Consider the following 55591-nt stretch of genomic DNA (forward strand, 5'->3'; position numbering starts at 1 on the left):
CTTCGGCACCGTGCCCGGGGTGAGGTTGATCGTCAGATGCTGGGACGCCACGGGAGCGCCGAGGTAGGCCAGTGCCGCGCGCAGCCGTTTGCGGGATTCGCTCACCGAGGTGTCCGGCAGTCCGACGATGTCGATGCCCGGCAGTCCGGCGCTGACACCTGCCTCGATGGACACGATCTTCCCGCTCAGGCCCCACAGGGCGACGGCCGAGGCTCGTCCGATGACTTCGGCGGAGGACTCGCTGCTCATGAGTCGCCCTGGATGTTCGGGCAGTGGAAGTACTGCAGGCGCGGCTCGGTGATGATGCCGAGAGCATCGATCCGGGTGGCGGGGAAGTATTCGGGCTGTCCGCTCAGCCAGATGCTGGCCAGCATGCGGATGCGGGCGAGCTTCGTCGCGGTCACAGCCTCCAGCGGAGAGCCGAGGGCGGCGGTGCGGCGGGTCTTGACTTCGACGAAGACCGCGGTCTCACCGTCGCGGGCGATGATATCGAGTTCCCCGCGGGGACATCTGAAGTTGCGTTCGATGATCACGAGGCCGGCGTCTTCCAAGAACGCGGCCGCCAGATCCTCGCCCCTGCCGCCCAGAGCCTGTCGGCGCATGCCTGCGGCAGTGCGTGTCCGGCCTGTTGTTCGTTTCGGTCCCATGTCGGTCAGATGACCATGTGCGGGACAGCAGTGGGAAGAGCAGGTTCTCTGCCTGTGGATGGGACTCGGGAATCCACAGGCCCCTCACGCCGAAGTCAGCGACTCATCCACCGCGCGGGGCGCTCAAGTCGATGCCGGCGCGCTCAACCGGTCTGCTCAACCGGCTCAACCGGCTTACCCGGCCGAGGCTCGGTCAGCCGCGGATCGCGGTCGGCGGCTCGAGATCGGATTTGGCGATCTCCTCGATGTTGACGTCCTTGAAGGTCAGCACGTGCACGGTCTTGATGAATCGTGCCGAACGGTAGCTGTCCCAGACCCAGGCATCGCGCAGGGTCAGTTCGAAGTACACGTCGCCGGCGTCGTTGTGGGCCTTGAGATCGACGTGGTTGGCGAGGTAGAAGCGGCGTTCGGTCTCGACGACATAGGCGAAGAGACCGACGACATCACGATATTCCTTGTACAGCTGGAGCTCGAGCTGAGCTTCGTAGTCGTCCAGATCATCGGCGCTCATGACACGCCCTCCTTCGCTTCTGAAACCGCATGCAAGCGGAAGCTTCTCCGGTGGTGGATGCTGAGACCGAAGTCGACGATGCCCTGCCGGTGCTTCGCCGTCCCATATCCGACGTTCGATTCCCAACCATAGTGGGGATGGTCCGTCGCGAGTGCGATCATCGCCTCGTCGCGTCGGACTTTCGCGACGATGCTCGCCGCAGCGATCGTGGGCACGCACCCGTCTCCCTTGATGACGGTGCGCACCGGAGGCAGCTCCAGCTCGGCGCAGTCGCCGAATATCCCCAGGCAGTCGAGGGTGAGTGGGGCCGAGAGCCAATCGTGTCTGCCGTCGAGGAGGACCATCGTGCGTTCGGGGAGAACCGGCGTCGGCCCCAGACCCGTGAGCACCTCGAGCATGGCGCGCCGTCCGGCGAGGTTGAGCGCCATGGTCATGCCGATGTCATCGAGTTCGCCCGGGCTCGTCGATCCCACGGCCGCAGCCGTCGCCCAGGTCCGCACTCGGTCTGTGGCCTCCTGCCTGGTGCGTGCGCTCAGCTGCTTCGAGTCGTGGATTCCGTCGGGCACCTCGGCGGCGGTGAGCGTGCGGAGATCGAAGACCGCGACGCCTACGCTGACGGGGCCGGCCAGTGCGCCGCGGCCCACCTCGTCGACGCCGATGACGAAATCGAAGCCTTCGCTCAGCAGTCCGCGTTCGACGCTGAGGTCGGTCAGTCCTCGTGCCCCCATCAGTCCCCGGTGATTCCTGCCGATGCCGGCACTTCGGCGAACACGTCTTCGGGGGTGCTCACCCAGCTGAAGTGCTTGAACGGCCAGTTGATGAGGAACACGGTGCCCACCACGTCGTCCTGCGAGACGAAGGGATCGGAGTCCATGTGGTAGCGGGAGTCGGCGGAATTGCTGCGGTTGTCGCCCATCACCCAGTAGTGGCCCTCGGGCACGGTGACCTCGAAATCGACCTCCGAGGGGGCGGTCCCCTCGTCGAGGTAGGTTTCGTCGATGGATTCGCCGTTGACCATGAGACGTCCCTGGGAATCGCAGCATTCTATGGTGTCGCCGCCGACGCCGATGACGCGTTTGATGAGCTGTTTCCCGGCGTCCGAGGGCGCTAGGCCGATGAACTCGAGGATCGGGTTGGGCGTGTACTGAGAGGTCTCGGCGGCCGAGAGCCAGTGATCGGGATCATCGAAGACGATGATGTCGCCGCGATCGGCAGGTCCGAAGCGCGGGGCGAGTTGGTTGACGAGCACGCGGTCATCGACCTGCAGGGTGGTCATCATGGATTCCGAGGGAATGTAGAACGAGCGGACGACCCACGTCTTCAGCGCGGTGGAGATGAGCAGGGCGATGACGATGATCGCCAAGGTCTCGAGCAGCCCGCGGGCGAAGCGCTTCGAGGCTGGGGGCGGGGACGCTTCGGATTCGCTTGACATTCATTCGCTTTCACATCGGACCACGGTTTCCGCTGGGGACTGAAATGAGCGTACCAGCACGACACTGCTTCGGCGCTCAGCCTGCGCGGGGTTCCGTGCGAACGCTCAGCCGGTGTGTTTTCCGCCTCGCCGAGGCGGGGCTCAGTCGACCGAGGACCCGTGCCCGATCACGGGCCCGATGACCCGATCGGTGGGGATGAATCCGCCGCCGGGACGGCCCAGCAGGGAACGCGAGTCGGCGGAGTCGCTGCGGTTGTCGCCCATCACCCACATGGTGTCGGCGGGGACTGCGACGGAGAATTCGACCGCCGAGGCGGGGTTCGGGGCATAGTCCTCGTTCAGGGGCTCGCCGTTGAGCAGGAGGCGGCCCTTCGCATCGCAACACTGGAGAGTGTCGCCGCCGAGGGCGATCACGCGTTTGACGTAGTAGACGTCGCGGGGGCCGAGGCCGACCCAGGAGCCGACCTTCTGCAGCGGGGTCGGCAGCGCGTCGTCGACGAAGGAGCCGCGCCCGTCGAAGACGACGATGTCACCGCGTTGGATGTCACCACTCAGCGCATCCGGCCGCCACACCGTGATCGAGTCATCGACTTCGAGGGTCGGCTGCATCGATGCGCTGGGAATGGTGAAGCGCTGGATGACGAACCCGCGGATCGCCCCGCCGAGGACGACGATGACGACCGCGATGATCCCGACCGTCTTCCAGAACCGGGCCGAAGACAGAAGACGCGACCCGAAGGTCGCGTCTTCATGTCTGTTCGGCACGGTGTGATCGTCTCCCACGGTGCCGGTCAAATCAGGCCTTTTCGCGGATGCGAGCAGCCTTGCCGCGCAGTTCGCGCAGGTAGTAGAGCTTCGCGCGACGGACGTCGCCGCGGGCGAGCACCTCGATCTTGTCGACGTTGGGCGAGTGCACCGGGAAGGTGCGCTCCACACCGACGCCGAAGCTGATCTTACGGACGGTGAAGGTCTCGCGGACTCCGTCGCCCTGGCGGCGTATGACGATTCCCTTGAAGACCTGGATACGCGAGCGCGAGCCCTCGATCACCTTGACGTGAACGTTGAGGGTGTCGCCGGCGCGGAATTCGGGAACGTCGGACTTCAGCGAGGCTGCATCAACAACATCGAGCTTCTGCATTGTGGTTTCTCCTGTGGCCCCAGCTTCAGGTCGAGGACACGCATATCGGACCGGTGTACCGGTGACTGGATCGTCTGTCGGGATCTCTCCCCGGAGACCGCCGGTTCGGATCCGGCGGTCCGCTGTGGGCACTCATCCCCCTGAAGCAGGTGAGGGCCAACAAACGCGACGGTTCATTCTGCCACGTTTCAGCGCTGGGACTCAAACCGCTCCAGCGCGGTCCGGTCCTCCTCGCTCAGGTCCGCGAGCCGAGCGAGCAGATCCGGTCTGACCTCGGCCGTGCGTTCGAGACGTCGGTCACGTCGCCACCTGGCGATCGCTGCGTGGTTGCCGCTGAGCAGGATCTCGGGCACCTCACGTCCCCGCCAGTTCGACGGTTTCGTATAGATCGGATACTCGAGCAGACCGTCTTCGTGGCTCTCCTCGGTCAGGGACTCGGGATTGCCGATGACCCCGGGGATGAGGCGGCTGATGGCTTCGATCATCACCATCGAGGCGACCTCTCCGCCGTTGAGGACATAGTCGCCGATGCTCATGGGCCGCAGTTCGAAGTGCTCTGCGGCCCAATCGATGACTCTCTGGTCGATGCCCTCGTAGCGGCCGCAGGCGAACACCAGGTGGTCGACGCCGGCGAGGTCCTCGGCGATGCGCTGGTCGAACACGGCGCCGGCGGGGCTGGGGACGATGAGCGTCGGCTTGGCGGAGCCACCGCCGTGCCCGGCACGACCGGCGAGGACGTGTTCGAGCGCCAGCGCCCAGGGCTCGGCCTTCATAACCATGCCGGCTCCCCCTCCGTAGGGTGAGTCGTCGACAGTGTTGTGCCGGTCGAAGGTGAAGTCACGGAGGTCGTGGACGTTGAGCCTCAGCAGCCCGCGGTCGACGGCCTTGCCGATGAGGGACAGCTGCAGTCCGGCGAGGTACTCGGGGAAGATCGAGACGACGTCGATCGCCATCTGCGGGACCGTCGCCTCGGTGGGGGCGGGATTCGGTTCGCTCATCGGACTCATCATTCGGCGTCGAAGAGGCCGGCGGGCGGGGTGACCTCGAGGCGCCCGGCTTCGACGTCGACCTCGGGCACGATCGCGGTGACGAACGGGATGAGCACCACATGCCCGAGCGTGTGCTTCATGTGCAGCAGGTCCTGGGCGATGCCGTTGGTGACGTCGACGATCTCTCCGACGATCTCGTCGTTCTCATAGACCATGAGTCCGATGAGGTCGTCGAGGTACCAGGCGTCGGAGTCCTCATCCTCCTCGTCCTGTTCGGCGAGGATGAGGGTGTTGCGGATCTCCTCGGCGCGGTTGCGGTCGGGGACCTCGTCGAAGGCCAGGAGCAGGCGGTCGCGGTGCCACCTCGCCGACTTCAGCGTCAGCGGTCCGATATCGGGATCGGTGGCGAAGCTCGCTCCGGGAGTCAGCCGGTCCTCGGGTCGGTCGGTGCGCACCTCGACGGTGAACTCGCCCTTGATTCCGTGCGGCTTGCCCAGCCGGGCGATCACCGTGTCCATACTGCTCCTCGAAGATTGCTGTCGATGTCTGTCCGGCCGACCACGCGCATCGGTGGCTGCACTTGCGGTCAGTCGGCCGACCGCCGTGTTCTGGCTCCAGTGTAGTCGACGACCGGTGCGTGAATGCACGAGAGGGGATGCAGCGCATATGCACTGCATCCCCTCTCGGATGTTCGAAATTACGCCTCGATGAGGTCCACTCGCACCGACTCACGGCCGGCCAGCGAGTTCATCACGGTGCGCAGGGCCTTGGCGGTCCTGCCTGCACGGCCGATGACCCGGCCGAGATCGTCGGGGTGAACCCGGACCTCGAGGGTCGTGCCGCGCTGCGAAGAACGCGAACGAACGGAGACGTCGTCGGGATGATCGACGATTCCGCGGACCAGATGTTCGAGCGAATCAGGCAACATCTCAGGCTTCAGCACTTTCTTCCGCAGTCTCGGGTGCGGCTTCCTCGGCAGGGGCCTCGGACTTGCCGCCCTTCTGGGTGATGGCTTCCTTGATCACCGAGTCGGCGTTGGGAGCCACATAGGCTTCCTTCTCCTGCTGCGGCTTGACGGTGTTGACCGCTTCGCCCTCGCCGGTGAACTTCTGCCAGTCACCGGTGAGCTTGAGCAGTGCACGCACCTGATCAGTGGGCTGGGCGCCCACCGAGAGCCAGTACTGAGCGCGCTCGGAGTCGATCTCCACGACCGAGGGCTCGCGCGTCGGGTGGTAGATGCCGATCTGCTCTTTTGCCTTGCCGTCACGACGCGTGCGCGAATCCATGACGACGACGCGGTAGAAGGGTGCACGGATCTTGCCCATGCGGGTCAGACGAATTTTGACTGCCACTTTAGTGGTGTCTCCTTTTGTGTTCTGTGTGCACAGCTGATCCAGAAGAATCGTGGGGTTGACCTGCTGGAAGCCGCGGCTCGGACTATCGCCTCGGTGCGGTTGAGAGGGCCCGGACCGAGAGCAAAAGTACAAGAGTCAATTGTGCCAGAAGCCTCTACTTCTTGCCACCTGGGAAGATTCCGCCGAAGCCCTTCGGCAGGTTCGCCGGATCGAATTCCTCGTCCTTGTCCAGATCGACGCCGCCGAAGGCCGAGCCGACCGGGTCCTTGGTCTTGCCGGCCTTCCTGTCGGCCAGCTCCTGCGCCTCCTGCGCACGCTTGGCCGGGTTGCCGGACTGGCCGCCCTTGCGGCCCTTCTTCTTCCCTGCTGCCTTCTTCTTGCGATTTCCGGCGCCACCGGCCGCGCCGCCCATTCCGGGCATCTGGGGCATGCCGCCGCCACCGGGCATTCCCGGCATTCCGCCGCCGCGGGTCATCGATCGCATCATCTTCTGCGCCTGCGTGAAGCGCTCCATGAGCTGGTTGACCGCGGTGACGGTGGTGCCGGCGCCCTTGGCGATGCGGGCGCGGCGGGAGCCGTTGAGGATCTTCGGGTTCGACCGCTCGGTCGGTGTCATCGATCTCACAATCGCTTCGACCCGGTCGACCTCGCGTTCGTCGAAGTTCGCCAGCTGCTCCTTGTACTGGCTCATCCCGGGCATCATGCCCAGCATCTTCTTCATCGAGCCCATCTTCTTCAGGCCCGCCATCTGCGTGAGGAAGTCGTTGAGGTCGAAGTCTTCGCCGGCTTCGACCTTCTTCTTGAGCTTCTCGGTCTCCTTCTCGTCGAAGTTCTTCTCGGCCTGCTCGATGAGCGTCATGATGTCGCCCATGTCGAGGATCCGGTCAGCCATCCGATCGGGGTGGAACTGCTCGAAGTCCTTCATCGACTCACCGGTCGAAGCGAACATGATCGGCTTGCCGGTCACCTCGGCGACGGACAGCGCGGCACCGCCGCGGGAGTCGCCGTCGAGCTTCGAGAGCACGACACCGGTGAAGTCGACGCCGTCGAGGAACGCCTCGGCTGTCCTCACCGCGTCCTGACCGATCATCGCGTCGATGACGAAGAGGACCTCGTCGGGGCTGACGGCCGAGCGGATGTCGGCGGCCTGCTGCATGAGCTCCTCGTCGATGCCGAGGCGTCCGGCGGTGTCGACGATGACGACATCGTGGAGCTTCGACTTCGCGACCTCGATCGAGTCGGTGGCGACCTGGATCGGATCGCCGACTCCATTGCCCGGCTCGGGAGCGTAGACGACGGCTCCGGCGCGTTCGCCGACGATCTGGAGCTGGTTGACGGCGTTGGGTCGCTGCAGATCGGCGGCGACGAGCATCGGACGGTGGCCCTCGGACTTCAGCCAGTGGGCGAGCTTGCCGGCCAGCGTGGTCTTGCCGGCGCCCTGGAGTCCGGCGAGCATGATGACCGTCGGCGGACGCTTGGCGAAGTTGAGTCGCCGGGTCTGACCGCCGAGGATGCCCACGAGCTCGTCATTGACGATCTTGACGACCTGCTGGCCGGGGTTGAGCGCGCCCGAGACCTCCTCGGACAGGGCGCGTTCGCGGATCCGGCCGGTGAAGGCACGCACGACAGGCAGCGCGACGTCGGCATCGAGCAGGGCACGCCGGATCTCACGGATGGTGGCATCGACGTCCGCTTCGGACAGCCGGCCCTTCCCGCGCAGATTCTTGAAAGTCGCGGTGAGCCTGTCGGACAGGGAATTAAACACGTACAAGCCTTCTTCACGATGGTTCGGTCGACTCTCTAGACTAGCAACTCACCCGTGCCCGGCTGAAACCGCAGCCGCTGGGAATGCTCCGTGAGATCCCTCGCCGAGGCGGCCGGTCCGGCGCCGGTTCAGTCGAGCAGGGCGTCGACGAAGCCCTCGGCGGTGAAGGGGGCGAGGTCGTCGGCGCCCTCTCCCAGTCCGATGAGCTTGACCGGCACCCCGAGTTCGCGCTGGACGGCGACGACGATGCCGCCCTTGGCCGTGCCGTCGAGCTTCGTGAGCACGATGCCGGTGATGTCGACCGCCTCGGCGAAGACCTTCGCCTGCTGCATGCCGTTCTGCCCGGTGGTCGCATCGAGGACGAGGAGCACCTCGTCGATCTCGTGGCCCTCCCCCAGCGGGCGGGTGGCCACGCGCTTCACCTTGCCGAGCTCGTCCATGAGGCCGACCTTGTTCTGGAGGCGTCCGGCCGTGTCGATGAGGACGACATCGGCTCCGTCGGCCTGTCCCTTCTCGACCGCCGAATAGGCCACCGAGGCGGGATCGGCGCCTTCGTCCTTGCGCACGGTTTCGATGCCGACGCGTTCACCCCAGGTGGCCAGCTGTTCGGCGGCAGCGGCACGGAAGGTGTCCGCGGCGCCCAGCAGCACGGTCTTGTCCTCGGCGACGAGCACGCGAGCGATCTTGCCCACGGTCGTCGTCTTCCCGGAACCGTTGACTCCGACGACGAGGATGACCGCGGGATCGTCTCCGGCGCCGGTATCGGCCAGGGACCGGTCCATGGTCGGATCGACGAGGGTGATGAGCTCTTCGCGCAGCAGTCCGCGCACCTCGTCGGGGTCTCTGGTGCCGAGCACCTTGACGCGTTCGCGCAGGCGATCGACGAGTTCCGTGGTCGGTTCGACACCGACGTCGGCGAGGATGAGCGTGTCCTCGATCTCCTCCCACGCCGATTCGTCGAGGTTGTCCCGCGACAGGAGGTTGAGCAGTCCGCGCCCGAGCCCGGAGTTCGACTTCGCGAGCCGTTCGCGCAGACGCACGAGGCGGCTGGCCGGCTCTGTGGGCACTTCGGAGCCGCGGGCCTCGGCCTTCTCCTTCTCGACCGCCTCGGCGACCTCGTCGATGCTCAGCTCGCCGGTGACGTCGGCATCGATGCTGTGCTTGTCGCGCAGTCCCTTCTTCTGTGCGTTGACGCGCAGGGTGATGCCCAGCGCGACGACGAGAATGAAGACGATGGTCGCGACGATGAGCAGGATGATCGGCTGATCCATTGTTCTTCCGCCTCCTTTGAGCACCACCGGGCGGGCCGGCGGCACTCGAGTCCCCGGATTCTGCCGGGCTCGTGTCTTCTTTTCGGTTCACACGCCGGAATCAGTCGGCGCGGTCCCCGCTGGGGTGGGCCCCGACCGTTCGGGACCCGGTTCGTCTCGGCTCAGGAGCCGCGGCCGCCGAAGAGCAGTCCGGCGGTGGTCCTCCATCCGGTTCCCGACTCCGGGATCTTCCAATGACGTGTGCGCGGACGCACGGTGATGAGTGAGGGGGCCGCATGGCGCCGTGGCTGCGGCCGGAGCACATAGGAGTGATCACGGATGGCGGTCACTGCCGCCTGCTCCCTGGTCGCCAAGTGCGAGGTGCCGTCGTCGTGGCCGAAGAACTCGTGGACTTCGTCGTCGTATCCGGTCCATTCGGCGGGCAGGCGGAACCGCTGCACGTCCGAGGAGTACTTCAGTCGGCCTTCCGCGCGCAGGCCGGGCAGGGCCACGAGGAGGACGACGACGAGAGCCAGAGCGAAGGAGATCGCCAGTCCGACGATGATGACGAGTACCGCGTTCATGCCCTCGAGCCACCTCGCAGATCAGCAGCCTCGGCCATGGACGTCCCGCTCCTCACATTCGTCGAATACCTGTCTCCTCAGGCAAGTCTATATTCCCTGCCCACGACAATTGTGCTTCGGGGCCGCATGGCGGTTGGAGAATTCCCTGGGACTGTTCTGGGCATCGCCGACGAACCAGCCTCCGACCGAGGCGGCACGGGCCCGATCGGTGCCGCGGGCTCACGGGATGCGCTGCGATATGACCTTCGACACCCCGTCTCCGTGCATCGTCACCCCGTAGAGCGCGTCGGCGATCTCCATCGTCCGCTTCTGGTGGGTGATGACGATGAGCTGGGAGGAGTTCTGCAGCTCCGTGAACACGGTGAGCAGGCGTGAGAGGTTGAGGTCGTCGAGAGCCGCCTCGACCTCGTCCATGACGTAGAACGGGCTCGGTCGGGCCTTGAAGATCGCCACCAGCATGGCCACGGCCACGAGTGACCGCTCCCCGCCGGAGAGGAGGGAGAGGCGCTTGACCTTCTTGCCTGCCGGCCGGGCATGGACGTCGACGCCGGTGGTGAGCATGTCATCGGGGTCGGTGAGGCTGAGCGCGCCCTCGCCGCCCGGGAAGAGCCGGGAGAAGATGTCCTCGAACTCCCTTGCCGTGTCCGCATAGGCTTCGGCGAAGACGCGTTCGACGTGACGGTCGACCTCCTCGACGAGCTGCATGAGGTCCTTGCGCGAAGCTTCGATGTCGGCGATCTGCTTCTCGAGGAACTGGTGGCGTTCCTTCAGCGCCTCGTACTCCTCGAGCGCGAGCGGATTGACCGTGCCGATGCGCTTGAGGGAGGCGGCGGCCTGCTTCTGCCGCTTCTCGACCTCCGAGCGCACATAGGGGCGGTCCTCGACACCCTCTTCGAACGAGGGAACGGGCAGGTGGGGACCGAATTCGTCGATGAGCCTCTCGATGCCCAGCCCCGTCTCCTCCTGCGAGCGATGGGCGATCTCCTCGAGCTTGAGCCGGAACCGCTCCTTGGCCAGCTCCGCCTCGGCCGCGGCGTCCTTGAGCTTCTGCAGCTCCGTCCGGGTTGTGCCCAGCTCCTCGCCGAGGCGGTTCTTCTCCTCCCGCAGTCCCCCGCGCTCGTCGACGAGGACCTGGATCGTCTCGGCCAGTTCGGCGACCGTGGCCTGGGCGAGCGCGACGGCCTCGGATGCGGTGTCGGCGATGAGACGCGCCGAGGCGGCCGCACGCTGCTTCTTCGCGATCGCGCGCTGCGTCTGCTCCCGCGCGGCCTCTTCGGCCTTCGCCGCGCGCAGCAGGGAGTCGACCCGGTCGGTCAGGAACCGGGCCCGGTCGGTCGCTGATTTGTGGCTGATGCGGGCCTCGACGAGGGCCTCGGAGGACTGGGAGACCTGGGCGCTGAGTTCGTCCCGGTGCGAGGTGTCGACGACTTCGTCGACTTCGGCGGCGCCGGCCAGGGCCGCCTGCGCGGCCTCGGCCTCGCGTTCGGCCGCCTCGAGACGGGACTGAAGTTCCGTCGCGTTGTCCTCGGCCCGCTGCAGCCGCGTGCGGGAGACGTCGATCTCGCCGGTGATGCGCGAGACCTCCTCGGCGGCTGCCATGATCTTCGCATCCGAGGAGTGGAGGGCGTCGAGTGCGGTCGTCGCCTCCTCGCGGGCGGCGGTCAGCCGCGGTTCGAGAGCGCCGAGCGCGGATTCGATGGCCTCGGCCCGGCTCTCGAGTTCGGCGATTGCTGTCTGCGTGTCCTCGAGCGCAGTCTGTGAGGCCAGGCGTGTGCCCGAGGCGGTGCGGGCCCGGCTGATGCGGGTCGTCGAGAGCACCTCGCCGTGGACGGTGACGGCAGTGAGTTCGGGGCGTGCTTCGGTCAGTGCGATCCCCGTCCGGGCATCGGGGACGCAGACCACCGAGCGCAGGGCCTCCTCGAGCAGGGCGCGCAGCTCGGGAACGTCGCTGCCGACGAGTTCGCTGAGCCATCGCAGCGGACCGGCATCCGCGTCGGCCCCGGGCAGAGATGCCGGATCCGGCAGTGCGGGCGCGGCGTTGCCGCCCTTGCCCGCTGCGGCCTGAGCGCCCGCCCCGCCGGTCGCAGAGCCGACAGCAGCGCCGGTCGGGATCGTCAGGGACACGTTCGTGTCCTCGCCGAGGTGGTCGAGCACGCTGAGTGCGACCTCACCGCTGTCGACGATGACGCCGGAGACCGTGGTCGACAGTGCCGCTGCCGCAGCCATCTCGTAGCCGGTGGTCACGCTCAGCCGTTCGGTCACGGCCGAGCCGACTCCGGGCAGGCCCGCGTTGACGATGTCCTCGAGGTCGGCTTCGAGTGCGGTGCCCATGGTCAGGGCTTCGACTCGGGCCCTGGCCGAGGACAGTTCTGTCGCCGTCTGCGCCAGCTGTTCCTGCAGCTCGGTGCGTTCGGCCTCACACTTCTCCTGCGCTTCTTTGGCCTTCTCATAGGCGGAGTCGAGTTCGGTCTCCCCGGCTTCGACGTCCTCGACCCCGGTCTCTGCCTGCTCGAGTTCGGCGCTGCGTTCGGCGATGCGAGCCTGCACGGTTTCGATCTCGGTGCGATTGGCCTCGATCCGTGTCTTCAGGTCGGTGATCCTCTCGGCGGCCTGGGTCTGCTTCGACTGCAGGGCCGACCGGTTCTTCACTGCCTCGGTGATGGCGACCTGTGCGGCCTTGACCTCGTCCTCCGCGGTGCGCAGCGTCCGCGTCAGCTCTTCCTTCCGCTCCTGGCTGGCTTCGAGCGCGGCGGTCGTGTCGGTCACGGTCGCCTCGGCGTCGGCGAGCTCGTCCTTGAAGTGTTCGGCTTGCGCGCGCAGCTCGTCGGGCGATTTGGATTCGCGGCGGCCCAGGCTCGTGACCTCGGACAGCAGGTGGGAGCGTTTGTCCTCGGCCCGCTGGGTCAGCCCCTGGGCGCGCACGATCTGGGTCTGCGTCCGCGATTCGGCGGTCCGCTGGGCTTCGAGTTCGGCGTCGAGACCGGACAGCCGGGTCTCGATCTCGGCCAGTCTCGCCTCGGCGCGGGTGCGGCGATGGTCGAGGTCGGCGATGCGGTCGCCGTGGCCCTCGTCCTCACTCGTCTGGGCCAGGGAGGACTGCATGCGCACGGCGTCGTCGGCGAGCAGCCGCGCGGTGGCGTCGCGGAGCGTGGCCTGGACGGTCGCGGCCTTCGCCGCCGCCTCGGCCTGGCGCCCCAGCGGCCCGAGCTGCCGGTTGAGTTCGCCTCTCAGGTCGGTCAGGCGGTCGAGGTTCGTCTGCAGCCCGGTGAGTTTGCGCACCGCCTTGTCCTTGCGCCTGCGGTGTTTGAGCACACCGGCGGCCTCCTCGATGAAGCTGCGGCGCTCGAGCGGGTCGGCGTGGAGGATCGCGTCGAGGCGGCCCTGCCCGACGATGACGTGCATCTCCTTGCCGAGCCCGGAGTCGTTGAGCAGCTCCTGGATGTCGAGCAGTCTGGCCGGTGCCCCGTTGACGGCGTATTCGGAACCGCCCGTGCGGAACAGGGTCCGTGAGATCGTCACCTCGGTGTAGTCGACGGGGATGGCCCCGTCGGAATTGTCGATGGTCAGGCTCACCTCGGCGCGGCCCAGCGCCTGCCTCTTCGAAGTGCCGGCGAAGATGACGTCGTCCATCTTCCCGCCGCGCAGGTTCTTCGCCCCCTGTTCGCCCATCACCCAGGACAGGGCGTCGACGACATTGGACTTGCCCGATCCATTGGGTCCGATGACGCAGGTGATGCCCGGCTCGAATCTGAGAGTCGTCGCCGAGGCAAAGGACTTGAATCCCCGCAGTGTCAGGCTTTTGAGATGCATATTGGCACCCAGCATATCCGTCGAGTCGGCGAGTCCCGGAATATTTTGATAGAGTTTCTCCTCGTGCGCAGGCGACTGCGCCGTTTTCCTCCGTAGCTCAGTTGGCAGAGCATTCGACTGTTAATCGAAGGGTCGCTGGTTCGAGCCCAGCCGGGGGAGCTGAATGGGGCCCTGTCGTGCGCGACGGGGCCCTGTCTTTCTCGCCGCCCGCATCCCGCGGTAGAGCACTGTGCAGGCGAGTGATGCCGGTCCGCGACCATGCGATTCCCGCCTTCGCGACCCGACGTCTGCAAAGATCATAAGCGAGAGGCGTTCGAGTGCATTCCGCTCGGATCGTTTCGGCGCCAGTCCGATGCCGTCCATTCAAGGAAGGAACGCCGAGGAGGAAGCCCGCCCTCATCCACATCACCGAGGACCCGCTCCCGATCGGCCAGATCGAGTATGAGCAGTGAACACAGCAAGACTCAGGAACTGATCCACCATCTGAAGAATCCGACGACGAAGCTCAGACCCTTCAAACGTGAGGGACTGGACAAGATCGTCTTCTTCGCCGCCGGCATCCTCGTCGTCGCCTTCGTCGTATGGGGCTTCGTCTCCCCCGACAGCCTCGGTTCGGTGGCGGGCACGCTGCTGGCTGGCGTGATGGACAACTTCGGATGGCTCTTCGTCATCGCCGCCACGATCTTCACGATCTTCGTCATCGTCATCGCCGTCAGCCGTTTCGGACGGATCCCGCTGGGCCGCGACGATGAGAAGCCGGAGTTCAAGACCTCCTCGTGGATCGCGATGATGTTCGCCACGGGCATGGGCATCGGGCTCGTGTTCTCCGCAGTCGGCGAGCCCCTGTTCTTCTACATGTCCCCTCCCCCGAACACGGTCGACGGCTCCTCCGCCGAGGCGATGGGCACCTCCATGGGCACGACGCTGTTCCACTGGACGCTCTACCCATGGGCGATGTACGCGATCGTCGGCCTCGGCGTGGCCTATGGCTCGTTCCGTCTGGGCCGCTCGCAGCTGTTCTCGTCGATGTTCACTCCGCTGTTCGGCGAACGCGCCGTCAACGGCTTCGGCGGCAAGGTCATCAATATCCTCGCGATCCTCGCGACCCTGTTCGGTTCGGCCTGTTCGCTGGGTCTGGGCGCAATCCAGATCGGCGGCGGCATCGAATCCGCGGGCATCATGGCCGATGTCTCCTCGCCGGTGCTCGTCATCATCATCGCCATCCTCACCGCGGCCTTCGTCGCCTCGGCCGTCTCCGGTGTGGAGAAGGGCATCCAGTGGCTGTCGAACATCAACATGGTGCTCGCCGTCATCGTCGCGCTCATCGTCTTCATCGGCGGACCGACGCTGTTCATCCTCAACGTCATCCCCTCCTCGGTGGGTTCGTTCATCCAGGACCTGCCGCAGCTGGCCTCGCGGACCGCGGCCGACGGCCAGGGCGTCAATGACTGGCTGTCGTCCTGGACGGTCTTCTACTGGGCTTGGTGGGTGTCATGGTCGCCCTTTGTCGGCCTGTTCATCGCCCGCATCTCCCGTGGTCGCACGGTCCGCCAGTTCGTCACCGGTGTTCTCATCGTCCCCTCCGTCGTCTCGACCATCTGGTTCGCGATCTTCGGCGGCGGCGCCATCGGCATCCAGGAGCGCGCCGAACGCGGTGAGGGCACCGTCAAAGCTCTGGCCAAGGTCGTCGACGGCGAACCCGACATCAACATGGACACGATCCTCTTCGACCTGCTCGATGCCCTTCCCCTGCCGAACCTCATTGCGATCATCCTCATGATCGTCACGGTCGTCCTCATCGCGATCTTCTTCGTGACCGGTGCGGACTCGGCCTCGATCGTCATGGGCACTCTGAGCGCCAACGGCATGCAGGAGCCCGGCAAGGGACTCGTGATCTTCTGGGGAACAGCGACCGGTGCCGTCGCCGCGGTCATGCTGTTGGCAGGCGGCTCCGACCCCGCCGAGGCGCTCGACGGGTTGAAGAACATCACGATCGTGTCCGCCCTGCCCTTCGTCATCGTCATGCTCCTGCTCTGCGTGGCGGTGTGGAAGGACCTGTCGCGGGATCCGCTCGTCATCCAGGAGCAGCTGGCCAACCATGTCCTCGAGCAGACGGTGGCCACGGCCGTCGACGCCTACGACGGCGAGCTCTTCAGCCTCGAGACCTCTGAGCTGCCCGTCGAGGAGGACCCCGACACCGAGGCGGACGGGGCGGACGCGACTTCCGCCGACAAGGGCACCATCGAGAAGTGACAGAAGGCACGGGGGCACGTTCGAGCCTGGCCTGCACGAACCCGGTCCGCATCGATCCGTACGGAGAGCAGAGTGTCATCGGATGAACACGATCATCAGGCGTGAGGGAAGTGTCTCCGTCGTCGTCGGCTGGATGCTCGTCGTCATGGCGTTCCTGGCACTGGTCACGTTCATCGTCTTGGCGATCGTCATCGATGCGATGTTCCTGATCTTCCTCTTCGCTCCGGTCCTGCTGCTGCTCGGAGCGGGTGTGAATTTCTGGATGGGGTCCCGGGCTCGCTTGGAGATCACGCCCGATTCGTTCATCTGGTGCAGCTTCGTCGGACGTGCTCGCAGCATTGCGTGGCAGGACCTCGACCGCGTCCTCGTCCCGCCGCCGGGGTCCCGTCCGAGACTTGTGGCGGCTGCCCGGTTGAAGGACGGATCCATCGTGGAGATCGATGCTGTGTGGAGCTCACCCACGTCCCCCGCGAACGTCTTCGGCACCCCTGAGCACTCGCCAGCGCAGAGAGCCCTCATCGATGGGCACCGATCATATCTGGCCGGGACTTCTGCGAACCCGGGCTCCCACGGGTCCTGACTGCTCGGTCCGATGGATTGACCACGCGGCAGCTTGCCGGCGCGGTCGGTTCCGGCGCAGCGGGAATCCTCGCGTGGGTCTGATGGGATTAGCGGTACCGCGGCGGCTTCTGGCACACGGGGCAGTAGTGGCTGCTGCGACCGCCGACCGTCAGACGCTGGATCTCGGTTCCGCAGCGCACGCATTCCTGACCGCCGCGTCCGTAGACGAGCAGTGCCCGGTCGAAGTAGCCGGACTCCCCGTTGACGTTCACATAGAGGGAGTCGAAGCTCGTGCCGCCCACCGCAAGGGCATCGCTCATCACGGCCGTCGCCGATTCGAGCACGGCCGCCAGCCGTGATTTCAGCGTCCGAGCGGGATTGGCCAAAGGGTGCACGCCGGCGCGGAACAGCGCCTCATCGGCATAGATGTTGCCGATCCCGCTGACCAGCGTCTGATCGAGCAGGGCTGATTTGATCGCTGTGCGCTTCTGCGACAGCGCGGTGATGGTCAGGCCGGGTTCGAACTCCGGCTCCAGAGGGTCGGCGGCGATGTGATTCGCCGAGGCCGGGACGAGGCGACCGAATGCGTGGACGAGCGGCTGCACGCCGAGGTGGCCGAAGATCCGCTGATCGACGAAGCGCAGTTCAGTGGGCCCGCTCCCTTCCGGCACATCGCTGCCCCGCCCGAGACGGAGGATGGCTCGCGTGTGGCGGTGGATCGGATCGTCCGCGCGGTGGATGCGCAGCTGACCGCTCATCCCCAGATGGATGAGCAGGCTGAGCTCGGGCGGGGGCGAAGGCTCGTCCGGAAGCCCGCCTTCCTGCCCGAGGCTGAGCCACATGAACTTCCCCCGCCGCTCGGCACCGATGATCCGGCGTCCCGCCACCGCGGTGGTGAAGCCGTCGACGGCGGCAGGGTCGATGCTCCGGGCCGACGTGGTGCCCAGTATTCGGGAGTCGAGCACCTCGACGTCGGTGATGGTCGCACCGGCAGTCCACTCGTGGACGCCCACGCGGACGCTTTCGACCTCGGGAAGCTCAGGCATCTGGCCACCTGCACACCAGCAATGAGAACACTCTCAGCGTCGGTAGTCCGGGTAGATCGTGCGGATGGCCTTGACAGCGACTTCCGCGGCGGCAGCTTCGGCCGCCTTCTTCGAGGAACCGTCACCGGAGCCCCAGCTGTTGACGCCGAGCATCGCAGTAGCGGTGAAGACCATCGCGTGGTCGGGACCCGCCGAGGTGATCTCATAGCTCACGGCACCGAGGTCGAGGTCGGCCGCGGCCTCCTGCAGGGTGGTCTTGAAGTCCATCCCCGCGCCGAGGTTGACCGCATCGTCGAGCATGCCGTCGATGAGGCGGTGGACGAAGGAGAAGGCCGCCTCCCGTCCGAGGGAGACGAAGGTGCCACCGATGAGAGCTTCGACGGTGTCGGCGAGGATCGAGTCCTTGTTCCGGCCTCCGGTCAGCTCTTCGCCCTTGCCCAGCAGAATGTGCTCGCCGATGCCGTACCGGCGGGCGATGGCTGCCAGAGCACGCGTGTTGACCACGGCCGAACGCATCTTGGCCAGCTGGCCTTCCGGCAGATCCGGGTTGTCGTAGAACAGCGATTCGGTGGCCACGAGCCCGAGCACGGAGTCGCCGAGGAATTCGAGACGCTCGTTGGTGGGGATCCCACCGGCCTCGAAGGCGAAGGAACGATGTGTCAGCGCGAGACGAAAAGTCTCGGGATCGATATCGATCCCGAGACTCTTCTTCAGTTCTGCTGCTGTGGTGTCAGTTTCCACAGTCTCAGACGTCAGCGACCTTGCGGCCCTTGTACTCGAGGTACAGCGGGGTGCCGGCGGCGTCTTCGACGACCTTGGCCTGGTGGGGGCGCGAGTACACAACGCGACCGTTCTCCACAGTCTTGACCAGGTTCGGAGCCTTGGCCTTCCACTGCGAACGACGGTGGCGGGTGTTGCTGCGCGACAGTTTACGCTTCGGAACAGCCACGTCTAGCTCTCTTTCTTCTCATCCAACAGATTCTTCAATGATGCGAACGGCGATTCGGATTCGTCATCGTCCACCTCGAGGTCCTCCCCCAGGGTGTAGCTGAACTCCTCGCTCTCATCCCGCGAGGGACTGAACGGCAGAGCCATCACGACGGCGTCTCTGATCGCGGGCTCGAGGTCGAGCTGATCCCGGTCGATGACGTAGGAGTCCTCGTCGCCTTCGACCTGCTCATAGACGTACATCTCCTGGATGTCGACATCTATCGGCAGCTCGATCGGCTCAAGTGTCCTCGCGTCTTCGCCACGGGCCGTCGCCGAGACAGTCCCCGACACGTAGATCCCCTCCGACACACTCTCGAACATCAGCTCGAGCGTCAGAGGTGAACCTTGAGCAACCCCGATCACTTCGATCTTGAGATCCGCTGGAGCCGACAAGGTGGTGTTCACCCGTTCCCATTCGCCCGGATTCCCGAGCAGGCCCATCGATCTGAGATCGAAGACGAATTCAGATCGCTGCTTCATGCCCTGTCCTCCCGGTGCGTTTGAGGATGTCGCTCCTGCGTTCACACGCGACTCACCATTCTAATCATCATCGGCGGTCATTACCAATCGATGCCTCTGACCCCTCGAGGTGTTCCTCGTCACCACCGCTCGTGTTCGTTGCGCCAGGTCACTCCCCCGGCGAGCACGAGCAGTGCGCCGGCGATCGTGAACACGATCCCCGAGCCGGCGACGATGGTCAGCGCCGAGGCGGCCGAGGGGATCGCGACCTGGCTGAGCCGATTGCCCGCCAAGCGGATGGAGAGCACCGCGGCCCGGTTCGCCGGGTCGGCCAGGGCCGAGACCCAGGACATCGTCAGCGGCTGGGTCAGGCCGAAACAGAAGCCCGCAACCGTGAGCAGCACCCCGAGCACCCACGGCTGGGAGAAGACCGGAATGAGCACCACGCTCACGCCGGCCACCGCCGAGGCGGTCCACAGCAGGGAGAGGTTCCGCCACCTGGCCGTGAGGCTGCCGATGAAGAGCCTGGAGACCACCGACGCCAGGGTCCGCAGGGTCAGCAGCCAGGTCACCGTGGTCACGGACAGTCCGTTCTGCTCACCGATGAGCGGCAGGTACGCGGTCATCAGGTCGACGGCGGCCAGGGTCGCCATCGACGAGAAGATCGCGGGCTTCATCCCCCGCAGCGCCAGCAGCGTCCACGGCGTCTGCGCACCTTCGGCCGCCTCGGCGCGGGAGACGTGCGGGGTCCGTCCGCGGAGCATGACGATCACGGCGGCGATGAGGGTGAGCGCGGAGACGGCGGTCATGAACCACAGGGCGTTCGTGATCGCCGTGTTCCCCGAGGTGGCGTCGGCGACCATGCCGGCCATGGGCAGGCCGATCGTCTGCCCGATGGACACGCCGAGGGTGAGGTGACCGAACTTCGCGGTCATCTGCGAGGCAGGGAAGCTCTGCGGGATCAGCGCCTGGGAGGCCACCGTCGTCAGCAGCTGGCCGAGCCCCAGGCTCATCGTGGCGACGAGCAGCACCGCGAGATTCGGTGCGATCGCGGCGAGCGCGACGGGCAGGATCGACAGTGCGGTGCCGACCCACAGCACTGCGGTCGCATATCCGCGGTCGACGAGGCGGCCGATGAAGAGTGCGAGGAAGAGCGGGACGAGCGAATAGCAGGCGGTCATCAGTCCGAGGACGAATCCCGAACCGCCGAGTTCGAGGGTGCGGTACGAGATGAGCACCCGCACACCGTTGTAGGTCGCCTGGGCGATGATGGTGTGGAGGACGAGGCCTGGGAACCAGGCCCGGTTGGCAGAAGCGGCTGCGCTCATCCCTCAGTCAGCGGCGCCGTCGTGGCCGCCCTCGCCGTGGAGGGCTTCGAGGACAGCGGCAGGGACGAGGCCCGTGATGTCGCCACCGCCGGCGTGGACTTCCTTGATGAGGGAGGAGGAGACGTGCTCGAAGCGCGGGTTGCCGGGAACGAAGATCGTCTCGAGCTCGGACAGATGCCGGTTCATCAGCGCCATCGGCAGTTCGTAGGCGAAATCCGTTCCCGAGCGCAGTCCCTTGACCACGGCCGGGGCCCCGATGCGGCTGCAGTAGTCGACGAGGAGGCCACCGGAGACGATGTCGATGCTCACGTTCTCAGCGCCTCGCGTGCGCTCGTCTTCGTCCAGGGAACGCCGGATGAGTGTCGCGCGGTCGTCCGGGGCGAAGCGACCGGACTTCGAAGGATTGTGGACGACGGCGACGACCACCTCCTCGAACAGACGCGAGCTGCGGGCGATGATATCGAGATGACCCATGGTGAGCGGATCATAGGAACCGGGGCAGACGACCTTCATGCTCTCATCGTATCGGCATCGCGGCATCAGATGCGGGCGGACTCGTCTTCCCGACTGCGGGCCCGAGCATCCTTCCGCGCTTGGACGATTGCGCGGATGCCGGCGATCAGAAGGGACGGGACGAAGAAGAGTGAGGAATGAACGAGCTGGATCTCGACCACGGTTCCGGTCGGAGTGCCGCTGAACAGCGCACCGTTCACGACCGCATAGATGAGGGTCAGCACCACCGCGACGGCTCCGGCGGCGGTGTGCCGGCCGAACCGTCTCGCAGGGCCGAGGGCATCGAGGCTCTTCGCCGAAGTCACGAGCAGAACGAGCAGAGCCGACGTGAATGCGACCAGGTAGACGAACCCGAACCAGGCCGCGAACACGCCCCAGGCAGGCATGATCGCAACAGAGGCGATGACCACAAGACCGATTGTCGCTGCCGTCAGCAGCCACGACTGCTTGGCAAAAGACCAGAAGCCCGAGCTCGACTGCTCGGTCATGATGGGTGCCTCCGTCCGGGACGAACCGACCTTCCTCGCTCTCACGCTACCTCACGGGTCTAGTGTGCGCCCTCCCGCAGCCGCGACCACTGGTCATCGGCGAACCCTTCGTCGCGGCCTCTGAGCACCTGGGCATCGAAGCCGACGACGGCGCCGTGCAGCCGGGACGCCGCTTCGGTCATGATCCGTGACAGCACATCGAGGGATCGGAGCTCATCACCTGAGGCGACCGCCTCGGCGAGCTCCCGGTGGCTGTCGATGAGGTCACACCGAACCTCGTAGCCGCTCTTGTCCGACAGGGACAGCAGACGGGTGTGGACCATCGAGACCTTCATCAGATCGGACAGCCGGGCCGATCCGGAGCAGGCGACGAGTGCGTGGTGGAAGGCCAGGTCGGCATCTCCGATCGTGCGGGCGACATTGTCCTCGATGGCCCGCTCCAGCTCCTTCAGCGCCTGCTCGATCCCGGCCATCCCACGCCGGCGGCGGACGATGATCCTGATCGCCTGCGATTCGATCGCCTCGCGCACGGCATAGACGTCGTCGATGTCGATGATGCGCATTCGCCTCACGTGCACGCCGCGTCCGGGCGCATGGGTCATCACACCTTCGCTGATCAGCCGCTGCAGCGCCTCACGCAGCGACGGCCGGGACACGGCGAGGAGCTCGGCCGTGCGCACCTCGTTGATCGACTGCCCGGGTTCGAGCGATCCGCTGTAGATGGCGTTGCGGATCTCGTCGGCGATGAGGTCGATCGTCGACGAGCGGACCACTTTGCGCAGGACCGGGAGCTCGGAAGTAGGAGGATTCGTCACAGTTACGATCATATAACGTTGTCAGACAGTGTGACATTCGGACAACATCAGTATTGAATACTGTCCAAGAGACGCACGTCACGACGATGTGTCGACGTTCAAGGAAGGAACAGCACATGAAACTCAAAGGACTGGCCGCCGCGACATCGATCCTCGCGCTGACGCTCACCCTCGGCGCCTGCGGAGGAAGCGACTCGGACAAGTCGACACTGCAGAAGGCCATCGACGACGGAAAGATCACCGTCGGCTTCGCCGGCGAGGCCCCGTACAGCTTCGAGAAGGGCGGAGAGCTCCAGGGAGCGTCCGTGGCGCTGGCGAAGGCCGTGTTCAAGGAGCTCGGCGTCGACGACTTCGAGGGCGTCAACACAGAATTCGGCTCGCTCATCCCCGGCCTCAATGCCGAACGCTTCGATGCGATCTCGGCCGGCATGTCGATCCTGCCCGACCGCTGCAAGCAGGCGTCCTTCGGTGATCCCGAATTCATGTACACCACGGCCCTGATGACGAAGAAGGGCAAGCAGGACGGCATGAAGACCCTCGATGACGTCAAGAAGAAGGGTGCCAAACTCGCTACGATGACCGGCGCGATCGAGTCCGATTACGCCAAGGACCTCGGCATCAAGAGTCAGGAAGTCGGCACGCCCCAGGACGGCATGGACGCCGTCACCACGGGACGGGCCGATGTCTTCGCGCTCACCGGCATCTCGCTCAACTGGATGGCGAAGAACAACAAGGACGCAGACGTCGAAGTCAGCGAGTCCTTCGTCCAGGAGATCGACGGTGTCCCCCAGGTCGGTGCAGGAGCCACGGTCTTCCGCACCGGTGACGACGAACTCCGTGACGCGTGGAACAAGGAACTGGAGAAGATCGTCTCCGACGAGGACGCCTACCTCGACATCGTCGGCGACTACGGCTTCACGAAGGAAGAGCGCCCCGACGGCGAGATCACCACTGATCAGCTGTGCAAGGGCGAGCTGCCGACCGCGGACTCCTGAGCCCGCGCACTGAAGCACCATGACCGATAACATCCAGAAACTTCTGAACTTCCTCCCACAGCTGTGGGAGGGAGTTCAGACGACGCTCATCCTCACCATCCTCGGAAGCATCGGGGCAGTCGTCATCGCTCTCGTCCTCGGCCTGGCGATGACATCGACCCACCGTTGGCTCAGGGTGCCCGCACGCATCATCGTCGAATTCTTCCGTGGCACCTCGCTGCTGGTGCAGCTGTTCTGGCTCTTCTATGTCTTCCCGCTCCTCGGAGTCGACCTCGATCCGATGGTCTGCGGCATCGGCGCATTGGCCCTCAACTACGGTGCCTATTCCGCCGAAGTGGTCCGCTCTTCGATCATCACCGTCGACAAGGGGCAGTGGGAAGGCGCGATCGCACTCAGCCTCTCTCCCACCAGACGCATGACCCGAGTCATCTTCCCGCAGGCCTGGGCTCTGATGATCCCCTCGCTGGCGACCCTGCTCATCCAGCTGCTCAAAGGCTCTGCCGTCGTCTCCTTCATCACCCTCCAAGACCTCACGGAGAAGATCGACCAGCTGCGCCAATCGACGAACGACACCTACTTCTCCTTCACCATCGGACTCATCATCTACTTCGTCATCGCGTGGCTGCTCCAGGAGTTCATGAACTTCCTCGAGCGCAGAGCCACCGCACGCCTGGGCCGCAGGCGCCCGAACTCCAGAACCGATCGGCGTGCGACGCGTCGAGATGCGCGTGAGGCACTTCGCCAGGATCGCCTGAATTCTCGTCTCAGAGGTGCCGGTGCTGGACCGGGATCCGGCAACGCGGGAGGAGGCCTGTGATCTGGAACTGGGAATTCGCCGCCGAAGCGCTGCCGATCCTGCTCCGCGGATTCGTCAACACGCTCATCGCCACTGCCGTCGGCACCCTCATCGCCGTCGTGCTCGGCCTCATCATCGCCGTGGCCATCCGCGGACTGCCGCGGTGGATCAACTGGCTCATCCGACTGCTGGTCGCCTTCGTCCGCAACACGCCTCTGATCATGCAGCTGATGTTCGTCTACTTCATCTTCGCCGGCATCCCCGGTCTTGTGGACATCCCGGCACTCGTCGTCGGCTTCATCGTCATCGGCATCCACTACTCGACGTACATGTCCGAGAGCTATCGGGCCGGTATCGACGCGGTGCCGCCTGGCCAACACGAAGCCGCCACTGCCCTGTCTCTGCCTCCCGTGCGCAAATTCACCGCAGTCGTCCTGCCGCAGGCTCTGCGTGCGACGGTTCCGTCTCTGGGCAACTATGCGGTCGCGATGTTCAAGGACACGCCTTTCCTCTTCGCGATCTCGGTGGTCGAACTCGTCACGTCCGCCCAGCAGTTCGGAGCTGCGAAGTTCGCCTATACGGAAGCCTTCACATTGGCCGGCATCATCTTCCTCGCCGCCAGCTACCCGACGTCCCTGCTCATCCAACGAATGGAGAAGCGCCTTGCCACCTACTGAGAACATTCCATCTGCCGCAGGTGAGACTGCCCCATCCGCCTCGGCGACTCCTGCGATCGAGTTCAAGGACGTCGAGAAGAGCTTCGGCAAGACCACGGTGCTCAAGGACCTCAACTTCTCCGTCGCACCCGGTGAGCGCGTCACGCTCATCGGCCCCAGCGGTTCGGGCAAGACGACGATCCTGCGTCTCGTCATGACGCTCGAGGAGCTCACCGGCGGCTATATCTACATCGACGGCAAACCGCTGACCCATACCGAGCGCGACGGAAAACGCGTCGAACTGCCGTCGAAAGTCACTCGATCGATGACCACGCGCATCGGGATGGTCTTCCAGCAGTTCAACCTGTTCCCGAACATGACCGTGCTCGAGAACATCATCGAGGCGCCCGTGCACGTGCTCGGCAAGTCCAGGGCCGAGGCGAGCAAGGAGGCGAAGGCGCTGCTCGAGAAGGTCGGTCTGGCGGAGAAGGCCGATGAGCACCCGACCCGGCTCTCCGGCGGTCAGCAGCAGCGTGTGGCGATCGCCCGCGCGCTGGCGATGAGCCCGGAGATCCTCCTCCTCGACGAGGTCACCTCGGCGCTCGACCCGGAGCTGGTCGGCGATGTGCTCGCCGTTCTGCGCGACATCGCGGAGACGACGGACATCACGATGCTGCTGGTCACCCACGAGATGCAGTTCGCCCGCGATGTCTCCCACAGGGTGATGATGTTCGACGGCGGTCAGGTCCTCGAAGAGGGACCGCCGGATCAGATCTTCAACAACCCGGAACACGAGCGCACCCGTTCGTTCCTCTCCAGCGTGCTCTGAATCGCGTCAGCCCTCGGGCTCACCCGCCAGCGTCAGCCCTCGGGCTCACCCGCCAGCGTCAGCCCTCAGGCTCACCCGCCAGCGTCAGCCCTCAGGCTCACCCGCCAGCTGGACGAAGTGGACCGCGGTCTCACCGAAAGTCTTCGACCGGAAGATCTCGAGGCCGGCGGGCATTGACGGTTCGGGCGAGCGCGAAGCGCGTTCGACGATGACGATCGACTCCATGTCGAGATGACCGGCGAGCCTGCGCAGGATCTGCGTGACGGCGTCATCGCCCAGCGGATAGGGCGGGTCCATGAACACGAGATCGAAGACACGGGATTCGGGATCGTCGTGATCGGGCAGGCCGGCCAGGAACTGGAGCACATCACCGGGATGCGCCGTCGCCGAGTGCTCGAGCCCGAGTTTCTTCGCGTTGGCCTGCAGCGCGCGGATCGCGGCCAGCGAGGAATCCACGAAGTCGACCTGTGCGGCTCCCCGCGACATGGCTTCGAAGCCGAGCCCGCCGGACCCGGCGAAGAGGTCGAGGACGTTCGCGGCCGGCAAGACTCCGTAGCCGTCGAGCATGGAGAACAGCGATTCCTTGACCCGGTCGGCCGTCGGCCGGGTGTTCGGCCCCGACGGGGAACTCAGCCTCGCGCCCTTGTGCGCTCCGGCGATGATTCTCATGAGTGCCTCCTCAGCCTGCTTCGATGAAGTGGGCGTCGTCCTCGGGCAGGACGCGCCTGATGAAGGCGCACAGGGCGGGCACGGCTTCGAGTGCGGGATCGACGGCGACGATGTGCTCGGCGATCTTCTTCGCCTCGGCGACGATGTGCGAATCGCGCAGGATCGACAGATGCCGCAGTGAGGATCCGCCCCACTGCGAGGCGCTGAGCACATCGCCCTCGCCCCTGGAATCGAGATCGTATTCGGCCAGTTCGAACCCGTCGAGTGTGGCGGCCACCGCCTGCAGGCGCCCATAGCTCTCATCGGTCTCACTCAGTTCGGTGAGCAGGAAGCACGTGGCCGAGCTGCCGTCACGCCCGACTCGCCCGCGCAGCTGGTGGAGTTGGGCGACGCCGAAGTTCTCAGCCTCGACGATCACCATCATGGTCGCCCGGGGCACATCGACGCCGACCTCGATGACGGTCGTCGAGACGAGGATCTCGATATGACCGGACACGAAGTCGGCGAGCACCCGATCCTTCTCCGCCGTCGACATCCGCCCGTGCAGCAGCCCGAATCTCCGCTCCGACAGTTCCGGGGCCTCGCGCAGCTTCTGACTGATCTCCTCGATGCCCTGCTTCTGGCCGATGACGGCGCCGGATTCGGGATCCTCGACGTCCATCGGTTCGATCCGGGGGAAGACGACGAAGACCCCGCGCCCCGCCTCGGTCGTCTGCCGCATGAGCTCCCGCACCCGGTCGTACCAGGTGGGCTGGTCGACAATCGGCACGACGTGGGTGGCGATGTTCTTCGGCCCGGCGGGCATCTCGAGCAGAGTCGAGACGTCGAGGTCGGCGAAGACCGTCATCGCCACCGTGCGCGGAATCGGGGTCGCCGACATCACGAGCGTGTGCGGGGTGTTGACGCCCCCCTTGGCCCGCATCGCCTCTCGCTGCTCGACGCCGAAGCGATGCTGTTCGTCGACGACGATGAGGCCGAGGTTCTCGAAGATCGTCGATTCCGACAGCAGCGCGTGCGTGCCGACGACCATGTCGATGTTCCCGGTCGCCAGGTCGAGCGCGAGCTCCCGGCGCTCCCGGGCCGGCATCGACCCGGTCATCAGCGCCACCGTCACCTGGTCGTCTCCGGCGAGCAGGGGTGAGAGCGCCATCTGCTCGCCGAGGAGGCGCTCGATCGAGTGGAAGTGCTGAGTCGCGAGCACCTCGGTGGGGGCGAGCATGGCGGCCTGTGAGCCCGAATCGACGGCGGTGAGCATGGCCCGCAGGGCGACCACGGTCTTCCCGGAGCCGACATCGCCGTGAAGGAGACGATGCATGGGCGCGGAACCTGCCAGGTCCGCGGCGATCTCCTCACCGACCGCAGTCTGCGACGGGGTGAGCGTGAAGGGCATGGACTCGTCGAAGCGGCGGCTCTTCGCTCCCACGGTCAGCAGCGGGGGCGCCTGGAGCCGGGAGAAGGTGGCCTTGCGCGAGGCGAACTCGGTCTGCAGCGCCAGCGCCTCCTCCCACTTCCACCGCAGGCGGGCCCGTTCGACGTCCTCGATCCTGCGCGGCTTGTGCATGTCCTCGAACGCCGTCCGCAGGTCCGGCAGGTCGAATTGCTCACGCATGCCTTTGGGCAGCGGGTCCTCGAACTGCTCGGATCCCGCCACGCGCAGCAGCGTCTTGATCGCATTCCACAGCCGGGACTGCGCGATGCCCCTGACCGCCGGGTAGATCGGGAAGGGCGAGTTGAGGTCGTCGGGGGTCCACTCGTGGTCGTCCTCGGTGCGGTTGAGCCACACCGGCGAGGCCAGGGTCAGCTGCCCCCGGTACGACTCGACCTTGCCGCCGAAGACGACGGTCAGTCCCGGGCTCAGAGCCTTCTCCAGCCAGTGCTGGTTGAAGAAGGCGATCTTCATCGACCGCTCGCCGTCGTGGACGATGACCTCGGTGATGGTTCCCTTCCGCTGCTTCATCCGGCGGGTGCTGACCTTGATCACCTCGGCCTGGATGATCGCGGTCTCCCCCAGCGGCAGATCGCCCAGACGCGTGCTCTCGCCGGGGACGAGGTAGCGGCGGGGGAAGAACCGGAACAGGTCGGTCACCGAGTGCACTCCGCGCTTGGCCAGCGCGTTGCGGTCCTTCTTGCCGAAATTGTCCTCGAGCCGGGTGGTCATTCGACCCCCATGATGACGAGCACCCCGGGATCTCTGGCGTCGATGTCCTGGAAGTGGACGCTGTCGTGGGATTTCGCGATCCACTCCCGGAGATGGTCGAGCACCTCAGGGACGCAGTCGGGTCCGTGGACGACGGTCAGCAGCTCTCCCCCGGCCCCGAGCAGCCGGTCGGCGAGCTTCTCGACCAGGGTGGTCAGCTCCGTGCTCTGGGTCTTCGGCTTGCCTTCGATGAACACCCGGTAGAACTGTGCCGGATGGGCCGCTGCCGCCGCGGCCACACCGTGTTCCCGCGCGGTCGTCGCCTCCCGGGCCGAGCCTGCCTCGCGGTGTGCGACTTCGCTCGCCTCCCGGTCCTCGCCGACGATCGGCAGGATCCCGGTGGGCGGGTTCGCAGCGAGCTGCTCGGCCGAGAAGATCGTGCCGACCCGGGTGCCGGCGGCGGCTTCGCTCATGTCAGCGAAGATCTCCGTGGCCGGGGCGAAGGGATCGTAGACGGCCAGCGCCGAGAGCATGGTGGCGACATTGCGCGAGCGCACGACCTGGGCCCACCCGGCCCCGGCCGCGGCCTGATCGACGACCGCAGGCAGGCCGGCCAGCGCTCTGAGCGCCGAGGCGGAGCTGGGGATGACGATGACCTCACGGTCCTCGGCTGCGATGAGTTCGCTCATCGCTGCACCGAGGTCGCCGTGGTCCGGAGTCAGTGCCGTGGCTCCGTTGAGGGCGGCGTGCATGAGCAGGCCGGTGCCCTGGACGACGGCGATGAGCTTCGTCTGCCCCTCCTGTTCGTGCAGACGCAGATCCTCCATGTCCAGCCGGGCGATGCCGTAGGCGCCGAGGTGGTCGAGGACGACGGCGGCGGCCGTTTCGTCATCGACGTGGACGTGGACCTTACGGGCGTTGACGACGATCGACGTCCCGCCCAGCCCTTCGAGTTCCGCGGCGAGTTCGCCCGCAGGATCGGCTGCGAGGATCGCGACGATCTCGAGCTCCTCGGCCGTGGCCTCGTGCACGATCGTCGGGGTCCGGGCCACCTCGCTGAGCATCGAGTCCTGCGGGGTCCGCCCTGTGACGGTGGCGTAGAGGAGGTCGAAGAGCTCGACGATCCCGGTCGAACCGGCATCGACGACCTCGGCCTCGCGCAGAACGGTGAGTTGGCCCGTGGTCTCGCGCAGGGCGGTGCGAGAGCGTTCGCGCACGGCCGCGATGACATCGAGCAGATCCGCCCCGTCGTCAGCGCACTCCCGAGCCTCGGCGGCCATCGCGTCGAGGACGGTGAGCATGGTGCCGTCGACGGGGCGGGCCACGGCGGCACGGGCCCGGTCGGAGGCGGTCTCGAGGGCTGTGGCCATGGCATCGGCGGTGGCGACGGTGATCCCCTCGAGCGCGTCGGCGACGCCCTGGAGGGCGACGGCGAGGATGAGGCCGGAGTTGCCGCGCGCGCCTCGGCCGGCACCGTCGGCCAGCGCAGCGACGACCTGCGGGAGGGTGACGGGTCCGGTGAGCTGTTCGACGGCCAGATACGCGCTGCGCAGGGTATGGTACATGTTCGTGCCGGTGTCGCCGTCGGGGACGGGGAAGACGTTGAGCTCGTCGATCTCGGTGCGCTCCTTGCGCAGCCGGTCGACCGCCCGGCGCGCCCAGCGGGCTGCGAGGCGGCCATTGAGGCTGATGGCGTTGCTCATGTCACTTCCCGAAATGGCTGAAACCGCTCGTCGGCACGGGTGTGCCGTCGAGGCTGACGTCGCGACCGGTGCGGATCCGACCGATTCTCCGCCAGCCTACTCCAGGCTGGACCGAGTCGGCCGCCGACGCGACGAAGCCGTGGTCCTCTCCCCCGTCGAGGACCCAGCGCAGAGCGACCTCCTCCGGGGTCCGGGCGGCCTCGCCGGTCGCTCCCGTGCTCCCGGTGCCGGCTGCCGCACCACCACCGTCGGCTGCCGCACCCCCGGTGCCGGCCGGCGCAGACCGGACCAGGTGATGGGCCGCCGGCAGCAGCGGTGCGATGAGCTCCTGGAGCGCTGCCCGTTCGAGGTCGACGGCGACCCCCGAGGCGGCGGCGATCCGTCCGAGGTCCGTGCTCAGCCCGTCGGAGACGTCGATCATCGCCGAGGCGGCCGGCAGCGTGAGCATCGCCGCATAGTCCGGGCGGGGGGCCAGCTGGGTCTCGATGAGAGCGGCGAGCTCGGGTGCCGCGGTCTCCGGACGCAGCCCGGCGAAGAGCAACTCGAGACCCGCGGCGGCCCGCCCCACAGTCCCGGCCAGATACAGGCCGTCACCGGTTCGCGCTCCCGAGCGCAGAACTGCCGGTCCCGCACCCAGCGCACCTGGGCTGCGCCCGTTGCCCTCCGCGCCGCCGCCGACCGGCCCTTCCTCCACAGTGCCCAGAGCGGTGATCGCGACGACGACGAGGCCCGAGGAAGACAGGTCGCCGCCGATGATCGGCACCTGGCAGCCGAGTTCGGCACCGGCCCGCCCCGCCTCGGCGATGATGCCGGTGTAGAGAGCCTCGAGATCGGCGATGTCGGTGTCATCGGGCAGGGCCAGGGACACGAGCAGACCGTGCGGCTTCGCCCCCATGGCGCAGACGTCGGCGAGGTTCTGCGCCGCCGCCTTGCGCCCCAGCCGTGACCAGTCCAGCCATTCGCGGGTGAAGTCCTCGTTCTCGACGAGCATGTCAGCCGTGGACACGAGCCTGCCCTCGGGCGCAGTCACCGCCGCATCGTCCCCGGGTCCGACGATCACCTGTGCCCCGCTGCGCTGGTGGGTGAGGATGCGGTCGAGGACGTGTGCTTCGCCAAGTTCGGACAGTCGGGTCATGGCTCAAGGCTATCGGGAGATACGGTAGTTGTATGAGATCTCGTCCTGCCTCGACGCGCCGCCGCGAGCGGTCGCCGCAACGCCGTCGCACTCTCGCCCTGGCCTCCGTCGCCGCCGTGCTCGCAGGGGTCAGCCTGGCCGGATGCGAACGCACGGTGATCGTCGAACCGGCCAAGGACGCGGCGAACCCGAAGTGCGCGGACATCATGCTCACTCTGCCCGATCAGATCTCCGGTGAGCAGGCGCGCACCACGTCCTCGCAGGGCACGAAGGCCTGGGGTGATCCGAACATCGCGGTGCTGCGCTGCGGCGTGACCCCGCCCGGGCCGACGACCGATCGCTGCGTGAGCGTGAGCGGCGTCGATTGGATCTCGCAGCCGGCCGATGACGACGACACGACCTGGAAGTTCACCAGCTACGGTCGCACACCGGCCGTCGAGGTGCTCGTCAACCGCAAGGCCGAGTCCGGCAATGACGTGCTCGCCGCGGTCTCACCGGCGCTGGCGAAGATCAAGCCCGAGACCGAGTGCGTGGGCTCCGAGGATCTCGAGGGCTGAGCTGACCGACCGCCCCGGCGCCGGCCCGCTCACTTCGCGCGGGCGTGATCGACCAGGGCGATGGAGATGAGCTCGCTGATGAGCTCGGAGTACTCGAGTCCGGACTGCGCCCACATGAACGGATACGCCGAGGTGGGGGTGAACCCGGGCAGGGTGTTGAGTTCGTTGATGAGCACCTCGCCGGTGTCCGTGACGAAGGTGTCGACGCGGGCCAGCCCGGTGCAGTCGAAGAGGCGGAACACCGAGGCGGCCAGTTCCTGAACGCGTGCCGTCGTCGCCTCGTCGAGGGCGGCCGGGCACGTCACCTCGGCGTCGGCCAGGTCGAGGTACTTGGCATCGAAGTCGTAGAACGCGTGGTCTCCGCTGACGCTGATCTCCCCCGGTGAGGACGTGCGCAGCGTGGCGTCGTACAGCGATCCGAGGACGGCGCATTCGACCTCACGGCCGATCACCTGCGGTTCGACGATGACCTTGGAGTCGTGGGCGAAGGCCCCGGCCAGCGCCGCCTCGAGTTCGGCGGCCCCGGCGACCCGGCTCACACCCATCGAGGAACCGGCTCGGGCCGGCTTGACGAACACGGGCAGGCCGAGTTCGGCCACGCGGGATTCGACCGAGGCGCGGTCGGTCTCCCACATCGTCTCGGTGACGAGCTCCCAGGGACAGGTCGGGATGCCAGCCTGGGCCATGAGGGACTTCGTATAGTGCTTGTCCATGCTCGCGGCCGAGGAGAAGACCCCGGAGCCGACGAATGCAGTGTCGCTGAGTTCGAACAGCCCCTGCACGGTCCCGTCCTCGCCGAAGCGACCGTGCAGGAGCGGGAAGTAGACGTCCACGGCACCGAGCTCCGTACAGGCGCCCTCGGCGTCCCGCTGCAGCAGCGGTGCCCCATCGGCGGAGATCGGCGGGATCACCTCGGTGCCGTTATCGGTGACCTCCGGCATGGCGTCCGGATCGAAGCGCATGCTCGCCCAGTCCTCGACGACCCGCCACACGCCGGTCTTCGTGATGCCGATCGGCAGGACGTCGAAGGCCTGCGCATCGATGGCGCCGATCACTCCGGCCGCGGTGACGCAGCTGACCGAATGCTCGCTCGAACGGCCGCCGAAGAGGACTGCGACGAGGGGCCGGTGATCGTTGTCTGCCATGCGTTTCCTTGCTGTGCGAAGCTCCCGCGAACTGGGACCGGACACGGGGTGCGCACCGCCTGAAGCGTGTGCGCGGACGGAAGAACTCTAGCTCACTCGGCCTCGTAGGTGCACTCCAGCCACGCCCGTCCAATGCCCTTGAAGAACATGTTGAAGCCGGCGAAGGCGGGTGAGGCGGATTCGTCGACGCCCAGGGGCTCGGCGAGGGCCGTGACGATGAAGAAGTAGCGGTGCGGGCCGTGGCCGGCCGGTGGGGCGGCACCGACGAAGCGGGGTTCGCCGGCATCGTTGCGCAGGGTCACGGCGCCGGGGGGCAGCAGGTCGGCCGCCGGGTCCCCGGCGTTGGCGTCAAGGCTCGTGGTCGAGGCGTCGAGGTCGGTGACGACCCAATGCCAGAAACCCGATCCGGTCGGGGCATCGGGGTCATAGCAGGTCACGGCGAAGGCCTTGGTCTCGGCCGGGAAGCCCGACCAGCTCAGCTGCGGCGACTTGTCCTCGCCCCCGTCGATGCCCATGGCACCCGAGAGCTGGGGGCCGCTGAGCACCCCGCCGTCCTCGATGTCGGTGCTGGTCAGGGTGAAGGTCGGAAGTTCGGGAAGGTTGAAGAACGGTGAGTTGGCGCTCATGGATGCTCCTTAAGCCGGTGGCCCTTCGTGCTTACGCTTCCGAGACAACAGCAATCCGGCGAGTTCGTCAACCCGCAGCCGACCGGAGAGCACCGCGCACACCGCTTCCGTGATCGGCAGATCGACACCGAAGCGGCGGCCGAGGGCGAGGACCGCCGGGGCCGATTTCACGCCCTCTGCCGTCTGCGAGGTGTGGGCGATGACGTCCTCGAGGCTCATGCCCTCACCGAGGTGGCGCCCGAAGGTGCGATTGCGCGAGAGCGGGGAGGCGCAGGTGGCGACGAGATCGCCGAGCCCGGCGAGTCCCGACAGAGTGTGCGCCTCGGCGCCCATCGCCGCGGCCAGGCGCGAGGTCTCGGCCAGTCCCCGGGTGATGATCGAGGCCTTCGAGTTGTCACCGAGTTTCTGTCCGTCGGCGATGCCCACGGACAGCGCGATGATGTTCTTGATCGCTCCGCCGACCTCGACCCCGACGACGTCGGTGTTCGTATACGGGCGGAAGTAGGCGTTCGCACTGATCTCGGCGACCGCCTCGGCGGTGCTGATGTCGGAGGAGGCGACGACGGTGGCGGTGGGCTGCCGGTCGGCGATCTCGCGGGCCAGGTTCGGGCCGGAGACGACGGCGATCTGGCCCTCGGGGACCTCGGCGACCTCGGCGATGACCTCGGACATGCGTTTGCCGGTGTCGACCTCGATGCCCTTCATCAGGCTCACGAGCCTGACCCCGGGGCGCAGGTGCGGCTTCCATCTCGAGAGATTCTCACGCAGAGTCTGCGCGGGCACGGCCAGCACGATCACCTCGGCGTCGGTGACGGCGGCGATGTCGTCGTCGGTGGCGCTCAGACCCTCGGGCAGGACGCGCTCACCGAGGTAGCGCTCATTGGTGTGTGAGGAGTTGATCTCCGCGGCGGCCTCGGGTCGGCGGGCCCAGAGGGTGACGGGGAACCCCGCGTCGGCGATGACCGCGGCGTAGGTCGTGCCCCACGAACCGGCGCCGAGGACTGCGATCCTGTCCACACTCATTCACCCGTCTCCTTCTGTTCGAAACGCTGCGGCAGGTCACGGCCGGAGAGGTCGGCGACCATCGCGGCGATCGTGCTCTTCAGCCTTTGGGACAGCTCTCCCATGGTCGTCCTCTCCTCCCGGTGGGCCCAGAGGTCGGAGTAGTCGACCGGGGGTCCGAAGACCACGGTCGAATCGTGGCTCCACGGTCGGAACCGCAGGCGCTTCTGCCCTCGCGGAAAGATCGTATTCAGGCCCCAGTGGGCGACGGGGATGATCGGAGCCCCGGTCTCCAGGGCCAACCGCGCGGTGCCTGTCTTGAAGTGCTGGGGCCACAGCTCCGGGTCCTTCGTCAGAGTGCCCTCGGGGTAGATGACGACGGTCTGCCCTTTGGCCAGGGCCTGTTTCGCATAGGCCAGGGAGTCCCCGGCCTGCGCCGAGGCGCGCAGCACGGGGATCTGACCGATGCGTTTGAGGATGACGCCGAGGGCCCCTGAGAACAGTGTGGACTTCGCGAGGAAATGCGGCATCCGCCCGTTGCGCTTGAGTGCCAGGCCCACGAGGATCGGATCGAGGTGATTCGCGTGGTAGGCCGCGACGATGATCCCGGTGCCCTGCGGCGGGAGATGCTCGAGGCCGCGGACGGTCATCTTCGTGGCCGTGCGCATGAGCCCATAGGCCGCTGTCGCCGCGACCGTGCCCGCCCGGTTCTGCGAACGCACCGATGCGGGATCGAAGGCGACCAGGGGTTTCGACTCGGAGCCTGCCCCGGGTGAGGGTACGGCCCTCATGCGGTCACCTCGGCGCCGAGACCGACGAGTTTGTCGAGGAAGTTCTCGTAGCCGCGGTTGATCAGCTCGATGCCGTGGACTTCGCTCGTGCCCTGCGCGGCCAGCGCCGCGATCAGGTGGCTGAAGCCGCCGCGCAGGTCCGGCACGTCGATGCGGGTGCCCTTGAGCGCAGTCGGCCCGGACACCACGGCCGAGTGCAGGTAGTTGCGGCGTCCGAAGCGGCAGGGGGTGCCGCCGAGGCATTCGCGGTAGAGCTGGATCTTCGCCCCCATGGAGCGCAGCGCATCGGTGAAGCCGAAGCGGTTCTCGTAGACGGTCTCGTGGATGATCGACAGCCCCTCGGCCTGGGTCATCGCCACCACCAGCGGCTGCTGCCAGTCGGTCATGAAGCCCGGGTGGACATCGGTCTCGAGGGCGAAGGACTTGAGCTTGCCCCCGGGGTGGCGGAAGCGGATGCCGGATTCCTGGACGTCGAACTCGCCGCCGATCTTGCGGAAGATGTTGAGGAAGGTGATGAGTTCGGGCTGGCTGGCTCCGGCGACGAAGATGTCTCCGCCGGTGGCCAGCGCCGCCGAGGCCCAGGAGGCGGTCTCATTGCGATCGGGCAGAGCCCGGTGGATGAAGCCGCGCAGGGTGTCCACACCCTCGATGCGGACCACGCGGTCGGTGTCGACGGTGATGATCGCGCCCATCTTCTGCAGCAGCGCGATGAGATCCATGATCTCGGGCTCGATGGCCGCATTGCGCAACTCGGTCACGCCCTCGGCGCGTACGGCTGTCAGCAGCACCTGTTCGGTGGCTCCGACCGAAGGATAGGGCAGTTCGACCTTCGTGCCCTGCAGGCGGCTGGTGGCCTTGAGCATGATGCCGCCGGGGGTCTTGTCGACCTCGGCGCCGAACTGGCGGAGCACATCGAGATGGAAATTGATGGGGCGATCCCCGATGTGGCAGCCGCCGAGGTCGGGGATGAAAGCCTGCCCGAGACTGTGCAGCAGCGGCCCGCAGAAGAGGATCGGGATGCGCGAGGACCCGGCGTGGGCGTCGATGTCGACGATCGACCCCTGTGCGACATCGGCAGGATCGAGATGGAGTTCTCCGTCGGGCTGGTCGCCGTCGGGGGCGGAGCTGACCCGCACACCGTGGAGTTCGAGCAGCCCGGTGACGATCTCGACGTCGCGGATCTTGGGGACGCCGCGGAGCACGGACGGGGTCTCTCCCAGCAGAGAGGCGACCATCGCCTTGGGCACCAGGTTCTTGGCGCCGCGGACTCGGACGGTGCCGTCCAGCGGGTTTCCCCCACGTACTTCGAGCATGTTCCTCCCTGACTCCGACGATCGGATCCGGGCACTGCGATGCCCGGAGACGGTGTCCGAACGGTGGTCCGGGCACCGTCTAAGACTATCGCAGAAGGTCGGCTCCCACCGATTCGACGGGGTCGGTGGGAGCCGCCCCGGGCAGGGCCGTTCCGTGTCCCGGAGCCGCCTCGGCGGGTCTCAGACCTTCGCCGGCAGGGTCTCAGATCTTCGCCGGCAGGGTCTTCGGCTTGAAGCCGAAGCGCGAGGACTCGTAGGTGACGATCTCATCTTCCTTGGCCAGGGTGAGACTGATGTCGTCGTGGCCTTCGAGCAGGCGCCAGCGCGTGTAGTCGTCGATCTGGAAGGGCACGGTGACCGTATCGCAGGTCACGGTCTTCTCGTTCAGATCGACGGTGATCGAGGTGCCGGGATGGTTCTCGAGGATCTTCCAGATCAGCTCGATGTCGTCTTGGCTCAGCTGCGCGGCCAGCAGCCCCTCCTTGCCGGAGTTGCCGCGGAAGATGTCGCCGAAGCGCGAGGACAGCACGACGCGGAAGCCGAAGTCCTTGAGCGCCCAGACGGCATGCTCACGCGAGGACCCCGTGCCGAAGTCCGGTCCGGCCACGAGCACGGAGCCGGCCGAGTAGTCGGGGTCGTTGAGCACGAAGTCGTCATTGGACCGCCACCGGTAGAAGAGCGCGTCTTCGAAGCCGGTGCGAGTGACCCGCTTGAGGAACTTCGCGGGGATGATCTGGTCGGTGTCGATATTGGAGCGGCGCAGAGGAACGCCGACGCCGGTGTGGGTGCTGAAAGCTTCCATGGCTCGTCCTCCTGGTTCAGTCGTTCGCCGAGACGGGTGTCAGATTGAGGCTGAGACGCTCGTCGGCCCATTCCACGGGTTCGGCATCCCGCGGCAGATCGGCGACGTCGCCGGGTGAGGACAGGGTTCCTCGCACCGCGGTGGCCGCGGCCACGAGCGGGGAGACGAGGTGGGTGCGTCCGCCCTTGCCCTGACGGCCCTCGAAGTTGCGGTTCGAGGTCGAGGCGCAGCGTTCGCCCTCGGCCAGCTGGTCCGGGTTCATGCCCAGACACATCGAGCAGCCGGCGAAGCGCCATTCGCCGCCGAAGTCTTTGAAGATGACGTCGAGGCCCTCGTCCTCGGCCTGGAGGCGGACCTTCGCGGATCCGGGGACGACCATGAAGCGGACGTTCTCGGCTTTCCTCCGACCGCGGATCACCTCGGCGGCGGCTCGCAGGTCCTCGATGCGCGAGTTCGTGCACGAGCCGAGGAAGACGGTGTCGACGGCGATCTCCCGCAGCGGAGTGCCCGGGGTCAGCCCCATGTAGGCGAGAGCGTTGGCCGCTGCGGTCTTGTCGTTCTCGTCGGTGAAGTCGTCGGGGCTGGGCACCGAGGCCGACAGCGGCAGACCCTGTCCGGGGTTCGTGCCCCAGGTGACGAAGGGTTCGATGTCGGCGGCCTCGAGGACCACCTCGGCGTCGAATTCGGCACCCTCGTCGGTGTAGAGGGTCTTCCAGTACTCGACTGCGGCATCCCAGTCCGCGCCCTCCGGGGCGTGTGGGCGGCCCTTGACGTAGTCGAAGGTCGTCTCGTCAGGGGCGACCATGCCTGCTCGGGCGCCGGCCTCGATCGACATATTGCAGATCGTCATGCGTGCCTCCATGGACAGCTGACGGATCGCCGAGCCGCGGTATTCGAGGACGTAGCCCTGTCCGCCGCCGGTGCCGATCTTCGCGATGATGGCGAGGATGATGTCCTTCGCACTCGACCCCTCGGGCAGGTCGCCGTCGACGGTGATCGACATCGTCTTGAAGGGCTTGAGGCTGAGTGTCTGAGTGGCGAGCACGTGCTCGACCTCGGAGGTGCCGATGCCCAGAGCGAGGGCCCCGAAGGCCCCGTGGGTGGAGGTGTGCGAGTCGCCGCAGACGACGGTCATGCCCGGCTGGGTCAGTCCCAGCTGCGGTCCCACGACGTGGACGATGCCCTGATCGGCGTCGCCGAGGCTGTGCAGCCGGACCCCGAACTCCTCGGTGTTCCTGCGCAGCGTGTCGATCTGCGTGCGCGAAGTGGGCTCGGCGATCGGTTTGTCGATGTCCCAGGTCGGGGTGTTGTGGTCCTCGGTGGCGATCGTGAGGTCGGGGCGGCGCACGGGGCGCCCGGCGAGTCGGAGCCCGTCGAAGGCCTGCGGGCTCGTGACCTCGTGGACGAGGTGGAGGTCGATGTAGATGAGGTCCGGCGCACCGTCTTCACCTCGTGAGACGACGTGATCGGCCCAGACCTTCTCGGCCAATGTGCGTGGCATGGTTCCTCCCGCCGGTGCGGGGATTCCCCGCACCCGATGTAGACCTGACGCCCGAGGTTCGGTGCGTCCGTGAACTGCTTTGTGCGCACTGGAGTGAGTGCGTAGTCAGAATCTACTCGGGCGTATCGCATTGCGAACTTGCATCTCGCCCACTGAGACGCGCACAATGGTGTCTATGACAAGCAATGGTAGCGGCGTCGGGGTCATCGACAAGGCCGCAATGGTTCTCTCCGCGCTTGAGGCCGGACCCGCCTCTCTCGCCGAACTGGTGACGCTGACCGGACTGGCACGCCCCACTGCCCACCGCCTGGCTGTCGCCCTCGAATTCCATCGTATCGTCGGGCGAGACCTCCAGGGCCGCTTCGTCCTGGGGCCGCGCCTGGCCGAGCTGTCCTCGGCCGCCGGCGAAGACCGCCTGCTCGCCGCCGCCGGACCCGTGCTCGGGCAGCTGCGCGACCAGACGGGCGAGTCCGCGCAGCTCTTCCGCCGCCAGGGAGATCTGCGCCTGTGCGTGGCCGCGGCCGAACGCCCCGTGGGCCTGCGCGACTCCGTTCCCATCGGCGCGACCCTGTCCATGCGCGCCGGCTCGGCCGCTCAGGTGCTGCTGGCCTGGGAGGAGCCCGACCGTCTGCACACGGGTCTGCGGGGCGCCCGCTTCTCCGCGACCATGCTCTCCGGTGTCCGCCGCCGAGGCTGGGCCCAGTCGATCGCCGAACGCGAGCGCGGAGTCGCCTCGGTCTCGGCCCCCGTGCGCGGGCCGAGCAATCGCGTGGTGGCGGCCGTCTCGATCTCCGGACCGGTCGACCGGCTCACCCGGCAGCCGGGACGTCTGCACGCGAAGTCCGTCATCGACGCCGCCAGGACGCTGACGGAAGCGCTCGTGCGCGGCTGAGCTCCGGCACATCACGGCCGCGACCGCGGGCGGCGGGGACCGCTTCCCCGCCGCCCGCGGTCTGTACTATGGCCCCATGATCGCCGCCCAAAGACGCAATATCATCCTCGACACGATCGAGAGAGACGGCGCCGTCTCCATCACCGCCCTGACCGAGGAGCTCGACACCTCGGCAGTGACGATTCGGCGCGACCTCGACCAGCTCGCCGATGAGGGCCGCCTCGTGCGCACCCACGGCGGTGCCGTGCTGGCCTCGAGCGCCCGCGAATCGAGCTATGCGGAGAAGCTCGAACAGGCCCTGGCAGAGAAGACCGCGATCGCTCGCGCTGCGGCCACGCGTGTGCGCAACGGCGATGTCGTGGCGCTCGGGCCGGGCACGACGACCGAACTGCTGGCCAAGGAGCTCGTCACCCGCTCGGGCCTGAGAGTGGTCACGAACTCCCTCCTCGTCGCCGAGGCCATGGTCTCCTCCCCCGAGAACGAGGTCATCGTCGTCGGGGGGATTCTCAGGCACTCCATCCGCGCCTTCGTCGGCGGCGGCACCGTCTCCCAGCTCCTCGGACTGCGCGCCGACACCGTGTTCCTGTCGGGAAACGGGCTGGCTGCGGACTTCGGGCTGTCGACTCCGGCCTTCCCCGTGGCCGATACGGACCGCGCCATGGCCGCCGGCGCCGATCGGGTCATCGCCCTCGTCGACCACACGAAGGTCGGTCACCGCTCGTCCGTGCTCACGGTCCCGATCGAAGAGATTCAGCACCTGATCACGGACTCGCAGAGCGAGAAGAGGGAGCTCGAGGCCCTGCGCGAGGCGGGAGTCGAGGTCGAAGCCGTCTGAGCTCGGGCGACCCGGCCTCACCGGAAAATCGCGAAACGATCAAAACTTTTCATATTCGCTCACTGGCGATCAGACGCTCAGTCCTCTAAAGTGTCGCTTTGAGGTGGCTCACACCACAAGGGCCATTCACCGAAGCTGTTGGAGGAACTGTGGAAGACATCCGCCTGGACGCGCAGTGGATCGACTATCTGCTCATAGCGATCTACTTCATCTTCGTCCTCGGAATCGGCTGGTTCGCCAAACGCGGCATCTCATCGAGCATCGAGTTCCTCCTCTCCGGACGCAGCCTTCCGGCCTGGGTGACGGCGCTCGCCTTCGTCTCGGCCAACCTCGGCGCCGTGGAGATCATGGGCATGTCGGCGACCGGCGCGCAGTACGGCATGCCGACGATGCACTATTTCTGGATCGGCGCGGTCCCGGCCATGCTCTTCCTCGGCGTCGTCATGATGCCCTTCTACTACGGTTCGAAGGTCAGATCCGTTCCGGAGTTCATGCGCAAGCGCTTCGGCACCGGCGCTCACCTCGTCAATGCGCTGTCATTTGCCATCGCGCAGATCCTCATCGCCGGTGTCAACCTCTTCCTGCTCGGCACGATCGTCAATCGGCTGCTCGGCTGGCCGCTGTGGATCGCCCTCGTCGTCGCCGCCGCCATCGTCCTGTCCTACATCACGCTCGGTGGACTGACCGCTGCGATCTACAACGAGGTGCTCCAGTTCTTCGTCATCGTCGCGGCGCTGCTGCCGCTGACGATCATCGGCCTCAACCGCGTCGGCGGCTGGGACGGCCTCGTGGAGAAGGTGAGCAATGACGGGATGCTCGGCGCGGAGCAGCTGAGCAGCTGGCCGGGCGAACAGCTCTCCGGGTTCGACAACCCCGTGCTCTCGGTGGTCGGCATCGTCTTCGGTCTCGGGTTCGTGCTCTCCTTCGGCTACTGGACGACGAACTTCGTCGAGGTCCAGCGGGCCATGGCCTCGAAGAGCATCACCGCCGCGCGGCTGACGCCGATCCTCGGCGCCTTCCCGAAGATGCTCATCCCGTTCATCGTCGTCGTGCCGGGAATGATCGCGGCAGTGCTCGTGACCCAGCTGACGCAGTTCAAGCAGATCTCGGCGTCCGTCGGCGAGGCGAGCGCGCAGGCGCAGACCGGTGTGACCTACAACGATGCGCTCCTGCTGCTCATGCGCGAGGTTCTGCCCAACGGACTGCTGGGAGTTGCGATCGCCGGCCTCCTCGCGGCGTTCATGGCCGGAATGGCCGCCAACATCTCCGCTTTCAACACGGTCTTCAGCTACGACCTGTGGCAGCAGTACGTGGTCAAGGACCGCGAGGACGACTACTACCTCAAGGTCGGCCGCATCGCCACCATCGGCGCCTGCGTCGTCGCGATCTTCACCGCGCTCATCGCCGGCAACTTCTCCAACCTGATGGACTACCTGCAGACGCTGTTCGGCTTCTTCAACGCCCCGCTGTTCGCGACGTTCATCCTCGGCATGTTCTGGAAGCGCATGAGCGCGACCGCCGGTTGGGTCGGCCTCGTCGGAGGCACGCTCTCGGCCGTGGCCGTCTTCATCCTCGCCGAGACCGGGGTCTTCGATCTGCCCGGCCAGGGCGCGGCGTTCCTGGCCGCCAGCACGGCCTTCGTCGTCGACATCGTCCTCTCGGTGATCGTCACGTTCCGGACCGCACCGAAGCCGGCCCATGAGCTGCGCGGGCTCGTGTACTCCGAGACGCCGAAGGCCGACTTCGAGGATCTCGGCGAACCGAAGCCGCCGATCTGGAAGCGTCCGGTGCCCGTGGCGGGTCTCGCGCTGGTGCTGGTCATCATCCTCAACGTCAGCTTCGGGTGAAGGAGCAAGTGGGAACAATGAGCAATGCGAACGAACTGACCAAGACTGCGGGCGCCTTCGACATCCGCAATTTCATCGGAGTGCTGCTGGGGATCTTCGGGATCATCCTCGCGATTGCGGGCCTCGTGGACTTCACCCCCGACGAGGCTCGGCGGACCGGCGGAATCGATGCGAACCTCTGGACCGGTGTCGGCCTCATCCTCGCAGCGATCGCCTTCCTCGGCTGGGCCAAGCTGCGCCCGCTCCGCATCGTCGACACTCAGGCGCCGACGGCGCAGCTGGACGGCGATCAGGAAGCCTAGCGCCGGACAGCTCTCAGCCGATTCGGCCGGCGCCGCGGCCGGCGCTGACGGCGAAGATGTCGGGGGCCGCGAAACCGGCCTCGGCGAACGCCGCGGTCACGGCCGCACCCACCACATCGGCATCGTCTGCGTCGATGAGGGCGATCGCCGAACCTCCGAAGCCGCCGCCGATCATCCGGGCACCGATCGCCCCGGCCGCCATCGCCGCCTCGACCGCGGTGTCGAGCTCGGCGCATGAGACCTCGTAGTCACGGGCCAGCGAATCGTGGGAGGCGCACAGGAGCTCGCCGATCCCCCGGATCCTGTCGGCGGCCCCTTCCAGGCGTTCGTCGGCGCCTTCCAGGCGTTCGCCCGCACCCTCCAGGAGTTCGACGGTGGTCCGGACGCGGGCGTTCTCGCCCATCACGTGCCGCACCCGTTTCCGCTGTTCCTCCGTGAGTCGGTCGAGGTCGGATCCCTCGTCGACTTCGCGCAGGCTCTCGACGCCGAAGAGCCCCGCGGCTTCCTCGCAGGTCCGTCTCCGGTCGCCGTAGCCGCTCTCGCTGTGGGAGTGGGAGACACGAGTGTCGATGACGAGCAGCCGCAGCCCTTCGGCGTCGAGGTCGAAGGGGACGTGCCGGATGCTGAGATCTCGGCAGTCGAGGAAGAGCGCATGCCCGGCTTCGGTCATGATGGAGGCGGCCTGGTCGACGATGCCGGTCGGTGCGCCGACGAAGTCGTTCTCGGCCCGCTGGGTCAGCAGCACCTTCTCCCGGTGACTGAGGCCGAGATCGAAGACTTCGTCGAGGGCGATGAGAACCGCCACCTCGAGGGCATGGGAAGAGGACAGTCCGGCCCCGACGGGAACGGTCGACTCGATGTAGAGGTCGACGCCGCCGACGACGGTGCCCGTCGTCTTCGCGATCTCGTCGACGACCCCCGCGGGATGGCTGAGCCAGCCGCGCAGCTCTCCGGGCACGAGCTCCTCTGCCGTGAACTGGCCGCACAGCCGCTGACCGGAGCCGTCCCGGTGGTCGGAGACGATGCGGATGCTCTCCTCGCGTCGAGGCGGTTCCGCGATCGCCTGTTCCCCGACGTCCTCGGCAGCCCCGGCATGCGTCCGCCTCCGGGGCCGACGGCCGATGGCCACGTGCACTGCCCTGTCGATGGCGATCGGCAGGACGAGTCCGTTGTTGTAGTCCGTATGCTCACCGATGAGGTTGACCCGTCCGGGGGCACGGAAGCAGCCCAGCGGCGGATAGCCGAACAGCGCTGAGAATTCATCGGCCAAGCTCGCGGCAGTCGGGGTCGATGCCGCGCTCATCGCTGTGCCTGATCGTGTGCGGACGTCGCCGACCCGGGCACGGAAGCTCCCTCGGTTCGAGCAGGGGTGACTGCGCGGAGTCTCGCCGCGGTCTCCTCGGCCGAGACGTCTCCGACGAAGGCGCCCATCGCCGCTTCGGATCCGGCGAGGAACTTGAGCTTGTTCTCGGCTCGCCTGGGGCTGGTGATCTCGAGATGCATCCATTCGGCCGACCGGTCCTCGCAGTTGACCGGCGCCTGATGCCAGGCCGCGATATAGGGAGTGGGCGTAGGGTAGAGACCGTCGATGCGCTGCAGCACCTCGGGGTAGACACGAGCGAGATCATCGCGTTCGGCCGCGTCGAGTTCGTCGAGGCCGGCCACCTGCCGATGGGGGACGATGTGGACCTCGATCGGCCAGCGCGCGGCGAAGGGCACGAAGGCGGAGAAGTGCTCGGATTCGAGCACCATCCGCTCCCCCGAATCACGTTCGAAGGCGAGGATGTCCCCCATCAGGGGCCTGCCGGTCTCGCGTCGATGCCGCTGCGCCCTGGCCGTCGTGATCGCGGTGTGTGGGGTGACATAGGGATAAGCATAGATCTGCCCGTGCGGGTGGTTCATCGTCACACCGATCTCCTCGCCGCGATTCTCGAACACGAAGACCTGCTCGATGCCTGGCAGCGCCGAGAGTTCGGCAGTCCGGTTCGCCCAGGCGTCGATGACGGTGCGGGCACGGACTCGACCGAGCCCGGCGAAGGAGCCGTCGTGCTGGGAGGAGAAGACGACGACTTCGCAGCGCCCGAAGGCCGGCGCCGACAGCGAAGCGCTGGACAGAGCCTCGGCCGAGACCGGAGGGACCTCGCCGAGGTCGGGCCCGAGCGAGGGGAACCGGTTCTCGAAGACCACGACGTCGAAGTCGGCGGCCGGGATCTCGGTGGGACGGTGGTCGGAGGTGGGACACAGCGGGCACTCGGCAGCAGCGGGCAGATGCGTGCGCGTCTGCCGATGAGTGGCCACGGCCACCCATTCGCCGGTCAGCGCATCGAAGCGAAGCGTGCCGCTGTCGGGCCTGGGTGCGCCGGGGCGGGGATCGTCGAAGATCGCCGGAGCGGACGAGTCCGGGTCCTGGAAGAACAGAACCTCACGGCCGTCGGACAGTGCCGCTCGATGATGTGGCGATGTCATCAGACCTCCCAAAACTGATCATTTTCGATCATAATACTAACACCTGGTGCCCTCGGCGGGGGCTGGGCTGGTGTCCTCGGCGGGCTGGGCTGGTGACCCCGGCGGGGGCTGGGCGTAGGATATTCGGAACCGTGATCCCAACCGCCGCCGATTCCGGAGCCGCATGACTGCCAGCATCGAACTCACCTGCGAGGACTCTTCGGTGCTCGTCTCCCCCACGGGCGCGAGCCTGCACCGCTACACCGTGGGCGAGCGTGCGCTTGTGGTGCCGATGGGCACCTTCGACGGCGCGGTGCTCGCCCCCTGGCCCAACCGGATCGCCGATGGCCGATACGATTTCGATGGCCGCAGCTACCAGCTGCCGATCACCGAGTCCGCACGCCGCACGGCCCTGCACGGCCTCGTCGCCGAAGCCGACTGGACCGTGGTCGAGGCGAACGAGTCCACGGTGCGGCTCGAACTCGCACTGGAGCCGACTCAGGGGTATCCATTCCCGTTCGCACTGAGTATGGCTTACGACCTTCGCGACAACGGCCTGCGGATCCGCGCCGAGGCGCGCAACACGGGATCGCACCGGGCCCCGTTCGGCTTCGGCTTCCATCCGTGGTTCGCACCCGGCGCGCACGCAGGCTCCTCTGACAGCGTCGACGCTGTCGGCGACAGAGTCGACGATTCCTGCGATAGAGTCGACGACGCCCAACTGGTCGTTCCTGCCGCGGCCTGGCTCGAGACCGATGAGCGTCTCATCCCGACCGGCGTCCGCCCCTTCGACGACGGCACGGTCGTCCCCGTCGACCACGGCGTCGAGGAATCCGACTGCATCGTCTGCAAGGACTTCCGAGCGCTGCGCACGATCGGCGGCACTGAGCTCGATGACTCCTTCAGCGCACCGAGGCGCGACGTCGACGGCTGGTCGCGGGCGCGTGTGAGGGGCACCGATGACCGCGAGATCGTCATCGGCATCGGCCCCGGGTTCCGAACGTGGCAGGTGTACACCGGTGACGGCCTCGAGGCCGCCCTGGCCCGCCGGGCGGTCGCGATCGAGCCGATGACCTGCCCGCCGAATGCCTTCGCATCCGGCGTCGCGGGCGAGGACTTCGATGTCGTCGAACCCGGCTGCACGCTGACCGTCGAGTGGAGCATCTCCCTGGCAGCGGACGGCAACGCCAAACCGATGGTCGAAGGTGCCGCGAGTCCCCCTTCCGCCTGACAGCGATTCTTTCACGCACAAGGGTGCCCTGATAAGTTGCGGATACAGGCAGATTGCCAGTGACTGCATCCAATCCGTGAGAGGGACGAACATGTCGACACCGCAGAACCCGAACGAACCGGACAACGGCCAGGCACAGGATCAGAATCCTGCCGACCCGATCCCGAACGGCCAGGAGCCCGGCTTCGGCGAACCGGGACAGGAGCAGCCGACCGTGCAGGATCCGCAGGCCGGCTTCCAGCAGGGCACCTATGATCCGAACGCCCATGGCTCCTACCAGCCGGGTGCCGCACAGCCCGACTACGACCAGCCAGGCCAGACGGCGCAGAACCTCGGCTACGATCAGCCAGGCCAGACGGCGCAGAACCCCGGCTACGATCAGCCCGGCGCCCATTCGCAGCCTGGCGCCTATTCGCAGCCCGGTCCCTACTCGCAGCCCGGCGCCTATCAGCCGGGAGCGGCCTACCCGCAGGGCTATCCACAAGCCGCCTATGGTCAGCCCCACGGCGCGACGACGGGTGAGAAGGGCTTCTTCAAATCGCTGTTCGATATCCGCTTCGACAGCTTCATCGCGGTCAAGTGGGCGGGCTTCATCTACATCATCGCGATCATCGTCGCCGCGCTCTCCTACCTGGGCACCATCGTCGCCGGCATCAGCGCGGGCATCGCGGCCGGCTCCGCCGCTAGCTATTTCACCGACGGCCCGAGCTTCAATGTGCTGCCGCTGATCCTGTCGATCCTCTTCGGCTGGATCATCCCGGCCCTGTGGGTCATCGGAGTCCGCCTCGTCCTCGAGCTCATCGTCTCGAACATCAAAACCGCCGAGAACACGAAGAGGATCGCCGACTCCGTCGCCCGCTGAGGCCCTTGCGGCCGAGAGCTCGGTCTGCGACAGACAGCTCGAAATGCACCCAGAGCTGTCTGTCGCAGATGGGGCTGTCGACGGATCCGGGTTATAGGCCAAAATGTGTGTACAGGATAGCCTGCTTGCCCAGTAGCCAGTAGGGCAAGACCGGGTTGAACATGCTCTGCAACCATGTTCAGTGCCCAATCCCAGAAATCACCCCATATGTGGTGTATGTGCAAACAAGCTCGTCAAGAACGGCAAAACCAGTGCCGGACGCACCAGATGGCGGTGCAAACACTGCGGCTCCTCAGCAATTCAGACGCGCACCGATTCAGCGAAGAAGGCAGACTTCACTAGCTTCATCGCATGGCTGACCAGCACGCAGCCACGAGGCGATTTCGCTACCAGCACGCGCACCTTCACCCGAAAGATCCAATGGTGCTGGACCGTGACCCCAGGGTGGCTCCGACAGGCGAAGTCCATGACCAGATCATGCTCGACGGCACCTACTTCAACGGCTGGTGCGTGCTGATCGCCTACACCGGCACCCACGTCATCGACTGGCAATGGTGCGACCAGGAGAAGAACGCGTCCTGGACAGCTCTCATCAACCGCATTCCTGCCCCTGTTGCGGCGATCGTTGATGGCAACGGACCATTGACGACAACGATCAAGCGACTCTGGCCAACCACCCGCATCCAACGGTGTCACTTCCACATCCGACAGGCCGCGCATCGGTACCTGACCAGGCGGCCCGTCTTGCCGGCGAACAAGGAACTCCTCGGCCTGTTCAAGCTGCTGTCGAAGGTCACCAGCCTCGACGAGGCTGCGAGGTGGATGGCCGCGTTCACCTCCTGGGAAGCACAGTGGGAGTCGTTCCTCAAACACCGCACCCAGGTGCGGCCAGGAACACTGCGACCAGCACACGTGAAGCCGGGACAGCACTGGTGGTACACGCATATCAGGACCCGTCGAGCCCACAACCTGCTGGCAGGGCTAATCCGTGACAATCACCTGTTCACGTGGCTCGAACTAGCCGAAGACGGCTACACGATCGCGAAGACCACGAACCCATTAGAGGGCAGCCCGAACAAAGCGATCAAGGACTTCCTGCGAGCCCATCGAGGACTCGACATCGACCATGCCCGCCGTGGAGTCGACTGGCTGTTGTATCTACGTACCGAGGCACCCAAAGACCCGTGGTCTTTCGTTACTCCACGAGCATGGACACAATCGCGCAGCGCCCCGAAGGCGGTGAAACCCGAGACGGGCCGGGAGGAGACGAATCTTCTCTACGGGACGGGATTCAGTGTCGAAGATGGCAATGGGATCCAGAAAAGCTGGGGCGGCAGATCCCAGTGAAGACCAGCATCGACACGCCCTGCCCATACACACATTTTGGCCTATAACCCACGGATCCGCCCGCAGGAGAGCGCCCGTGAATTAGAGCGAGCCCCACATCGACGTATCGATGCAGGGCTCTGCCGTACCCCCGAGCAGATTCGAACTGCCGTTACCGCCTTGAGAGGGCGGCGTCCTAGGCCACTAGACGACGGGGGCTTAGGAACAACACACCTGGAGCGACCTCCGGATGCTGTCCGCTGGGCTACCAGGACTTGAACCTAGACTAAATGAACCAGAATCACTCGTGCTGCCAATTACACCATAGCCCACTGTCTTTCAAGGTCATCCCCGTGGAGATTTCCCTGAGCAACGAGATATAACTCTACACAAGCATCCCGCCCGACGACAAATCCCAGAGCCGTTTTTCGGTGTGACCTTCTTAACATCACCGCACGGGCCCGAAACCGCCGGTGACCAGCCACCGCACGGGCCCGAAACCGCCGGTGACCAGCCACCGCACGGGCCCGGGACCGCCCGTGACCAGCAGCCGCACGGCTGCCGATCACCGGCGTCGGCACGCCGCTCAGCCGCGCGCGAGGCCGATGAGCCGGTCGAGCACCCGGTATCCGTCGGCCCGCAGGCCGTTGTGCTCGTACTCGTTCGTCACCCACGGTTCGACCCCGCCGAGGTGCTCGACCGTGGCCAGCGAATGCTCCACGGGCACATAGGCGTCCTCGAAGTACACTGCCGCCGCGCCGCGGACATCGGCCGCCTGCAGCGCATCGACGTCGTACAGTCGCGGCCACTGACGCGCGGCCACGAGCTCGGCCACCTCGGCGAAGGGAGTCAGCTCGGGATCCTCGTGCAGGGACTCCGGTCCCGCATGCTCTCCCGCCAGCAGGGTGAGGTCCTCGCGCACCTGGTCAGGCATGGCGCGTCGGGCGGCCCAGTTCGTCATCGTCCCATCGGCCCAGCAGGACTCGTGCACGACAGCATAGAGCGGATTTCGCCCCGAGAACGGCAGCGCCGCCGCCAGGTCGTGCCGGAACGCCGCCGAGTCCGGGTCCAGGTCGAGCAGGTAGTGCAGCTTCTCGGGCCCGTCCGAGGAACCGAGGTAGTGACCGAGGAGGCGGATGCGCTCCCCCGTCGCCCGTGCACCGCCGGGCAGGGCGATCCCGTCTCTGGATTCGGCGAGGTCGATCAGTCGCTCCATCCTCTCGCGGTCTCCGGGGAACGCACGGTAGTGCTGCTCGGATTTGCGGATCATCCCCTGCCAGGTCCGCCCGTAGATGTCGGCCGGGTCGATGCCGATCGCCGGCAGACCGCCGGTGAAGTACACCTCGTCGAGCGAGGAGGCGTGGGCGGAGACATATCGCAGGGCGGTGAAGCCGCCGAAGGACTGCCCCAGCAGGGACCAGGAGTCGATGCCGAGGTGGTTCCGCAGGATCTCCGCGTCCTCGACGATCGAGTCGGCCCGGAAGCATGCGAGCGCCTCGGCGATCGCTGACGGGTCCTCCCCCACCGCTTCGAGACCGGTGATGGAACCGGCTGTGGAGCCGATGGGGCTCGACCGGCCGGTGCCGCGCTGGTCGAGCATGATGACCTGGAAGTCCTCGAGCGCACGCGAGATCCAACTGCCGGGGCTCACCGGCGTGACCGGACGCGGGGCCTCGACTCCCGGCCCGCCCTGCAGGAAGACGAGGCAGGGCTTCTGACTGTCCGCCTCGGTGGCGATGATCCGCGCGAAGACGCTGAGCGTCTCCGGCAGGCTCACCTGCGCACGTCCGAAGTGGTCGAACCCGGCGTCGAAGGTCACGTCGCGGAAGTGCAGGCCCCCGCGTGTCCAGGAGTGCTGGTCGACCGCGCTCACAGCTGTGCGGCCAGGGCTCTGAGGCGCTTGAGTGAGGAGTCCTTGCCGAGGATCTCCATCGACTCGAACAGCGGCGGGGAGACCTTGCGGCCGGAGACGGCGACGCGCAGCGGACCGTAGGCCAGTCGCGGTTTGATCTCCATCTCGGTCACGAGCTTCGCCGAGAGCACCTCCTCGAGCTTCGCCGTCGTCCATTCCTCCAGTCCTTCGAGGACGTCGAGCGAGGCGGCGAGCACCTCGGGTGCGGAGTCCTTGAGCGTCTTCATCCCGTCCTCGGCTATGACCAGATCCGCGTCGGAGGTGAAGAGGAACGCCAGCAGATCGGGGGCTTCGGCGAGCAGCTTCATCCGGGTCTGCACGAGCGGTGCCGCCTGGTCGAGCACGGCCAGCTGAGCGTCCGTCGGTTCGGCGGGCAGCACCTCGGCGGCCTGGAGATAGGGCACGAGGCGGTCGCGGAAGTCGGTGGGCTCGAGGAGGCGGATGTGGTCGGCGTTGATGGCGGTGGCCTTCTTCACATCGAAGCGGGCCGGATTGGGCAGGACATCGTGGATGTCGAACGCCTCGGTGAATTCCGCGACGCTGAAGACGTCGCGGTCAGGTGCGATGGACCAGCCCAGCAGCGCGAGGTAGTTGATGAGCCCCTCGGGGATGAACCCGTTCTCGCGGTGGAGGAACAGGTTCGATTCGGGATCGCGCTTCGACAGCTTCTTGTTCCCCGCCCCCATGACATAGGGCAGGTGACCGAACTCGGGCGTCGCCTCGGCGACTCCGATGGCCTTGAGTGATTCGTAGAGGGCGATCTGACGCGGGGTGGAGGACAGGATGTCCTCACCGCGCAGCACATGGGTGATGCCCATGAGCGCATCGTCGACGGGATTGACCAGGGTGTACAGCGGCTGGCCGTTCGTGCGGACGACGACGTAGTCGGGTACGGAGCCGGCCTTGAACGTGATCTCTCCGCGGACCAGGTCGGTGAAGGTGATGTCCTCATCGGGCATGCGCACCCGCCATACGGGCTCGCGGCCCTCGGCGCGGAAGGCGGCTTTCTGCTCCTCGCTCAGATCGCGGTCGAACCCGTCGTAGCCGAGCTTCGGGTCGCGCCCGGCTGCCCGGTGACGGGCTTCGACCTCTTCGTTCGTCGAGTAGGACTCGTAGATGTGCCCGCCGGCCTTGAGCTTCTCGATGACCTCGGTATAGATCTCACTGCGCTGGGACTGACGGTAGGGACCGTTGTCACCGCCGACCTCGATGCCTTCGTCCCAGTCCAGTCCCAGCCATCTGAGGGCTTCGACGACCTGCCCGAAGCTCTCCTCGGAGTCGCGGGCGGCGTCGGTGTCCTCGATGCGGAAGACGAACTTCCCGCCGGTGTGCTTGGCGTAGGCCCAGTTGAACAGGGCTGTGCGAACCATGCCGACGTGAGGGGTGCCGGTGGGTGATGGGCAGAAACGAACTTTGACGCTCACGATTGTCCTTCTGTGGTGTGTGCTGTGTGAGTCTATGGTGCGTGGTGTGTGAGTCTGTGGTGCGTGGTCCGGGAGCCGGCGGGGTGCGGTGGCGCGGATCGTACCGAGGCCGCGGGTCGCGCCGGCGCCGCCGGGAGCGGATTCGCCGAGGCGATCGTGCCTCAGGCGTCCATGACCGGGTTCGACAGAACCCCGAGGCCCTCGATCGCGATGTCGACGCGGTTGCCAGCGACGATCTGGCCGACTCCGGCCGGCGTCCCAGTGAGGATGACGTCGCCGGGCAGCAGGGTGATCGTCTCGGACAGGTGCTCGATGAGGGTCGGGATGTCGAAGATGAAGTCGGCGGTGGTGCCGTCCTGCTTCTGATCCCCGTCGACCCAGGACCGGATGCTGACTTCGTCGACGTCGAGGTCGGTTTCGATCCAGGGCCCCAGCGGGCAGGAGGTGTCGAAGCCCTTGGCCCTGGACCACTGCTTGTCGGCCTTCTGGATGTCGCGGAGGGTGACGTCGTTGCCGGCTGTGAAGCCGAGGACGTGGTCCATGGCGTTCTCGGCCCTGACCCCCTTGGCCACACGTCCGATGATCACGGCGAGCTCGGCCTCATAGGAGACGTGTTCGCTGATGGCGGGCAGTCGGATGGGGTCGCCGGGACCGATGACCGAGGTGTTCGGCTTGAAGAAGGTCAGCGGAGAGGCCGGCACCTCATTGCCGAGCTCAGCGGCGTGATCGGCGAAGTTGCGGCCGACGCCGATGACCTTCGAGCGCGGCAGGATGGGACTGACCAGACGCACATCGTCGAGCTTGAGCCTCTCCCCCGTCGATTGGGCCGGCGAGAAGAACGGGTCCGAGTCGAGGACGGCGAGCTCGAGGCCCGAGGTGTCCCAGGTCCCGTCGGTGATCGGCGGCACCTCACCCTCGACGACTCCGTACTTGGGTTCATCCTGATGCACAAATCTGGCAATACGCATGTGCCCCAGTCTAGTCAGTGCGTCGGCGCACCGATCACCGCGGCCAATGCGCGTGCTGCGGACTCGAGTTCCTCGCGGCTGCGGGCGACCACCTCGGCGGGGCGGCTGAGGGACCCGCTGGGTGCGTAGTCGTCCGGCGCGATGAGCAGCTGAGGCTGCTCGTCGGTGACCTCCATGCCCACGAAGCGGAGGATCTGATCGAGCTGCGCGCCGCCGTGGCCGCCGTAGCTGATGATCGTCGCCGGGCGGTCCTTCCATTCGACGAAGAGGTAGTCGATAGCGTTCTTCAGGCCCGCCGGATAGCCGCTGTTGTACTGCGGTGTGAGGAAGACGAGCCCATCGGAGGCGAGGATCTCCTCGGCCCAGGCCAGGGTGTGGGCGTGCTCGTAGTCGTGCAGAGCCGCCATCCGCGGTTCGTCGAGCAGCGGCAGAGCGATCTCGCGCAGATCGAGGATCCGGATGTCCGCGTCGACGGCCTCGGACATGACGGCGGCGATGGAATCGGCGAGCTGCCGGCCGATGCGCACCGTTCGGGTGCTGCCGACGATGATGCTGATGCGAGGGCGGGTGTGCGACATTATGGGGTCCTCCTGTGGTTGTCGGGCATCAGGCTGGATGGTGCAGAGTCCTGATGCGTTGGGCTTTCGCTCAACACAGTTGAATTTTGAACTATTCCGCCCGGCGTCCGCTCCCACCTGCGACACTGGAACCATGCACAATCCGTCGCATGCATCTCCGTCCCCTCGCCCCGAGGGTGTTCCCATGACCGAAGCATCCGGGACCTTCGATCTCGCGGCCATCGGTGCCGGGCTGCCTGCCGCCGCGCTCGTCGGGCAGCTCGCCGCCGCCGAGGCGGGCCCCTTCCCCCGCCTCGTCGTCGAGGCTCCTCCCGGCACCGGCAAGACCACGCTCGTGCCCCCGCTCATCGCCGACCACCTGGACAGCCGAGCCGCCGTGCGAGCCGGCACCGACAGCACCGATGTCGGGCCGCGCCGCGTCATCGTCACCCAGCCGCGACGGATGGCCGCCCGTGCCGCCGCCCGGCGGCTGGCCGCCCTCACGGACACCCGCCTCGGCGAGGAGATCGGCTTCACGGTCCGCGGCGAGGCGCGGACCTCGGCGCGGACCCGCATCGAATTCGTCACCACCGGTGTGCTCCTGAACCGGCTGCTGCGCGACCCCGAGCTCGGCGGAGCCTCGGCGGTCGTCCTCGACGAGGTGCACGAACGTCAGCTCGACACGGACCTCGTCTTCGCGATGTGCCGGGAACTCATCGACTTGCGCGAAGATCTCGCACTCGTCGTCATGTCGGCGACCCTCGACGCCGGCCTGTGGGCTGAGAAGTTCGGCGCGGTGCGGCTGTCGGCAGCTGCCGATGCGCATCCCCTCGAGATCCGGTGGGCAGCGGCGCAGGAGAAGCCGCTCGATGCCCGGGGTGTGAGCCGGGACTTCCTCGACCACATCGCGCAGACGACGCTCGCTGCTCTGTCGCAGGACAGCGGCGATGTCCTCGTCTTCGCTCCCGGTGCTCGTGAGGTCGAGGAGGTCGCCGCCCGCATCCGCCGCGGCCTGCCCGAGGATTCCGCGGCAGACAGTGCCGACGTCGAGGTGCACACCCTCACCGGCCGGACCCCGGCGAAGGAGCAGGATGGGATCCTGCGGCCCCGCACCTGCAGGGCGGGTGGGCGCCGCGTCATCGTCTCGACGGCAGTTGCGGAATCGGCCCTGACGGTTCCCGGGGTCCGCATCGTCGTCGATTCGGGTCTGGCACGCGGCCCGCGCTTGGACACCCGTCGGCGGATGTCGGGACTCGTGACGATGCGGGAGTCGAAGGCCTCGGGAACTCAACGCGCGGGTCGAGCCGCCCGACAGGGACCCGGCATCGCGTACCGCTGCATGAGTGAGGCCGATTGGGCAGGTCTGCCCGAGCACACACCCGCCGAGATCTCGACAGCCGATCTCACCTCGGCGGTCCTACAGCTCGCAGTGTGGGGCGGGGACGAGTCCCTGCTGCCCGAACCGATGCCCGAGGGACCGCGGAAGCTGGCGATCGGCAACCTCACAGCCATCGGGGCGGTCGAATCCGCCGAGGCGGGTGCCGGCAGCGCACGGCTGATCGTCACCGAGCTCGGACGCACGATCGCCCGGATTCCCGCCTCCGTCTGGTCGGCCAGGGGGCTGCTCGACGGAGCCGCGCTGCTGTCGCCGACCGCTGCCGCCGAGGCGATCGCCGTCATCGAATCCGAACAGCGTGCCCCGGGCGCCGACCTCACTGCGCTGCTGCGCCAACTGCGTCGGAGCAGGGATCCTCGCTTCGGTCAGGACACGAAGCGGTTCGCAGGGCTGGCCGCGGAATTCGCGCCGACATCGGCGGGCACCCACACGGCTCTCGATCCGGACGATCTCGGGCTCGTCACCGCTCTGTCCCAGCCGCTGCAGATCGCCCGGCTGCGCAGCGCCTCGGAGTCCGAATACCTGCTCGCCTCGGGGACGGCCGCGACGCTGCCGCGCGATTCGTCTCTCACAGGCGCTGCATGGTTGGCGATCTCCGAGGTCGGGCTGGTCGGTTCCAGAGCGCTCATCCGCGCGGCTGCCATCATCGACCAGGACACTGCCGAGCTCGCCGGTGCCGGGCTGCTGGCCGCGGAGGAGACCGCGGTGTTCGACCAAGGACGGGTGCGAGCGGTGCGCCGGACCCGCCTCGGCGGGATCGAGCTCTCGGCCACACCGATCACAGCCGGTCCCGAACTGGCACGCACGGCGATCGCCGAATCCGTACGCACCCGCGGCGCACGCGAAGTGCTGCGTCCCTCGGACTCCTTCGAATCCCTGCGTGCCCGGCTCGGCCTGCTCCGCTCCGTCTTCGGCGAGCCCTGGCCGGACGTGCGCTGGTCACATCTGGAGCAGACTCTGACCGACTGGTGCCCGGACGCGCTCGACCGGATGGCTAAGGGCT

At 66.7% G+C, this 55591-nt stretch carries 56 protein-coding genes and 3 tRNA genes (2 of these 59 only partly in view); 17 read left to right on the plus strand and 42 right to left on the minus strand.

All coding sequences use genetic code 11. The features are described from left to right. The 15 genes from IIE29_RS00765 to smc form a co-directional block, all read right to left on the minus strand. Positions 1-249, minus strand: partial view of a YifB family Mg chelatase-like AAA ATPase gene (locus IIE29_RS00765; RefSeq protein ID WP_209323296.1) — the 5' portion only. 1302 nt of this gene lie to the left of the window's left edge; the window shows 249 of its 1551 coding nt (coding positions 1-249); the start codon lies at positions 247-249; its stop codon lies beyond the left edge, outside the window. Continuing rightward, entirely contained in the window at positions 246-602 is a 357-nt protein-coding gene (locus IIE29_RS00770) for a YraN family protein (protein WP_209323297.1), read from the minus strand. Before IIE29_RS00770 ends, IIE29_RS00765 begins: the two co-directional genes overlap by 4 nt. Positions 603-840: 238 nt before the next feature. Beyond that, positions 841-1158 (minus strand): DUF2469 domain-containing protein, encoded by a 318-nt coding sequence (locus IIE29_RS00775; protein ID WP_209323298.1) that lies wholly within the window; start codon positions 1156-1158, stop codon positions 841-843. Beyond that, a complete protein-coding gene (locus IIE29_RS00780) occupies positions 1155-1886 on the minus strand; it encodes a ribonuclease HII (protein ID WP_209323299.1) in 732 nt (243 codons plus the stop codon). Before IIE29_RS00780 ends, IIE29_RS00775 begins: the two co-directional genes overlap by 4 nt. Next, positions 1886-2590, minus strand: coding sequence for a signal peptidase I (gene lepB / locus IIE29_RS00785; protein ID WP_209323300.1), 705 nt, complete (start codon positions 2588-2590; stop codon positions 1886-1888). Before lepB (IIE29_RS00785) ends, IIE29_RS00780 begins: the two co-directional genes overlap by 1 nt. Before the next feature lie 141 nt (positions 2591-2731). Beyond that, positions 2732-3355 carry a signal peptidase I gene (lepB, locus tag IIE29_RS00790; RefSeq protein WP_209323301.1) on the minus strand — a complete coding sequence of 208 codons (624 nt, stop codon included), beginning with the start codon at positions 3353-3355 and terminating at the stop codon, positions 2732-2734. A gap of 31 nt (positions 3356-3386) precedes the next feature. Beyond that, positions 3387-3728 (minus strand): 50S ribosomal protein L19, encoded by a 342-nt coding sequence (gene rplS, locus IIE29_RS00795; protein WP_209323302.1) that lies wholly within the window; start codon positions 3726-3728, stop codon positions 3387-3389. Between the two features lie 188 nt (positions 3729-3916). Next, a complete protein-coding gene (gene trmD / locus IIE29_RS00800; RefSeq protein WP_209324081.1) occupies positions 3917-4681 on the minus strand; it encodes a tRNA (guanosine(37)-N1)-methyltransferase TrmD in 765 nt (254 codons plus the stop codon). A gap of 53 nt (positions 4682-4734) precedes the next feature. Then, positions 4735-5235 carry a ribosome maturation factor RimM gene (gene rimM, locus IIE29_RS00805; protein ID WP_209323303.1) on the minus strand — a complete coding sequence of 167 codons (501 nt, stop codon included), beginning with the start codon at positions 5233-5235 and terminating at the stop codon, positions 4735-4737. A 179-nt stretch (positions 5236-5414) separates the two neighbouring features. Then, a complete protein-coding gene (locus IIE29_RS00810) occupies positions 5415-5645 on the minus strand; it encodes an RNA-binding protein (RefSeq protein ID WP_025777320.1) in 231 nt (76 codons plus the stop codon). A gap of 1 nt (position 5646) precedes the next feature. Beyond that, on the minus strand, positions 5647-6069 hold the full coding sequence (rpsP, locus tag IIE29_RS00815) for a 30S ribosomal protein S16 (protein WP_209323304.1): 423 nt from the start codon (positions 6067-6069) through the stop codon (positions 5647-5649). 157 nt (positions 6070-6226) lie between these two features. Next, entirely contained in the window at positions 6227-7837 is a 1611-nt protein-coding gene (ffh, locus tag IIE29_RS00820; RefSeq protein WP_209323305.1) for a signal recognition particle protein, read from the minus strand. A 128-nt stretch (positions 7838-7965) separates the two neighbouring features. Next, positions 7966-9108, minus strand: coding sequence for a signal recognition particle-docking protein FtsY (gene ftsY / locus IIE29_RS00825; protein ID WP_209323306.1), 1143 nt, complete (start codon positions 9106-9108; stop codon positions 7966-7968). Positions 9109-9269: 161 nt separating this feature from the next. Then, entirely contained in the window at positions 9270-9671 is a 402-nt protein-coding gene (locus IIE29_RS00830) for a hypothetical protein (RefSeq protein ID WP_209323307.1), read from the minus strand. A 219-nt stretch (positions 9672-9890) separates the two neighbouring features. Further along, positions 9891-13481, minus strand: a complete 3591-nt coding sequence (smc, locus tag IIE29_RS00835; protein WP_209323308.1) for a chromosome segregation protein SMC — start codon at positions 13479-13481, stop codon at positions 9891-9893. Between the two features lie 86 nt (positions 13482-13567). On the opposite strand from smc, the gene IIE29_RS00840 reads away from it, so the two are divergent. From IIE29_RS00840 to IIE29_RS00850, 3 genes are all read left to right on the plus strand, one after another. After that, positions 13568-13640, plus strand: a tRNA-Asn gene (locus tag IIE29_RS00840). A gap of 282 nt (positions 13641-13922) precedes the next feature. After that, positions 13923-15734, plus strand: a complete 1812-nt coding sequence (locus IIE29_RS00845) for a BCCT family transporter (protein ID WP_246475632.1) — start codon at positions 13923-13925, stop codon at positions 15732-15734. Positions 15735-15816: 82 nt separating this feature from the next. Continuing rightward, the gene (locus IIE29_RS00850) at positions 15817-16314 is read left to right on the plus strand and encodes a hypothetical protein (protein ID WP_209323309.1); all 498 of its coding nucleotides are present in this window, start codon (positions 15817-15819) and stop codon (positions 16312-16314) included. Positions 16315-16402: 88 nt separating this feature from the next. Here IIE29_RS00850 and mutM read toward each other — a convergent pair whose 3' ends face one another. The 8 genes from mutM to IIE29_RS00890 all read right to left on the minus strand — a co-directional run bounded on the left by mutM (position 16403) and on the right by IIE29_RS00890 (position 21934). After that, positions 16403-17341 (minus strand): bifunctional DNA-formamidopyrimidine glycosylase/DNA-(apurinic or apyrimidinic site) lyase, encoded by a 939-nt coding sequence (gene mutM / locus IIE29_RS00855; protein WP_209323310.1) that lies wholly within the window; start codon positions 17339-17341, stop codon positions 16403-16405. Positions 17342-17374: 33 nt separating this feature from the next. Beyond that, the gene (gene rnc, locus IIE29_RS00860; protein WP_209323311.1) at positions 17375-18082 is read right to left on the minus strand and encodes a ribonuclease III; all 708 of its coding nucleotides are present in this window, start codon (positions 18080-18082) and stop codon (positions 17375-17377) included. Between the two features lie 4 nt (positions 18083-18086). Further along, a complete protein-coding gene (gene rpmF / locus IIE29_RS00865; protein WP_025777330.1) occupies positions 18087-18290 on the minus strand; it encodes a 50S ribosomal protein L32 in 204 nt (67 codons plus the stop codon). A gap of 2 nt (positions 18291-18292) precedes the next feature. Further along, positions 18293-18811 carry a YceD family protein gene (locus tag IIE29_RS00870; protein ID WP_209323312.1) on the minus strand — a complete coding sequence of 173 codons (519 nt, stop codon included), beginning with the start codon at positions 18809-18811 and terminating at the stop codon, positions 18293-18295. A 119-nt stretch (positions 18812-18930) separates the two neighbouring features. Beyond that, complete coding sequence (locus IIE29_RS00875; protein WP_209323313.1) at positions 18931-20118, minus strand: MFS transporter; 1188 nt, start codon at positions 20116-20118, stop codon at positions 18931-18933. 3 nt (positions 20119-20121) lie between these two features. Next, a complete protein-coding gene (gene coaD, locus IIE29_RS00880) occupies positions 20122-20631 on the minus strand; it encodes a pantetheine-phosphate adenylyltransferase (protein WP_209323314.1) in 510 nt (169 codons plus the stop codon). A gap of 26 nt (positions 20632-20657) precedes the next feature. Further along, the gene (locus IIE29_RS00885) at positions 20658-21119 is read right to left on the minus strand and encodes a hypothetical protein (RefSeq protein ID WP_209323315.1); all 462 of its coding nucleotides are present in this window, start codon (positions 21117-21119) and stop codon (positions 20658-20660) included. 59 nt (positions 21120-21178) lie between these two features. Beyond that, the gene (locus IIE29_RS00890) at positions 21179-21934 is read right to left on the minus strand and encodes a GntR family transcriptional regulator (protein WP_209323316.1); all 756 of its coding nucleotides are present in this window, start codon (positions 21932-21934) and stop codon (positions 21179-21181) included. Between the two features lie 116 nt (positions 21935-22050). Here IIE29_RS00890 and ehuB point away from each other — a divergent pair, with 116 nt between their 5' ends. Genes ehuB through ehuA form a run of 4 tightly spaced genes read left to right on the plus strand, consistent with a single transcriptional unit; the run spans position 22051 to position 25210 of the window. Then, complete coding sequence (gene ehuB / locus IIE29_RS00895) at positions 22051-22929, plus strand: ectoine/hydroxyectoine ABC transporter substrate-binding protein EhuB (protein WP_209323317.1); 879 nt, start codon at positions 22051-22053, stop codon at positions 22927-22929. 19 nt (positions 22930-22948) lie between these two features. Further along, entirely contained in the window at positions 22949-23746 is a 798-nt protein-coding gene (ehuC, locus tag IIE29_RS00900; protein ID WP_209323318.1) for an ectoine/hydroxyectoine ABC transporter permease subunit EhuC, read from the plus strand. Beyond that, positions 23743-24402 carry an ectoine/hydroxyectoine ABC transporter permease subunit EhuD gene (gene ehuD, locus IIE29_RS00905; RefSeq protein ID WP_209323319.1) on the plus strand — a complete coding sequence of 220 codons (660 nt, stop codon included), beginning with the start codon at positions 23743-23745 and terminating at the stop codon, positions 24400-24402. Before ehuC ends, ehuD begins: the two co-directional genes overlap by 4 nt. Beyond that, complete coding sequence (gene ehuA / locus IIE29_RS00910) at positions 24389-25210, plus strand: ectoine/hydroxyectoine ABC transporter ATP-binding protein EhuA (RefSeq protein WP_216629492.1); 822 nt, start codon at positions 24389-24391, stop codon at positions 25208-25210. The genes ehuD and ehuA overlap by 14 nt, the downstream gene beginning before the upstream one ends. Before the next feature lie 84 nt (positions 25211-25294). Here ehuA and rsmD read toward each other — a convergent pair whose 3' ends face one another. The 4 genes from rsmD to IIE29_RS00930 are packed head-to-tail and all read right to left on the minus strand — an operon-like array spanning position 25295 to position 30854. Beyond that, a complete protein-coding gene (gene rsmD / locus IIE29_RS00915) occupies positions 25295-25879 on the minus strand; it encodes a 16S rRNA (guanine(966)-N(2))-methyltransferase RsmD (RefSeq protein ID WP_209323320.1) in 585 nt (194 codons plus the stop codon). Positions 25880-25889: 10 nt separating this feature from the next. Beyond that, the gene (locus IIE29_RS00920; protein WP_209323321.1) at positions 25890-28037 is read right to left on the minus strand and encodes an ATP-dependent DNA helicase RecG; all 2148 of its coding nucleotides are present in this window, start codon (positions 28035-28037) and stop codon (positions 25890-25892) included. Further along, entirely contained in the window at positions 28034-29719 is a 1686-nt protein-coding gene (locus tag IIE29_RS00925; protein ID WP_209323322.1) for a DAK2 domain-containing protein, read from the minus strand. The genes IIE29_RS00920 and IIE29_RS00925 overlap by 4 nt, the downstream gene beginning before the upstream one ends. 1 nt (position 29720) lies before the next feature. Further along, positions 29721-30854: a thiamine-phosphate kinase gene (locus IIE29_RS00930; RefSeq protein ID WP_209323323.1), complete on the minus strand. Its 1134-nt coding sequence runs from the start codon at positions 30852-30854 to the stop codon at positions 29721-29723. A 32-nt stretch (positions 30855-30886) separates the two neighbouring features. Between IIE29_RS00930 and IIE29_RS00935 the strand changes: the two genes are divergently transcribed. Further along, positions 30887-31411 carry a DUF3515 domain-containing protein gene (locus IIE29_RS00935; protein ID WP_209323324.1) on the plus strand — a complete coding sequence of 175 codons (525 nt, stop codon included), beginning with the start codon at positions 30887-30889 and terminating at the stop codon, positions 31409-31411. A gap of 29 nt (positions 31412-31440) precedes the next feature. Here the strand turns inward: IIE29_RS00935 and IIE29_RS00940 are convergent, their stop codons facing one another. The 7 genes from IIE29_RS00940 to leuC form a co-directional block, all read right to left on the minus strand. Further along, entirely contained in the window at positions 31441-32556 is a 1116-nt protein-coding gene (locus tag IIE29_RS00940) for a D-alanine--D-alanine ligase family protein (RefSeq protein WP_209323325.1), read from the minus strand. A gap of 92 nt (positions 32557-32648) precedes the next feature. Beyond that, positions 32649-33182: a YbhB/YbcL family Raf kinase inhibitor-like protein gene (locus IIE29_RS00945; RefSeq protein WP_209323326.1), complete on the minus strand. Its 534-nt coding sequence runs from the start codon at positions 33180-33182 to the stop codon at positions 32649-32651. Between the two features lie 9 nt (positions 33183-33191). After that, complete coding sequence (locus tag IIE29_RS00950; RefSeq protein ID WP_209323327.1) at positions 33192-34205, minus strand: NAD(P)H-dependent glycerol-3-phosphate dehydrogenase; 1014 nt, start codon at positions 34203-34205, stop codon at positions 33192-33194. Then, the gene (locus tag IIE29_RS00955) at positions 34202-34975 is read right to left on the minus strand and encodes a lysophospholipid acyltransferase family protein (protein ID WP_209323328.1); all 774 of its coding nucleotides are present in this window, start codon (positions 34973-34975) and stop codon (positions 34202-34204) included. Before IIE29_RS00955 ends, IIE29_RS00950 begins: the two co-directional genes overlap by 4 nt. Then, on the minus strand, positions 34972-36288 hold the full coding sequence (murA, locus tag IIE29_RS00960; protein ID WP_209323329.1) for a UDP-N-acetylglucosamine 1-carboxyvinyltransferase: 1317 nt from the start codon (positions 36286-36288) through the stop codon (positions 34972-34974). Before murA ends, IIE29_RS00955 begins: the two co-directional genes overlap by 4 nt. Before the next feature lie 202 nt (positions 36289-36490). Further along, complete coding sequence (gene leuD, locus IIE29_RS00965; RefSeq protein WP_209323330.1) at positions 36491-37090, minus strand: 3-isopropylmalate dehydratase small subunit; 600 nt, start codon at positions 37088-37090, stop codon at positions 36491-36493. Positions 37091-37106: 16 nt separating this feature from the next. Then, positions 37107-38591, minus strand: a complete 1485-nt coding sequence (gene leuC / locus IIE29_RS00970) for a 3-isopropylmalate dehydratase large subunit (protein ID WP_209323331.1) — start codon at positions 38589-38591, stop codon at positions 37107-37109. Positions 38592-38766: 175 nt separating this feature from the next. On the opposite strand from leuC, the gene IIE29_RS00975 reads away from it, so the two are divergent. The 4 genes from IIE29_RS00975 (at position 38767) to IIE29_RS00990 (ending at position 42467) form a co-directional block, all read left to right on the plus strand. Continuing rightward, the gene (locus IIE29_RS00975) at positions 38767-39483 is read left to right on the plus strand and encodes an IclR family transcriptional regulator (RefSeq protein ID WP_166972796.1); all 717 of its coding nucleotides are present in this window, start codon (positions 38767-38769) and stop codon (positions 39481-39483) included. A gap of 76 nt (positions 39484-39559) precedes the next feature. Beyond that, entirely contained in the window at positions 39560-40318 is a 759-nt protein-coding gene (locus tag IIE29_RS00980; RefSeq protein WP_209323332.1) for a DeoR/GlpR family DNA-binding transcription regulator, read from the plus strand. A 149-nt stretch (positions 40319-40467) separates the two neighbouring features. Continuing rightward, on the plus strand, positions 40468-42165 hold the full coding sequence (locus IIE29_RS00985) for a sodium:solute symporter family protein (RefSeq protein ID WP_209323333.1): 1698 nt from the start codon (positions 40468-40470) through the stop codon (positions 42163-42165). 17 nt (positions 42166-42182) lie between these two features. Then, positions 42183-42467, plus strand: a complete 285-nt coding sequence (locus IIE29_RS00990; RefSeq protein ID WP_209323334.1) for a hypothetical protein — start codon at positions 42183-42185, stop codon at positions 42465-42467. A gap of 13 nt (positions 42468-42480) precedes the next feature. Here IIE29_RS00990 and galK read toward each other — a convergent pair whose 3' ends face one another. After that, complete coding sequence (galK, locus tag IIE29_RS00995) at positions 42481-43770, minus strand: galactokinase (RefSeq protein ID WP_209323335.1); 1290 nt, start codon at positions 43768-43770, stop codon at positions 42481-42483. After that, positions 43767-44933: a galactose-1-phosphate uridylyltransferase gene (gene galT, locus IIE29_RS01000; RefSeq protein WP_209323336.1), complete on the minus strand. Its 1167-nt coding sequence runs from the start codon at positions 44931-44933 to the stop codon at positions 43767-43769. Before galT ends, galK begins: the two co-directional genes overlap by 4 nt. A gap of 163 nt (positions 44934-45096) precedes the next feature. Between galT and IIE29_RS01005 the strand changes: the two genes are divergently transcribed. The 4 genes from IIE29_RS01005 to IIE29_RS01015 all read left to right on the plus strand — a co-directional run bounded on the left by IIE29_RS01005 (position 45097) and on the right by IIE29_RS01015 (position 48352). Next, the gene (locus IIE29_RS01005; protein ID WP_209323337.1) at positions 45097-46143 is read left to right on the plus strand and encodes an aldose 1-epimerase family protein; all 1047 of its coding nucleotides are present in this window, start codon (positions 45097-45099) and stop codon (positions 46141-46143) included. A gap of 91 nt (positions 46144-46234) precedes the next feature. Next, positions 46235-47005: a DUF4282 domain-containing protein gene (locus tag IIE29_RS01010; protein WP_209323338.1), complete on the plus strand. Its 771-nt coding sequence runs from the start codon at positions 46235-46237 to the stop codon at positions 47003-47005. A gap of 181 nt (positions 47006-47186) precedes the next feature. After that, positions 47187-47522 (plus strand): transposase-like zinc-binding domain-containing protein, encoded by a 336-nt coding sequence (locus IIE29_RS17215; RefSeq protein ID WP_425491425.1) that lies wholly within the window; start codon positions 47187-47189, stop codon positions 47520-47522. Continuing rightward, positions 47426-48352, plus strand: a complete 927-nt coding sequence (locus tag IIE29_RS01015) for an IS256 family transposase (protein WP_209323339.1) — start codon at positions 47426-47428, stop codon at positions 48350-48352. The genes IIE29_RS17215 and IIE29_RS01015 overlap by 97 nt, the downstream gene beginning before the upstream one ends. Positions 48353-48477: 125 nt before the next feature. Here IIE29_RS01015 and IIE29_RS01020 read toward each other — a convergent pair. The 6 genes from IIE29_RS01020 to IIE29_RS01045 all read right to left on the minus strand — a co-directional run bounded on the left by IIE29_RS01020 (position 48478) and on the right by IIE29_RS01045 (position 53213). Beyond that, positions 48478-48550 (minus strand) — tRNA-Glu (locus IIE29_RS01020). A 41-nt stretch (positions 48551-48591) separates the two neighbouring features. Beyond that, positions 48592-48663, minus strand: a tRNA-Gln gene (locus IIE29_RS01025). A 254-nt stretch (positions 48664-48917) separates the two neighbouring features. Next, positions 48918-50204, minus strand: a complete 1287-nt coding sequence (locus IIE29_RS01030) for an alpha/beta fold hydrolase (RefSeq protein ID WP_209323340.1) — start codon at positions 50202-50204, stop codon at positions 48918-48920. Beyond that, the gene (gltX, locus tag IIE29_RS01035; RefSeq protein ID WP_246475701.1) at positions 50201-51613 is read right to left on the minus strand and encodes a glutamate--tRNA ligase; all 1413 of its coding nucleotides are present in this window, start codon (positions 51611-51613) and stop codon (positions 50201-50203) included. Before gltX ends, IIE29_RS01030 begins: the two co-directional genes overlap by 4 nt. Positions 51614-51828: 215 nt before the next feature. After that, positions 51829-52635: a fumarylacetoacetate hydrolase family protein gene (locus IIE29_RS01040; RefSeq protein WP_209323342.1), complete on the minus strand. Its 807-nt coding sequence runs from the start codon at positions 52633-52635 to the stop codon at positions 51829-51831. 14 nt (positions 52636-52649) lie between these two features. Continuing rightward, positions 52650-53213: an NADPH-dependent FMN reductase gene (locus IIE29_RS01045; RefSeq protein WP_209323343.1), complete on the minus strand. Its 564-nt coding sequence runs from the start codon at positions 53211-53213 to the stop codon at positions 52650-52652. Between the two features lie 184 nt (positions 53214-53397). Between IIE29_RS01045 and hrpB the strand changes: the two genes are divergently transcribed. Next, on the plus strand, positions 53398-55591 hold the 5' portion of the coding sequence (gene hrpB / locus IIE29_RS01050; protein WP_209323344.1) for an ATP-dependent helicase HrpB. Its footprint extends 428 nt past the window's final position; only the first 2194 of its 2622 coding nucleotides appear in the window; it begins with the start codon at positions 53398-53400; its stop codon lies beyond the right edge, outside the window.

This window comes from Brevibacterium renqingii, assembly GCF_017808095.1.
GTDB classification, from domain to species: domain Bacteria; phylum Actinomycetota; class Actinomycetes; order Actinomycetales; family Brevibacteriaceae; genus Brevibacterium; species Brevibacterium renqingii.

Excerpts from the sequence above, each read along its gene's own strand:
- IIE29_RS00770 (WP_209323297.1), bottom strand. The coding sequence starts at position 602 with ATGCGCCGACAGGCTCTGGGCGGCAGGGGCGAGGATCTGGCGGCCGCG.
- IIE29_RS00775 (WP_209323298.1), bottom strand. The coding sequence starts at position 1,158 with ATGAGCGCCGATGATCTGGACGACTACGAAGCTCAGCTCGAGCTCCAG.
- IIE29_RS00780 (WP_209323299.1), bottom strand. The coding sequence starts at position 1,886 with ATGGGGGCACGAGGACTGACCGACCTCAGCGTCGAACGCGGACTGCTG.
- lepB (WP_209323300.1), bottom strand. The coding sequence starts at position 2,590 with ATGTCAAGCGAATCCGAAGCGTCCCCGCCCCCAGCCTCGAAGCGCTTC.
- rplS (WP_209323302.1), bottom strand. The coding sequence starts at position 3,728 with ATGCAGAAGCTCGATGTTGTTGATGCAGCCTCGCTGAAGTCCGACGTT.
- trmD (WP_209324081.1), bottom strand. The coding sequence starts at position 4,681 with ATGGCGATCGACGTCGTCTCGATCTTCCCCGAGTACCTCGCCGGACTG.
- rimM (WP_209323303.1), bottom strand. The coding sequence starts at position 5,235 with ATGGACACGGTGATCGCCCGGCTGGGCAAGCCGCACGGAATCAAGGGC.
- IIE29_RS00810 (WP_025777320.1), bottom strand. The coding sequence starts at position 5,645 with ATGTTGCCTGATTCGCTCGAACATCTGGTCCGCGGAATCGTCGATCAT.
- ftsY (WP_209323306.1), bottom strand. The coding sequence starts at position 9,108 with ATGGATCAGCCGATCATCCTGCTCATCGTCGCGACCATCGTCTTCATT.
- IIE29_RS00830 (WP_209323307.1), bottom strand. The coding sequence starts at position 9,671 with ATGAACGCGGTACTCGTCATCATCGTCGGACTGGCGATCTCCTTCGCT.
- smc (WP_209323308.1), bottom strand. The coding sequence starts at position 13,481 with ATGCATCTCAAAAGCCTGACACTGCGGGGATTCAAGTCCTTTGCCTCG.
- IIE29_RS00845 (WP_246475632.1), top strand. The coding sequence starts at position 13,923 with ATGAGCAGTGAACACAGCAAGACTCAGGAACTGATCCACCATCTGAAG.
- IIE29_RS00850 (WP_209323309.1), top strand. The coding sequence starts at position 15,817 with ATGAACACGATCATCAGGCGTGAGGGAAGTGTCTCCGTCGTCGTCGGC.
- mutM (WP_209323310.1), bottom strand. The coding sequence starts at position 17,341 with ATGCCTGAGCTTCCCGAGGTCGAAAGCGTCCGCGTGGGCGTCCACGAG.
- IIE29_RS00870 (WP_209323312.1), bottom strand. The coding sequence starts at position 18,811 with ATGAAGCAGCGATCTGAATTCGTCTTCGATCTCAGATCGATGGGCCTG.
- IIE29_RS00875 (WP_209323313.1), bottom strand. The coding sequence starts at position 20,118 with ATGAGCGCAGCCGCTTCTGCCAACCGGGCCTGGTTCCCAGGCCTCGTC.
- coaD (WP_209323314.1), bottom strand. The coding sequence starts at position 20,631 with ATGAAGGTCGTCTGCCCCGGTTCCTATGATCCGCTCACCATGGGTCAT.
- IIE29_RS00885 (WP_209323315.1), bottom strand. The coding sequence starts at position 21,119 with ATGACCGAGCAGTCGAGCTCGGGCTTCTGGTCTTTTGCCAAGCAGTCG.
- ehuB (WP_209323317.1), top strand. The coding sequence starts at position 22,051 with ATGAAACTCAAAGGACTGGCCGCCGCGACATCGATCCTCGCGCTGACG.
- ehuC (WP_209323318.1), top strand. The coding sequence starts at position 22,949 with ATGACCGATAACATCCAGAAACTTCTGAACTTCCTCCCACAGCTGTGG.
- rsmD (WP_209323320.1), bottom strand. The coding sequence starts at position 25,879 with ATGAGAATCATCGCCGGAGCGCACAAGGGCGCGAGGCTGAGTTCCCCG.
- IIE29_RS00920 (WP_209323321.1), bottom strand. The coding sequence starts at position 28,037 with ATGACCACCCGGCTCGAGGACAATTTCGGCAAGAAGGACCGCAACGCG.
- IIE29_RS00925 (WP_209323322.1), bottom strand. The coding sequence starts at position 29,719 with ATGAGCAACGCCATCAGCCTCAATGGCCGCCTCGCAGCCCGCTGGGCG.
- IIE29_RS00930 (WP_209323323.1), bottom strand. The coding sequence starts at position 30,854 with ATGACCCGACTGTCCGAACTTGGCGAAGCACACGTCCTCGACCGCATC.
- IIE29_RS00935 (WP_209323324.1), top strand. The coding sequence starts at position 30,887 with ATGAGATCTCGTCCTGCCTCGACGCGCCGCCGCGAGCGGTCGCCGCAA.
- IIE29_RS00940 (WP_209323325.1), bottom strand. The coding sequence starts at position 32,556 with ATGGCAGACAACGATCACCGGCCCCTCGTCGCAGTCCTCTTCGGCGGC.
- IIE29_RS00945 (WP_209323326.1), bottom strand. The coding sequence starts at position 33,182 with ATGAGCGCCAACTCACCGTTCTTCAACCTTCCCGAACTTCCGACCTTC.
- IIE29_RS00950 (WP_209323327.1), bottom strand. The coding sequence starts at position 34,205 with ATGAGTGTGGACAGGATCGCAGTCCTCGGCGCCGGTTCGTGGGGCACG.
- IIE29_RS00955 (WP_209323328.1), bottom strand. The coding sequence starts at position 34,975 with ATGAGGGCCGTACCCTCACCCGGGGCAGGCTCCGAGTCGAAACCCCTG.
- murA (WP_209323329.1), bottom strand. The coding sequence starts at position 36,288 with ATGCTCGAAGTACGTGGGGGAAACCCGCTGGACGGCACCGTCCGAGTC.
- leuD (WP_209323330.1), bottom strand. The coding sequence starts at position 37,090 with ATGGAAGCTTTCAGCACCCACACCGGCGTCGGCGTTCCTCTGCGCCGC.
- leuC (WP_209323331.1), bottom strand. The coding sequence starts at position 38,591 with ATGCCACGCACATTGGCCGAGAAGGTCTGGGCCGATCACGTCGTCTCA.
- IIE29_RS00975 (WP_166972796.1), top strand. The coding sequence starts at position 38,767 with ATGACAAGCAATGGTAGCGGCGTCGGGGTCATCGACAAGGCCGCAATG.
- IIE29_RS00980 (WP_209323332.1), top strand. The coding sequence starts at position 39,560 with ATGATCGCCGCCCAAAGACGCAATATCATCCTCGACACGATCGAGAGA.
- IIE29_RS00990 (WP_209323334.1), top strand. The coding sequence starts at position 42,183 with ATGAGCAATGCGAACGAACTGACCAAGACTGCGGGCGCCTTCGACATC.
- galK (WP_209323335.1), bottom strand. The coding sequence starts at position 43,770 with ATGAGCGCGGCATCGACCCCGACTGCCGCGAGCTTGGCCGATGAATTC.
- galT (WP_209323336.1), bottom strand. The coding sequence starts at position 44,933 with ATGACATCGCCACATCATCGAGCGGCACTGTCCGACGGCCGTGAGGTT.
- IIE29_RS01005 (WP_209323337.1), top strand. The coding sequence starts at position 45,097 with ATGACTGCCAGCATCGAACTCACCTGCGAGGACTCTTCGGTGCTCGTC.
- IIE29_RS01010 (WP_209323338.1), top strand. The coding sequence starts at position 46,235 with ATGTCGACACCGCAGAACCCGAACGAACCGGACAACGGCCAGGCACAG.
- IIE29_RS01015 (WP_209323339.1), top strand. The coding sequence starts at position 47,426 with ATGGTGCTGGACCGTGACCCCAGGGTGGCTCCGACAGGCGAAGTCCAT.
- gltX (WP_246475701.1), bottom strand. The coding sequence starts at position 51,613 with ATGGTTCGCACAGCCCTGTTCAACTGGGCCTACGCCAAGCACACCGGC.
- IIE29_RS01040 (WP_209323342.1), bottom strand. The coding sequence starts at position 52,635 with ATGCGTATTGCCAGATTTGTGCATCAGGATGAACCCAAGTACGGAGTC.
- IIE29_RS01045 (WP_209323343.1), bottom strand. The coding sequence starts at position 53,213 with ATGTCGCACACCCGCCCTCGCATCAGCATCATCGTCGGCAGCACCCGA.